A 57,671-nucleotide genomic window follows, 5' to 3' on the forward strand; every position below is an offset into this window, starting at 1 on the left:
ATCCGTCGTATCCCCTACGCCTCTGGTAAACAACTCGCTCGCCTCAAAGATAGGTGTGCGGATTTCTTTATACTGATAGGCGTGGCAAAGATTCTTCGCCACTTCCTCTACATACTGCCATTTTTCTACTTCACCTGGTAGAATGTCCTGTGTACCTCTTGGAATCTGAATGGACAAGTTGATTTCCTCCTTTTATATAGCACATTGATATTTATGTAAATAAAAAAAGCCCTCAGTCCCTTGTATATCATACAAGGGACGAGAGCTGTTATTCCCGTGGTGCCACCCTAATTGAAGTCTATAAAGACCTCCACTTAGCCAGTTAACGCCTGGTACGTTCATCTCCTACTAAAGAAACTTTTTCAGAGAGAAACCTCCTGAGTGTTCATTCACTAAGTCACATTGTAGAAATGCTCTCAGCCAAGGCATTTCCTCTCTTTACACGCGGGTATCAGCTACTATGCTCGATCAACGGTTTTTGTAAATGTTATTTTATTTCTATAATGATACGGATGCCGTTAGTTCATGTCAAGAGGTTAAAGAAAATTTCGTTAGGATCTTTCCATTTTCTTTTTCAGAAGCTTTACTTCTTTCAACGATAACCCGAACTCGGAAGCAAGTTCCACGTTTAAGGCATCTTTCTCACGTTCTAGAAACTGATGAAAATCCACACCGAATAGCTGGTTATCACCATTTGCATTCATAAACCCTTTTTCACTTGACCTCAAATTCCTTCATCCTTTCAAAACAATCCTTAACTCTATCATTTCCAATTACCTATTTTTATTTCGTTTTAGAGGAATTTAATTTTTTTTATCGTATTAAACCCATAAGGGATTTTTTCGATAAATCGTCGAAATATTGATCAATATCTAAGTGAAAAGATCCGATATTACTATGGGTGTTTGTATTTCTAACAGGAGGTGAAGATGATTAAGAAAATAATTGCATCGATACTGATTGTGCTCATGATCATTCCTTTTCAGCCACTCGAAGCTAATTATGCACATGCAGAAACAGGCACGGCCACGATCAGTGTTCCGACACTGAATGTCCGTACGGGGCCAGGACTCAGTTACCCGGTTCTGACGAAGGTACATAGAGGGGAAGAGTACAGTATAGTAGACACACAAAATGAATGGTATAAGGTCAGGACCGGTAGTGGAGAGGGCTGGGTGGCAGAATGGCTTGTCTCAGTAGAATCTGCAGCTTCCGATGTTTCTCCAAAACAGGAAGCACGGGTGAACACCGATGGGCTACGCGTCAGAAAAGGGCCCGGCACCTCTGAAGGAGTCGTGACGGTTTTAAACACGGGTGATAGAGTATCCGTTTCCGACGAAGAGGGTGACTGGCTGTTCATCGAATGGGGAAAAGGTAGCGGCTGGGTGCATGAGGAATACGTGTCGGAAAACAACACAACTTCTTCCCCATCGAAAAAGAAGGAAAATAAACAAGGGATCATCACCGACAACTCCCTTAATGTTCGAACCTCCCCTTCTCTTCAAAGTTCCGTCCTGGGAATATTAAATAAGGGAGATCACGTAGATGTAACAGGAAGTGTCAGCGGGTGGTACGAGATTCAATTTGGCACCGACAAGGCATGGGTGAACGATGCATATGTAGAATTCTCTTCGAGCACTAATGAAGAGGAGCCCTCCTCCTCGTCCACAGATCTTATTGGAATCATTACGGTTCACGGTTTAAATGTCCGTGATGAAACCTCTTTGAACGGGAACGTCGTTGGAAAGGTCTCAAAAGGTGAGAAATATTCCTTATTAAAAGAGAAAAACAATTGGTATCAGATTAAGCTCTCAAATGGGAAAAAAGGCTGGATTGCCGGTTGGTATGTCCAAAAAACCGTTACTGCCTCTGCTCATGAGAGTGAACCATCTTCAGAAAATGAAAACGTCACAGTCCTATACAATGGTACCAACATCAGAAGTGAAGCAAACGCCCGTGCAAGCGTCATTGAACGGGGATCCAGTGGTGACACCTTCCCCGTTATTGGTAAAAACGGAGATTGGTATGAGATTGAATTAGAGGACGGCAGTGCAGGCTTTGTTGCCGGCTGGGTGGTATCCATCCGATCCAGCACCGGGGAAAACACCACTCCTTCACGCAAGCGGAGCGGCGGCTTACAAGATAAAGTCGTGGTGATTGATCCGGGGCATGGAGGCAGAGACAGTGGAACGACCGGAGCAAGTGGGACATTGGAAAAGCTCCTTACCATGAGAACCGGGGAACTCCTTGCCGAAAAGCTAAAGAGCGCTGGAGCCAAAGTGGTCTTAACAAGGAAAAACGATGAATATCTTTCATTACCATCAAGGGTATCATTATCTCATTATTATCAGGCCGATGCCTTTATCAGCCTCCATTTTGACAGCATTCTTGATTCCTCTATCGTCGGGCATACTACCTACTATTATCAAGGTCACCAGAAAGAACTAGCAGATGAAATTCATGGAAGTCTGGCAGATAGGTTACCGACGAAAGACCGCGGTGTACGAGTAGGAGATTATCACGTTGTACGTGAAAATAATCAGCCGGCTGTCCTTTTGGAGCTGGGATTCTTAAGTAATCCAGCAGAGGAAGCCAATGTCAATACACAGTATTTTCAAGACCTGGCGGCAACGGCTATCTATCATGGATTAGGTGATTATTTTTCCGACTGATGCTGCGCATCGCAGAGAACAAGCTATATAAGTAAAATAAGAAAAGCTGATCCTGGATTAATTGCAGGATCAGCTTTTCTTTATTTACTTTCTATTATTAACGTAACAGGACCATCATTTGTTAAATTCACGTCCATCATGGCTCCAAATACGCCCGTTTCCACTTTTATATTTTTTTCTTTTAATACCTTATTAAAGTAGTCGTAAACAGACTTTGCGTGATCGGGCTTTGCTGCACTCATGAAGTTTGGCCTTCTTCCCTTACGAGAGTCCCCGTAAAGAGTGAATTGAGAGATGGAGAGAATTTCCCCTTCTACATCCAGTAAAGAATGATTCATCTTCCCTTCTTCGTCTTCAAAAATACGCAGGTTCACTACTTTGTCTGCAACATAACGAGCATCTTCTTCCGTATCTTCATGGGTGATCCCCACAAGCAATACAGTACCTGAACGAATGGCCCCCTTTACTTCTCCATCAACAGTGACGGAGGCTTCTTTACTTCTTTGCAGTACAACCTTCATAAAGAAATCTCCTTTAGTTCATGATTCTTCTTACAGCATAAATATCTGAAATTTGTTTAATTCTTTCCACGACTTTGTGTAAGTGGGATATATTGTGAATCGAAATCGACATGTTAATGGTTGCCACTTTATTTCGATCGGATTTTCCACTTACTGCCGATATATTCGTCTTCGTCTCGTTTACCGCCTGAAGCACTTCATTTAAAAGGCCTCTGCGATCGTAACCGGAGATTTCAATATCCACATTGTATTCTTTACGGTCATTTCTATCACTTTCCCATGACACTGGAATGAGCCGCTGCTCTACTTCATCCGCCATTACGTTTGTACAGTCGGCACGATGCACAGAAACCCCACGTCCTTTCGTGATAAATCCTACGATCTCATCCCCGGGAACAGGGCTGCAGCAACGGGACAAGCGGATAAGAAGATTGTCAATGCCCTCTACCTGGACACCGGCATCTTTTTTACGCTTGGCTGGTTGGGCATTCAATTCCTTCATTGTTTCTTCCAGGCTGTCTTCCTGTTCACGTTTCTTCCGGTCTTTCTCGGTTAAGCGATTGGCGATTTGAGCCGCCGTAATCCCGTTATAGCCAACGGCTGCATACATATCTTCTTCGTTTGAGAAGTTAAACTTTTCAGATACACGTTTAATATTTTCAGGAGTAAGGATTTCTTTCACATCGAAATCTTGATTCTTGATTTCTTTTTCTACTAAATCCCGGCCTTTTTCAATATTTTCTTCTCTTCGCTGCTTTTTGAAGAATTGCTTGATCTTATTCTTCGCTTGGGATGTTTGCGCAAGCTTAAGCCAATCCTGACTGGGGCCGTAAGAATGCTTGGACGTGAGAATTTCAATGATATCCCCCGTTTTCAACTTATAGTCAAGAGTGACCATCTTACCGTTTACCTTGGCGCCGATCGTTTTATTACCGATCTCTGAGTGGATACGATAAGAAAAGTCAATCGGAACAGATCCCGATGGCAGTTCCAGTACATCTCCTTTAGGTGTGAACACAAAGACCATATCAGAGAAGAGATCAATCTTAAGAGACTCCATGAACTCTTCCGCATTGGCAGATTCGTTTTGGAACTCTAATATTTCCCTGAACCATGAAAGCTTCTTCTCGAAGGTAACCGTTTCGTTCGCTTCTTTACCTTCTTTATATGCCCAGTGTGCCGCCACTCCGTACTCAGCGATTTGGTGCATTTCAAGCGTTCTGATTTGCACTTCAAGAGGATCCCCTTTAGGACCGATGACAGTTGTATGAAGAGATTGATACATATTCGGCTTAGGCATGGCAATATAATCTTTGAACCTGCCAGGCATTGGCTTCCAACACGTGTGGACGATTCCCAGAACGGCATAGCAATCCTTAATGCTATCTACTACTACACGCACTGCCAATAGGTCATATATTTCATTAAACTGCTTGTTTTGAAGAGCCATTTTGCGGTAAATGCTGTAAATATGTTTAGGACGGCCAGAGATTTCTGCTGTGATTTTCACGTCGCCTAACTTTTCCTTTACCTCATTTACAACGTCCTCTAAATACTCTTCACGCTCCGCACGCTTTTTCTTCATTAGGTTGACAATACGATAATACTGTTGAGGATTTAAATATCGGAGCGACGTATCCTCTAATTCCCACTTAATCTTCGAAATCCCTAAACGATGTGCCAAAGGAGCAAAGATTTCCAGTGTTTCATTTGCAATTCTTCGCTGCTTCTCCTGTGGCAGATGTTTCAACGTTCTCATATTATGCAGACGGTCTGCCAATTTAATCAGAATGACACGGATATCCTGAGCCATCGCCACAAACATTTTCCGGTGATTTTCAGCCTGCTGCTCTTCCTGTGACTTGTATTTAATCTTTCCAAGCTTTGTGACTCCATCTACAAGCATGGCCACTTCGGCATTGAATGCTTCCTCAATTTCTCCAAGAGAAACACCGGTATCCTCCACTACATCATGAAGAAAACCGGCAGCGACGGTTGCCGGATCCATTTCCAGATCCGCGAGTATTCCCGCTACCTGGATGGGATGAATGATATAGGGTTCACCAGACTTACGGTACTGCTCACTATGGGCATCCCTTGCATACTCATAGGCTTTCTGGACCATACCTACATGCTCATCGTTTAAGTATTCTCTTGTTTTATCAATAACCTGTTCCGGGGTTAGTACTTGATCTTTAGCCATGATCAAAATCACCTTTGTATTTTATTATATTTCACTAGTGTTCGATTTTAATGATTGTTACTATTATCAAAAAAAAAAAGGGTTATGTAAAGGGGTTAGTGGAAAATTCTCAGATAACATCTATTTTCGTCGATAATTGTCGACGAAAAAATCCGCATTATCCACATCAACCATCGATTGACCCTTCCAAATAAAAAATAAGGGCTGACATTCAAATCCTGATGTCAGTCCCTTAAGTTAACAGTATATCACATAGTATATACGTGTATGAGAATTGATAAACAATATTAGTATTGCATTAATGTAAGGATATCATAGTTGTCAAGCTTGTCGCGCCCATCCAGGTACGTTAATTCGATTAAGAATGCTGTACCAGCCACAATTCCACCTAATTCTTCTACAAGCTTGATGGTAGCTTCGATCGTCCCGCCAGTTGCAAGCAGGTCGTCCGTGATAAGAACTCGTTGTCCAGGTTTGATTGCATCTTTATGAATCGTCAGAGCGTCTTTACCATACTCTAATCCGTATTCTTTTTGAATGGTTTCACGCGGTAACTTACCAGGTTTACGCACAGGAGCAAAACCCACTCCCAATGCATACGCCACTGGGCATCCAATAATGAACCCTCGTGCTTCTGGTCCCACAACCAGGTCGATTTGTTTCTCTTTTGCATACTCTACGATTTGATCTGTCGCGTATCTATATGCATCACCATTATCCATTAATGTAGTGATGTCTTTAAACTTAATTCCTTCTTTAGGCCAATCCTCAACGATTGTAACATATTGTTTTAAGTCCATGCTTTTACTTCCTCCTCAATTGTAACAGACTCTTCTATCCTTTCATTAAACCAAGTCTTCAACTCTTGATAGGAAGAATATAACAATTCGTTTTCAAGCTCGTATTGTTGTTGTTTCTTCTGATATGTTAGAGATTCAGAAAGATCTTTCTTGGTTTTCTCAGGATTGAGAGAAATAAATCCATTCACTATTGTAACAAACTTCAAATCAAAAAACACCTGTGACATGAAATCTATTGTTTCTTTTGACCAGCCTTTGTACTTAGCCAGGTCGTCACCGTGATTATTTAAATCAAATGATCCACGCTTCGTTAAAAATCCATAGTACCATTTGAAATGCTCACGTGTTGGCATCGTACTGAAAAAATGATCTTCTTCCTGGAAGAAATGGGCATAGATCCGGTGAGGTTGACCTTTCTTCAAGAGCTCTTCAAGTATTGGTTTGGAAGCAGGCAGATCCAGAAGAACCAGGCTTGCCTTATCGGTTGCAAGTCCTTCAAGTGAAGAACCATCCTCAAGTAGCATCACTTCATCTTTTCCCAGACTCAGCTTTTCTAAAGTAGCCGGATTAAAACAAATAATTATTTTATTTTCATCAGGGATAAGCCCATTCCATTTATGCACTTGTTTAATCCCGCGGACATCAAATAATTGCCAATGGTCAATTTTCACATCTTGTAAAAACACCTGAGGCTTCTTGCGATTATTCCATTCATTAATCGATAATTCACCTATAACAGATGCATTCGAAAATGGTGTCATATGATCGGCCAGTTCTCCCAATCCAAAACCGACACCGTCCAATTGTACGCCCTTGTCTGCTAAGACCAGTTTCAAATGATTTTGTGCAGATCCGATTTTTTTATAGTGTTCGATGCTTACATTGTCTATGATCCACTTCGGTTTTGGATTATGCATCCCAAAAGGTGCCAGAAGCTGAAGCTTTTCAATCGACTCTACGGAGATTTCGTCCACTGTAACAGAAGCATCAAGCTGTGTAACTGGAATAAAGTCATCTTCCTTTAATTCAGTCGAAGCCAACTCATTTAATCGGTTTCTGAACTGGGCTACATCGTCTAACTGTAAGGTCATACCAGCAGCCATCGGATGTCCCCCAAAATGAGGCAGAATGTCACGGCAGGTTGATAAATTCTTGAACAAATCAAACCCTGCGATACTTCTTGCGGATCCCTTTGCGGTTCCTTTTTCAGAGTCAAAGCTGAGTACGATGGTCGGACGGTAAAACTTGTCCACTAAGCGTGAAGCTACAATTCCGACTACTCCAGGGTTCCAGCCTTCTTTCCCGATTACAAGTACAGAGTTATCGTATAGAGGAAAATCATTCTCCACCATTTCAACCGCTTCTTCGGTCATTTGAGACACGATCGCCTGTCTTTCTTTATTCAAGCTGTCAATTTCTTCAGCCAGGGCCTTTGCTTCCTCAGCATCTTCTGTGAGCATAAGATCGACAGCAGGGTCTGCATCCCCTAACCGGCCGACAGCATTTATTCTGGGTGCAATCATGAATCCAATAGATTCTTCCGTAATTTCTTGTTGGTGGGCATTGGCAATCCTGCATAATGCTTTTATTCCCAATCGGTTTGAAACCCGTAGCTGGGCAATCCCACGCTTGGCCAGAAGGCGATTTTCTCCTCTTAACGGTACTAAATCGGCGATGGTCCCAATCGCTGCAAGATCAAGCAGGTGGACAGGCAGTTCGCCGTATAGGGCATGAGCCAGTTTGAATGCCACCCCTACTCCTGCCAGTTCTCCAAAAGGATAGGTGGTCCCTTCGACCTTTGGATGAATCAAGGCAAAAGCCGGAGGTAATTCCGGTCCGGGCTCATGGTGATCTGTTATGATCAAATCGATTTCCAGTTCTTCTGCCAATTTTGCTTCGTTCACAGCGGATATTCCCGTATCTACCGTTATAATGAGCGTGAATTCTTCTTCCTTTGCCCAGCGAAAGGCACCTTCATTAGGGCCATATCCTTCGCTGAACCGGTTTGGGATATAGAATTCGACCTCTGCTCCAAGGTCCCTTAATACTGTCATCAATACTGACGTACTACTTACACCATCAGCATCGTAATCGCCATAAACAAGAATCCTTTCCCCGTTTTCAATGGCTTTATGGATTCTTTCCGTTGCTTTCTTCATATCTTCAAAAAGATATGGATCGTGAAATGAATCGCCTGTATCAAATAGAAAATTCCGGGCTTCTTCTACGTCGTCCAAGTCCCGGTTGATTAATAGTTTCGCCACAAGCGAAGGTACTTTTAATTCATTTGCCAGTTCTGATATTTTATGTTGATCTGATTCTGTCATCATCCAACGTGTTTTTGAGTTTAACATACGTTCACCCCTCAGCCTTACTCATTATACAAAAAGGAGGGTGTGGTTTCAATCTTATTAGATGAGTGCTACAAAAGAAAAGGCTGCTTAGGAAGTCCCACCAAATGAATGCATTTCCTTTAAACTTCTGTTTAATATCCAGCCGCTGCCTGTCATATTCCGGCCGTTTCAGTTGAAAATCCGATCGATATTCGAAAAACAATTTTTAACAAAAGTGGCTAGCAACCGGAGTTGGATTCCAGTCCCATAAGAGTGATTCCTTTTAATAAAGGCTCTTTTCGAAAAGTTTGTTGCTTATTGTAGAGGGTGAAAGTAATAGTTGATTTCCGCTACAGGATGCTCGCTTTCCGCGGGGCTGGCGGTGAGCCTCCGGGGTCTCACCTGTCCAGCTACGGGGCTTAGGGGCTCGAGGTCATAAGCCAAGTCTGCCAAAAAGGCAAAGTGCGCCTTTCCAGCAGACTCGCCTTATGCTTGTCGCCCCTGGGCAAAGCCCCTCCACTTTTCGTACTGTCCAGCTATTCCCGCAGGAGTCGAGCATCCTGCAGCGAGAACCAACTTTCTGAGCATGTATCCTTAATGGAAAACAATAAAAACAAGAATTTTAGCAAACAATCTCATTTAAGATAAGTAGAGATTGATTTTCCTCTAAGGAAGAAGAATTATTTTTTTCTAGTTATATTGTTTTCTTGCACACCTTGAAGCTCTGTCATGAAAATTCTGTTTTAGATGGTGAGGGGAACTGCGCAGACTCCTGCGGAAGTACGGGCGTGCCGAGACCCCGGAAGCGAAGCTGAGGAGGCTCGGCCGAACGCTAGCTGCAAGCGGAGCAGTTCCCCTCACCATCCAGCATAAACTGGTTGACAGAGCCCTCGCAGATTCTATATTAGAAAACAACAATCTTTGCGAAAAGAGCCTTAATAAAAAAACAGCCTGGTGGATACCCACCAAGCTGTTTACTCCCCTGTTTCCCCAACTGAGCCGGGAGCACTCTTTTTCAAAGGGACTTTTTCGGCCTTTTCTTTATGCATACCTTCAGCCTGTTCTTTTAAAAGTAAATTTTCTTTCTCTAAAGCCTTTACTTTTCGTTGGACGACGAATAATCGAAATAGTCCAACCGACCCGATAATGATTCCCCCCATGAATACAGATCCAAGTATGACTAAAATAAGAGGCCAATCAGCTTCACCAAAGAAATAATTGACGGTGACAGGATCTACATTGATGACAGCGAAAACGGAAACAACCAATGCAAAGAAAATACCTAATAATAATGTCCACTGAAATTTCATCGAATTCCCCTCCTTAGGATAAGTCTATTTGTTCATCCCTTTCTTCAGAAGCCGGATTGTACGGATTAATATGAATGAACACATCATTCACATTGGATTCTTCAAGCAGTTTTTTCTTTACCTGCTTGCCGACGCGATGACCATCCTCGACAGTCATATCAGGATCCACACTGATTTTCAAATCAATGATAACGTAATGCCCATGTTCCCTGGCATGGAGTTCATTGATTTCCTTCACTTCAGGTACAGAGTCCACTATTTTACGAAAGGGTACGATATCCTCCTCGTGCATTACGTGATCCAGCGTATTATGTATGGATTCAGCTCCCAAGTGCCAGGCCATCCTGAGGACAAGGAGCGAAACAAAGATACCGGCTACCGGATCTGCGTATACAAGAAAGCCAATATCGAATTTCCCTCCGAGGATGGATGCGGAAATCCCGACAAGTGCGGCAATGGATGAAAAGACATCTGAACGATGCTCATATGCATTGACGATCAAAGCATCACTCTTTATTCTTTTACCCAATCGATATTTGTATTGAAACATCGCTTCCTTCACAATAATGGAAAAGATGACGGCATAGATAGCGATCGCTGTTGGAGGTGTTAAAGGATGAAAGAAAGATTCTATGGACGATTTTCCAATCTCAATCCCGACTAAGAACAATAAGACTGCCACAATGATTGCTGCTATGGACTCGGCCTTCCCGTGGCCATATGGATGATCCTGATCAGGAGGCTGCTTAGCTGCACGTAATCCGATAAAGACGGCGAGAGACCCTGCAACATCGGAGGCAGAGTGAACGGCATCTGCGATCAACGCTCTACTATTTCCTAATATACCGGCTCCCCACTTAATAACCGCCAGTACAATATTCCCTACAACACCAATCATTGCAGCTATTTCAGCTTTCCTAAAACGGTCTTCATGATTCAAGCGGTGTCGCCTCCTTTCAACTATTAGTATTGTAACCCAATACCGTAAAAAAACAAAAAAGACAGGTCCGGGGAGAAGCTCTCCCCGGACCCATTCATACTCTTATACTTGCGGTTCGTCTGACCACGTCTTCTTTTCTTTCACGGTTTTGATCGTACCTGTTTTCTTCAGTTCTTTCTTCTTCAACACCAGCCAAACTTGAGAGGCAATGAATACAGAAGAATACGTACCTGAAATCAACCCGACTAGTAAGGCAATGGAGAAGTTACGGATGGACTCACTACCAAAGATCATGAGAGCTAGAACTGTAAACACCACCGTTAATACGGTATTCACGGAACGCCCCATCGTTTGTCTGATACTTTGGTTCACGACATCTTCTATATCTTTATCCGTTTTCAGCCTACGCTTCTTATGAAGGTTTTCCCTAAGCCGGTCAAAGGTAACGATCGTATCATTTATCGAGTAACCGACAATGGTTAAGACAGCTGCGATAAATGTAAGATCTACCTCGAGTCTTGTTAAACTGAAGAATGCAATGATAAAGAATGCATCATGCAGGAGTGCAAGGATCGCACCAGCTGCCATTCTCCATTCAAAGCGGAATGTCACATAGATGACAATCCCGATCGATGCGATCGCTACAGCGATCATCGCATTTTTAGCAAGCTCTTTCCCGATAACTGGTGAAACGGTGCTGATGCTTGGTTCCGCTCCGTACAGTTCGTTAAATCGGTCCTTTAATGCGGCGATCTCATCTTTGTTTAAATCTTCCGTATAGCGAACGACGGCGATATTTCCATCGTCCCCTGAAATCACTACATCTTCAGAAGGCAATTTCATTTCTTTCAATTCGTCTTGGATTTCTTCTGTCTTTAAGCTTTGATCAGCAAGGATTTCCATACGTGAACCACTCACGAAGTCGATCCCTAAATTCAATCTGAATATAGCCAGGATGATGATCCCCGCCGTGATCAGAATAGCTGATAATCCGAAGAATTTTTTGCGTTGTGCAGCAAAATCAAAGCGATCGAAACGAGTTGGCAGATCCAGCGTATCGTAATTTTCCGCCAGGTCTTTGATTTCGTTTTTGTTCACGCCGAACCAGCCTGGTTTTTTATTAAAGAAGCGGCTGTTTACCCACAGTCCAAGCAATAGACGTGAACCCCATACTGCTGTAACGAAGCTTGTAAGGATACTGACAATCAGCATTGTTGCAAATCCTTTTACAGAGCTTGTTCCATATAAGAAAAGAACCGTTGCTGCAAGGATCGTTGTTACGTTAGCATCCAATATCGTTAAGAACGAAGATTTATTACCCGCTTGAAAGGCTGAACGAATAGGCTTTCCAACGCGCATTTCTTCTTTGATCCGTTCATAGGTGATGATGTTGGCATCGACGGCCATTCCGACCCCAAGGATGAGTGCTGCAATTCCAGGGAGTGTGAGGACCCCATTCATTAAATCGAAAATCAATAGAATTAAGTAGATATAAACTGAAAGTGTAATCGTAGCAATCAGGCCCGGGAAACGGTAATACGCAATCATAAATAAGAAGATGATCGCAATCCCGATGATACCTGCCGTAACTGTTTTATCAAGAGCCTGCTGACCGAACTTTGCCCCGACTGAAGTTGAATATTTTTCATCCAGCTTTACAGGTAGTGCTCCTGCATTCAATAAGGAAGCAAGATTCTGAGCTCGCTCTACGGTGAAATTCCCTTCAATGATGACTTCATCAGAGTTGATCGGCTGTCTTACAGCGGGATCCGACAAGAATTTCGGATCTTCTTTTCCCACTTCAGCTTGATAAGAATCTTTTCCCTCCTCGAAATCCAACCAGATCACGAGCTGATTTTGAGGAGCCATTGCAGATATTTCCTTCGTCAATTCATAGAATTTTTCACGATCTTTTAATTTCAAGGAAACAATTGGATTGTTCTTGTCATCGAAGGTTTGCTTCGCAGAACCGGATGCAAGGTCCGATCCATCCAACCGGACTTTATCATTTACGTCGCGGAACGACAGGTTGGCTTGAGTGGACAAGATTTCCCTTGCTTCGTTTTGATCTTCCACCCCCGCTAATTGTACACGGATCCGGTTTCCATCTTCAATTTGAATATTAGGCTCACTGACACCCAATACGTTAATACGCTTGTCCAATGCATCGGCTGTATTGGACACCGTTTCTTTCGTAATTTCCTGACCCTTCTTAATCGGTTGAACTTCATAAAGAACTTCAAATCCGCCTTGCAGGTCCAATCCTAATTTAATGTTATCGACAATACTCTTCGTTGTTCCTCCCATAGTACCTGCAAGTAATATCACAAGTATAAAGAAGGCAATTATTCGGCCACGCTTTACCATTATGTATAGATCCTCCTTGCCGTTTTAAAAACCATACGAACTATGTGCTTCAAAAAGTAATATAATTCCTAAAATCTTCAGGCATTCTCATTATCTATGAGAAAGAAAAAGGTGTCAATTTCTTTTCGGACTATTTTCCGTGCTTATTAGGACGAAGAAGTTCGTTCAATTCATCTTCATTCACATCTGCAAACCAATTGGGAGATCTGTATGCTTCAATCGTTTCAAAGCTCATATACTCACCGGGTTTAACCGTTAACACATCACTTACTAGCTGAAAGAATTTTACATCCGTTTCGGGTTTCTTCCATTTCTTCTTCGTTAAGTAGGACCAAAGTCGGCCGATATCTGCTTTTCCATAGCCAAGAATTTCAAATTCTTCTACTTTGCTTATTAGTGCTGGTTCTAACGATTCATAGAAACGATCATAAGGATGCTGATTACTCTTCATTCCCCGTTCACCCCATCTGGGCTAAATATAGCCGGAATTGTTCACTACTTGTCATGCTTTGTCCACCCTTGTGCATATACATCATTGTATACGATAATACCAATTTTGAGAAGGCAGGGAATTTTATGTCAAAATTTCTTAAGGGCACAATGATCTTAATGATGGCAGCCTTTATTACTAGAATTTTAGGGTTTGTAAACCGGATCGTCGTTGCAAGATTCATCGGTGAAGAAGGCGTCGGTCTTTTTATGATGGCTTTTCCGACCCTGATCCTTGTCATCACCATCACTCAACTAGGCCTTCCTGTAGCCATCTCAAAAAATGTGGCTGAAGCTGAATCCAGAGGAGATATCCGAAAGGTCAAAAAAATATTGGTGGTTTCCTTATCGATCACACTCGGGCTTTCCATCATTTTCACACCGGCTCTCATTCTGCTTGCTCCGTACTTGACCGAAGCTTTATTTACTGATGATCGAATCTATTATCCTTTAGTTGCCATCGCTCCAATCATTCCGATTGTAGCAATTTCCTCTGTCATCAGAGGCTATTTCCAGGGAAGACAGAACATGAAGCCTTCTGCTTATTCCCAGGTCATTGAGCAAGTGGTCCGGATTACGTTAATTGCCGTATTAACGAAGACCTTCCTTCCATATGGGATTGAATATGCAGCCGCTGCTGCCATGGTGGCATCTGTATTAGGAGAACTCGCTTCTCTTCTATACCTGTTTGCCAGCTTTAAAATCAAGAAAAAGTTCAAGCTTAGACGAAATTTCTTCACCTCGATCCGAAATGGACGTGAAACGTTTAATGAATTGATGAGTGTGGCCTTGCCTACAACCGGGAGTAGAATGATTGGGTCGATTGCCTGGTTTTTCGAACCGATAGTCGTTGTCAACAGCTTAGCCCTTGCTGGAGTGGCGGCCGGAATGGCAACAAAGCAGTATGGATCCCTTACAGGATATGCCTTACCTCTCTTGTTCCTCCCGTCATTCATTACACTTTCATTATCTCAATCTCTTGTACCGGCCATAAGCGAAGCCAACTCTCAAAAAAACTTCACATTAATAGAGCACAGGCTTCAACAGGCGCTAAGATTCTGCTTGATTACAGGAGGCATATCCGTCGTCATCCTTTACGTCTATGCCAAGCCTCTCATGCAGGTGATGTACGGAAGCGAAAGTGGTGCAGGTTTCTTAATGATTATGGCCCCATTCTTTATATTTTATTACTATCAAGGGCCCCTGCAAGCTGTTCTCCAAGCTCTGAACCTTGCAAGAGCCGCTATGATCAACAGCTTAATCGGTGCCGTGGTAAAGACTGGGGTCATCTTCATTCTTGCCTCTCAACCCGCTTTTGGCATCAATGGGGCAGCTCTCGGGATTGTAACAGGATTTATGCTCGTCACCATGCTTCATTTCATGACCATCCTTAAATATATCCCGATGACGATATACTTAAGGGATTACTTAAAGACCGGCTTCGTACTGATTGCTACAGGATTATGGGCTCATTATTCGTATCTATACGTATTTAGCGGTGAAGGCCTCGTGTTCCGCTTATTAATTGGAGTCATATCTTCAACGATTGTATACCTTCTCCTCTCCATCGGCCTTAAGCTTATCGTGAAAAACGACCTTGCGCGCGTTCCATTCATCCGCCGGTTTATTACGGTATAATCATCACATAAAAACTCCTCAACATGATGTTGAGGAGTTTTTATGTGAACGTTAACAAATAGACTAATGATTTTTTTCATCAATATAGAATTGCCCATTCTGAAAGCTACAAAATGAAATCTCTTGTATATTTTTAAAGCCTCTATCCCTCATTTCCTTTCGTAACCAGAAAACCGTTTTCCCGATCATATCCAGATGAGTGGTTTGGACCTGCCCATCTAATATCAACGGCAAAGTCATGGACTGAGATGCTTCCTCCTCATCATCTTTCTTTAATACCGATAATTTCCCTGAAGGTTCCAAGATTGCAAACTCCACATCTGCCAGATTGAAGATATCTTTTTCTCTTAATTGCAGGAGTAAATCATCATAGTTATACCTTTGTTTTTTCATCACCTTATCGTCGATTTTCCCGTTATGGATGATAACGGATGGTTTACCATCCAACAGTTCACGAAACGGTTTAGATCGCAGGGAAAACCATGCAAATACGATTTGGATCATCACAATGACCCCCATTGGAAGCAACGTGTGGATGATGGGATCCTTAGGTTGTTCAATGGCCATGACAGCCATCTCGGCAATCATGATAAAGACCACTAAATCGAGTATGCTTAGTTCACCGATCTCTCTTTTTCCCATGATTCGAAAGATAAAGATGATCAAAAAATAAAGAAAAAGAGTGCGAATAATAATTAGGAAATATTCCTCCACTACTTTTCCCCCTCATACATTCGTCTTATGTAGTATCGACAGATAGAGAAATTTAATGGGAGGAATATTTATCCACCTAAAAATGGCTGAATATATTTGAAATACACATAAATCGTTGAAACAGCAAGGGAAATCAACGTCACGGGTACACCTATAAGAAGATATTGATAAAACTTGATATGTACATCTTCTTTCGATGCCAGTCCTGCTATCACAAGATTAGATGAAGAACCGAGCAATGTACCGTTCCCGCCTAAACAAGCACCTAGAGCCAACGACCACCATAACGGATCCATATTCACCATACCGAATTCACCAAATTCCTGGATGACTGGAATCATGGCAGCTACAAATGGAATGTTATCTACAATGGCAGACAATATACCGGTTCCCCACAAAATGACGAATGCCGTTTTCTTCATATCTCCATCTGTTAACCGCAAAATTTCACGGGCGATTTCATCTATGAAGCCCGCTTCTTCGATCCCTCCCACAAGAAGGAATAAGCCCATAAAGAAAAACAGCGTCCCCCACTCCACTTCTTTTAATATCGATTCCGGAGGATAAATTTTTTCGAGAAGCAGCATTAACAGAACAGCCCCGGCAAGGGAAACGGTCGTCACATCGAGATGAAACATCGGATATAAAGAAAAGCCGACCAACACTAATCCAAGCACAAACAAGGACTGAAGGAGCCCTCTGTCTTTCTTTAAATACTCCTCTGCCTTAATTCCTTTAAGGAGTAATTTCCTGTCTTCCTTGACAAAGAGGACTTCTTTGTACAGGACACACATGATGAGTAAAGTAACAATATAAACCATTAAAACGACGGGTAATAAATTTTCAATAAATGCATTAAACGTAAAGTGTTTAACCGCCTGACCGATCATCATATTAGGCGGGTCGCCAATTAAAGTCGCCGTCCCACCAATATTACAAGCAAGGATTGTCATGATGAGAAAAGGAATGGGAGGAAGTTCAAGTAGCTTCGTCAGTTTAAAAAGGATTGGCACTAATAACATGGCAATCGTTACGTTAGCCAAAAAGGCAGAGCCAATTGCCGCCAATAAGGAAAATAGGGTGAGAAGAGCCAGTCCATTCCCATTCACCCATTGTGCAAACCGGATGGCAATATACTCAAAGAACCCCGTTTTACTCGTCAACGTTACAATTAACATCATGGAAAAAAGCAGAGTGATGGTTTTCCAATCTATATACGTAAACAACGCCTTCTCAATGGGAAAAGCCCCAATTAAAAGCATGGCAACACCCCCTGCCATGGCAGCGAGTACCCGGTTCCATTTCTCAGTCATCAGCAGGATGTATACCGAAACAAACACAATCAACACGATCATTGGAGACATGGTCACAGCCCCTCCTTCTCCAGGAAGTTTCATACTAGTCTATGAGGCTTGACCATGAAAAATTTCTAGTCTTTTTCACCGGGTGGATGAATATGCTTGTACTATCACATGAATAAAATTTAATGAGTTAGAAGGGAGAGGACCATCATCGGGGCGAAAAAAATGGGAGGTGCCGTTTTATACGGGACAACAACCATATTTGTCATAGCGATTGTCACAAGCTTATTATTCTCTTTGCTGCTTCGGTTTACGGAACTGACTGAAAGTTCCATCACATTATTTGTCACCATCATATCGTTTCTGTCTTTATTTGTTGGCGGATTTATGTCTGGTGGGAAAGGAAAGACAAAAGGATGGGTTCTCGGAGGATCAACAGGGCTCATTTACACCCTCGCCATCTTCTTATTTCAATACCTCGGGTACGATAGTCTGTTTTCAATGGAGCAGCTTATCTATCACGGCTGCTACATCCTCACAGCCATGATGGGGGGGATCCTCGGAGTGAATATGAGTGGTGGAAATAGGGAGAACTAGTTCCCTCTCCAATTAAAAAAGGGTCCCTCCCAAAGTGCCTGGCACAATGATGAGGAACCCTTTTTTATTATACTTGATCTGCTCTCACTACTTCTCTGATCGCATTACGATCATATGTAAGACGGCTGCCGTCACCACATAGAATGACTATTTTTCCTTCTTCGATAGCATCGATCGCACCGTGCAATCCACCGATCGTGATGATTCTATCACCCTTAGCAAGCTCATTTTGCATTTTTGAAATGGCTTTTTGACGCTTTTGCTGAGGACGGATCAGTAAAAAGTAAAACAGAACGAACATTAATATTAAAGGTAAAATTGTTCCTAAACTTCCTCCCATTCTTTTCCCCTCCTTTCATCTATCTATTTATGGTTTAGCTTTTAGAAGTTTTTCGCATCAGGCCGGTTGAAACCGTATTGCTCGAAAAATTCTTCTCTAAAGTCTCCTAGACGATCTTCACGAATCGCTTGTCTGACTTGCTCCATTAATTTTAACAGAAAATGAAGGTTATGATAAGTCGTAAGGCGAATTCCGAACGTTTCGTCACATTTAATTAAATGACGGATATACGCTCGGCTATAATTTTTACATGTATAGCAATCGCAATTCTCATCAATCGGTCTGAAATCCCTTGCGAATTTAGCATTTTTCACAACCAGGCGGCCTTCGCTTGTCATAAGGGTACCGTTACGGGCGATACGGGTTGGAAGCACACAGTCAAACATATCAATTCCACGAATCGATCCATCAATAAGGGAATCAGGAGATCCGACACCCATTAAATAACGAGGTTTATCAGATGGCAGGTGAGGTGTCGTGAAATCCAGTACCCGGTTCATGACGTCCTTCGGCTCCCCGACAGAAAGGCCTCCAACAGCATAACCTGGGAAATCAAGAGAAACGAGATCACGTGCACTTTGTTTACGAAGCTCTTCATACTCTCCACCCTGCACGATTCCGAATAATCCTTGATCCTGAGGTCGCTGGTGTGCAGCTAAGCATCGCTCTGCCCATCTGGATGTACGCTCCACAGAACTCTTCATATACTCATATTCTGCTGGATACGGCGGACATTCATCAAAGGCCATCATAATATCAGAGCCCAGGGCATTCTGAATATCCATCGCTTTCTCCGGACTTAGGAAAAGCTTATCTCCATTCAGATGATGACGGAAATGCACACCCTCTTCTTCAATCTGACGAAGCTTACTTAAGCTGAACACCTGGAATCCACCGGAATCAGTCAAGATGGCACGGTCCCAGTTCATGAATTTATGAAGGCCCCCTGCTTCCCTGATAATCTCGTGTCCGGGGCGTAACCATAAATGGTACGTGTTACTAAGAATGATCCCGGCATCCATTGATTTTAAATCCTCTGGAGACATGGTCTTCACTGTAGCCAGCGTCCCGACGGGCATAAAGGCCGGTGTTTCAAATGAACCGTGTGGTGTATGAACACGCCCCAGTCTCGCTCCCGTTTGTTTACATGTTTTGATTAATTCATATTTAATTGCAGTCAACGTGCGAATTCTCCTTCCACTTTCCATAAAGGGGTAAATAGTTTGTTCAATCAGCGTATTACTTAATAAACATCGCATCTCCAAAGCTGAAGAAACGGTATTGTTCTTTGACGGCCGTTTCATAGGCATGCATGACGTGTTCCTGACCGGCAAATGCACTAACGAGCATGATCAGGGTCGATTTCGGTAAATGGAAATTGGTAATTAAACCATCGATCCCCTTGAACTCATATCCTGGATAAATGAATATATTGGTCCAGCCGTTCTCTTCCACGAAAGTTCCGTGTTTTGAGGCAATGGTTTCGAGGGTACGTGTTGATGTTGTTCCGACCGTTACGATACGCCCTCCCTTTGCTTTCACATCGTTCAAAAGACGGGCAGTTCCTTCAGAAACCTGATAGAACTCAGCATGCATATCATGTTCCTCGATCGTATCGACGGAAACCGGCCTGAACGTACCCAGCCCGACATGAAGGGTAATAAACGCAATATGTACACCCTTTGCTTTCAGTTCTTCCAGCAGTACTTCAGTAAAGTGAAGACCGGCCGTCGGGGCTGCCGCTGACCCTCTTTCCCTTGCAAATACGGTTTGGTAGCGGTCCTGCTCTTCCAGTCGCTCGCGAATATATGGAGGCAGGGGCATTTCTCCCAATTCATCAAGTACCTCATAGAAGATACCTTCGTAATGGAATTCAAGAATCCTTCCTCCATGCTCTTTTAAACCAACACAGGTTGCTCTTAATTTTCCGTCTCCAAAGACAATCTCCGTGCCTACGCGAATTCGTTTTGCAGGCTTTACAAGCGTCTCCCACTGGTCTCCATCCTCTTGTTTCAAAAGAAGTACTTCAATATTGGCACCCGTATCTCCTTTTTGTCCAAAAAGACGTGCCGGTAGTACTCTTGTATCATTTAAAACGAGACAATCCCCTTCGTGAAGGAAATCCACGATATTTTTAAAATGGAGATGATCCATGGATCCATCATTTTTATCCAACACCATCAGTTTACTCTCGGAACGATTCTCCAGGGGAGTCTGGGCAATCAGTTCTTCCGGTAAATGAAAATCAAAATCTTCTACTTTCACAATTTGTCACCTAGCTTATTTAAATCTCACCCATGATTCCTATTTAAATCGCCCAATTAAATAAAAGACAACGGAAAGTATAACACTTAACAGAATAGAAGTCATAAGTGGAAAATAAAATGTTGTGTTTTCTTTTTTAATAATAATGTCTCCAGGAAGCTTACCTATTTTGATAAATTGCATCAGGAATCCGATAATAAGAATGATTCCACCTATAATCATTAGTAACTTTCCCGTCAATTGTTTGGCACCTCCAGCTGGAAATGTTCATACACAAGATGAGTGACGATCCTCCCTCTTGGAGTCCGTTGAATAAACCCAATTTGCAAAAGGTACGGCTCGTATACATCTTCAATCGTGTGTGACTCTTCTCCGATACTCGCTGCGATTGTATCAAGTCCTACCGGCCCACCTCTAAAGCGCTCAATTATGCCCTTAAGAAGCTTATGGTCGATATGATCAAGGCCCAGTTTGTCAACTTGAAGAAGCTCAAGGGCTTCCTTTGAAAGATTGGTCGTAATATCCCCATTGCCCTTCACCTGAGCAAAATCCCTCACCCTACGGAGTAACCGATTGGCGATACGTGGGGTCCCCCTCGACCTCTTGGCCAATTCTTCAGATGCAGTCGCTTCGATCTTTGTATTTAAAATCGCCGCTGTCCGCTGAACAATTTCATTCAACTGTTCCTCATTATAATATTCCAAACGGCATAAAACTCCAAATCGGTCACGAAGAGGGGCTGATAATGCACCGGCTCGGGTCGTCGCTCCCACGAGTGTGAAAGGCGGAAGGTCTAAACGAACAGACCGGGCACTCGGACCATTTCCTATGACAATATCTAAACAAAAATCTTCCATTGCCGGATAAAGAACCTCTTCGATCGCCCGTGGCAAACGATGGATTTCATCGATGAACAACACATCACCGGGCTCCAGTGCCGTCAGGACGGCAGCTAAATCTCCCGGTCTCTCAATGGCAGGGCCGGATGTGGTGCGCAGGTTTACGCCCATTTCATTTGCGATGACAGCAGCGAGGGTTGTTTTCCCCAATCCTGGTGGCCCATAAAGTAGAACATGATCCAGGGTTTCCTGACGCATCTTTGCCGCTTCAATGAAAACCTCCAAGTTATGCTTTACTTTATCTTGACCAATATATTGTTTTATTGTCTGAGGACGCAAGGAATATTCAAAGGAATCTTCATTTAACTCTGATTCGCCTGATACGATTCTTTCTTCCATCCAGACTTCCTCCCTTCATGGAATCCACTTATTTCAATAGGAGCTGAAGAGCTTTCCTGATGATTTCGTCTGATGTATGCCCTTCTCCTTTTAACTTTGGAGTGATTTTCTTGATTTCACGTTCTGAATAGCCCAGGGCTTTAAGGGCAAGAATCGCTTCATCAAATGCTTCATCCTTCCCTGAGGACATTTCAGATCCCTCTGGATTTGAGAATAAACTTGGAAAATAATCAGGCACAACATCCTGAAGCTTCCCTTTTAAGTCCAGGATCATCTGACGTGCTGTCTTCTTACCTACACCAGGAAACTTCGTCAAGAAACTCTCATTTTCTTCTTCAATAGCGGTGATTACCTGCTGGGGCGCACCCGAAGCCAGAATCGCTAAAGCTCCTTTTGGACCAATTCCCGAAACATTTAATAGTTTCATAAATAGCAATTTTTCTTCCATTGCCAGAAAGCCATAAAGGGCAATAAGATCTTCACGCACATGCTGATATGTAAAAATCTGAATCTCTTGATTTTGATATTTAGAATAAACAAACGGATTCGCCGTATACAACTGATACCCGATCCCATTATTCTCCACCACTACGTACTCGGGACCAACTTGAGTCACTGTCCCTTTTATATATTCATACATATCATTCTCTCCTTGTTCCCACTATCACTATTTATCTAAAGTCTTTCATACCATGTTAAAAAGTCATATAAAATCTATTGTATCATATCACTATTTGAAGTGATGGGAAAGAGAGACTAAAAAGAAACACTTGTTCTAATTTTATCAGATTGCGAAAAGCTTGGGCAGGGAAAAATTCAACGATAAAAAAACCAGTGGCATGTGCACTGGTTTTACACTCTTATTTAGGGACGGAGTACGCTTTGAATTGTTCGAGTACCTCTTCATATTCCTGCTTCGACTTAATGGGGATGCCCTTGACTAAATCATCATGCCGCTTACTTTCAAGCTTCTCTACATCAATCCGGAAGAAAGATTGAATAATCTCTGCCTGTCCCGGTTTTCCATTAAAAATGGATAGAACACCATTATCGGATATACCGAAGTATCCATTTGTCTTTAGAAGAGGGGATATATCATCCATCTGTTTTTGAAACACGACCTGATCTTCCGTCATATCCATTAGCTGCCAATCCTCGTATGCAGCCCAGAAGTCTTCCATGCTCCAAATCGTTTCCTGCACGATTTCCTCACTGACCTCACCATCCAGATATACTCTTTCCAGTAGCACCGTGATTGTGTGAGCGGACGCTACCTCTGCCGGTGTTTCATTCAGCTCGCCTCCATCAGCAGCCTGCTTCTCTTCTGAATAAAAGAATGTGAAGTAAAAAGCACCTATTAACAACATCACCATAAACACGATTCGAACCTTAATCGTCATCGTGATCACCTCGAACTTAAATTATGTAACGCTCTATCCACTAGTCTTGCCAAACCATGTTAAGAATATCCAGTCTAAGTAAATTTTTTCGAGGGACGGACCTCAGGGAGTGATGTATCATCATTCCCTACTCAAGAAGGTGAACTTTGAAAGAACAAAAAAAAGACTACCAAAGAGATTGAACTCTTTAAGTAGTCTCAACTTGCTTACTCATTGTTGCGGTGCTTTACTGACTTAAACATATCGTGCATATCAAAGTTAATACCTTCTCTTGGGCCGCCGTCACGTAAATCATTGTCAATGTTTCTGACTCGACTGAATGTACCTTCATCGGTCACAACCGAAACCGTTCTTCCATGAAGATATGGCTGTACGGCTTTTTTCACTCTGGTTTTCGTTTCTTCTATTTTGCTATGGTCATCAAGCTCTACAGCAATCAGGACATCAGAACCATAAGCTACCGCACGAACGTCACTGACATTTTCAACTTTTCCTGTGACATCGCCAATTTTCTCTGCCAAGTCACCTTCATAAGCTGTGTAGTAAGATCTCTTCGCATTTCGCGTATTATCATCAAGATGACCGTGGTAATTCGCATCACCATGGCTCGCGCGGCCGTCTTGAGCCATGAAATTCTCGTCATAGTCAGCAAGGGGTCTTGAAGGGTTTTGAGGATTTCCATTTTCATCCTTCACTTGTAGGAAATCACGTTTCTTTTGACGGATATCCTGCCCTTCTCTCCCAACAGAATGATCATACATTTCAGTTAGAGGTCCGTCCCTCTCATCTTCCTTTTCTCCCCCGTGGCCTTCGTTTGAATAGAAGCCGAGGGGCTCATAGGAGTCTGTATAGCGATCTTGGGCTTCTTCTTCTCCACTATTACATGCAGCAAGGCCCAATGTCATGACGGCTGTTAATGGTACCATGAATAATCGTTTATTCAATGGTGATTCCTCCTTCAACCCAATACTTGAGCATATTTTGTGCTCACCATTAGGTTGTGAAAGGATCTCACCTTTCATTCGGGTCAAAGTTTGGAGACATCCCCTACAATTGGGTATTGATCCTTTTCACTTCTCCATGCAGCTCTTGATTGAATTGCATTCGCTGTGAAAATTGATGAAGGGTTAAATTGATTAAGTAACCCCACACCCGCTGCTTATAGGATTGATCTTCACGGATAAATCGATTCCACTCTCGAAACACATCTGATGGATACATTAAACCAAGATAAAAGATGAGCTCATCCTCATATGATTTGAATGGTGTCAGGCGTTTGACGTCACTTAGAGACCAATTTAAATAAGGTAAAATCCGGTTACAAAACTGCAGGTCATCTGTTAACTCTGTAGAAAGTGACATTAAATCAAAGTCAATCATATACACCATCCCGTTCTTTCCTCTTAAAAAATTATGATGGGCTACATCTCCATGGGTAATACATTTTCCATACTCATCGATGTCGATTGATTTTAACTCTTTCAGTGCCCACTTCCCCCATTCTAAATACGTATACAAATAATAAGGTTGAATGAAGGCTTGCAAATAGGGAAGATTAAATTGAAACTGCATCATTCTTTTTTTCCATTTTTTCAGCCATTTGTACCGTGGAATTTCAGTTGTCCATAAATTGTTGAACTTTTTCGATACTGAATGAAATTTTTTCAGTACCTTTAATGCATCTTCCCGATCTTCAGGTTGATCATAACGGATGGACCGGGACGTTTCTAACCATGTGGTAATACCGATCGGAGATCCTTCAAATATTAATATCTCCCGCTCGTGAATAGGATGAAACGGTAGAACGTGATAAAACTTTTCCCTTAACAGCGTTGAAATCAGCCGTTCCTGATGTAAGAATCTCAGTTGATTTGGAAATCGTTTCACAAACCACTTTCTTCCATTGCTTTTGAGCTTCCATTTTCCTTCTTTTAACCTTTTAAGGGATGCTGCGGGATCATTTAACTTTGATTGTAAAAAAGAAAGGAGACGATGTGAATAATCGTCCCCTCGTACATGCATGTTAGCCCTCAAAGTCATCGTCATTGAAGTTCGGCATGGAAAATGCTCTTGGACCAAACATTCCTTGCGGTCCCATTGGCATGCCCATTCCCTGACCTTGGGGTCCCATCGGCATTCCTTGGCCGGGCATTCCTTGGCCAGGCATTCCCTGTCCGAAGCCGTATGGTTGTTGCTGCATTCCATGAGGCATTTGTTGTTGCATATGCGGTTGCATCATTGGATGATGCATCATCGGCCCATATCCTTGAGGTGCACCGCATCCGCAATCACCTTGGTCGCTTGCTCCCATTACTCCGGACGGCTGACCCATTGGCATTTGACCACCCATTTGGGCTCCCATTACTCCTGATGGCTGACCCATCGGCATCTGGCCACCCGTTTGGGCTCCCATTACTCCTGATGGCTGACCCATCGGCATTTGATGTCCATACATCGAAGAAGGAGACTCTTCTGACATTGCTCCCTGAACTTGACCTCCTGGCCCCATTGGATATCCGCCTGGCATCCCACCATGGAATCCTGGTCCCGGCATGACAGGAGAGACTGGATAGCAATTCTGAGGATACATCATGGCCGGTGATACCTGTTGCGGCATATGAACGGATGGATAGTCATTTTCATCTGACACACCCATTACTCCGGACGGCTGACCCATTGGTTGTTGCATTGGCATTTGCATCGGCTGTTGCATATGCATTGGCTGTTGCATCGGCTGTTGCATCGGTTGTTGCATATGCATTGGCTGTTGCATCGGTTGTTGCATCGGCATTTGACCATGCGGCATGTATGGCATGACAGATGAAGACTCTTCTTCATGCCCCATTTGAGGCATCATTGGCATCTGCTGCATTCCAGGCATCATGGAAGCACCCTGAACCCCGCTTCCGGGTCCCATTGGCATTCCTTGACCCATCGGCATTCCATATCCTCCTGGCTGCATTCCCCATCCATGTGGTGGACAGAAACCTGATCCTGGCATTACCGGTGATACGGGTACGCAATTATTTGGGTTAAACATAGGCTGGGTGTTCCCTCCTTGTGGTTGAGATGGCATTTGTAAGCTTTCTTCTTCTTGAATACCTTGAACGGCTTCTTGCTTCGGTTTTGGCTTTGGCTGTTCTTTTGCTTTTGGAAGTACATTAGTAGGTTTAGGCGGCGTTTGAGGTTTTGGTTTTGGCTTTGCTTGCTGCTTTGGTTGTTGCATTGGCTGTTGCATTGGCTGTTGCATTTGCATATTCGCCATATTCATCATGTAGTAGTTGTTAATATCAATTTCCGGCACTACTGGTTGAGGCATTTTAGGTGCAAATGGCTTTTGTACTTCTTTCGGCTTTTCTTTCTTTGGCTCTTCTACTGGCATGGCCATAGGCTTCTGCTCTTTGAACGGATGCTCTGCTTTAGGCATCTCCTTCTTTGGCATTTCCTTGGAACCGTACTTAATCTGTGTCTCTTTCTTTACGGATCCGCCTGTAGTCGGCACTTTAATTTTCATGCCAGGCATGATCATGTCTGGGTTTGATAGCTGGGCATTCATCTGTTTTAACTCTTCGAAATTCACGCCATACTTCTTGGCGATCTTCCATAGAGTATCCCCTTTTTGAACAATATGGATTTTCACTCTTTTTCCCTCCTCAGGCATAAGTCTATATATCCTATGACAAGATAGGCAAATTGCTAATCATCTACATAAAAACTTATGAGTGATTCAAAAAAAATATACCGTCCCAGGTGATGGGAAGGTATATTTCAGCTTGGTCGTATGTTTATTTAACTTCCTTAAGCACGGGCTAACATGCGTTCTAAAGCGAAAATCGCATTTCTTGCAGTATCTTCATCCACTTTAATGATATTTTTGGGTTTTCTCTCCATAATCTTTTCCAAGGACCATACTAAATGAGGCAAATCGATGCGATTCATCGTTAAACAAGGACACATATATGGATTTAAGGAAACGATCGTCTTATCGGGATGTTGATTGATCAGTCTTTTCACAAGATTCATTTCTGTTCCAATCGCCCAGGAAGATCCCGGAGCCGACTGGTCAATCGTTTCTATAATATATTTCGTGCTTCCATTAAAATCGGATTTCTCCACTACTTCACGGCGACATTCAGGATGAACGATGATCTTCATGTCAGGATGATTTTTCCGGATTTCGTCTATATTCTTTTCTGTAAAGTTTTCATGTACGGAACAGTGGCCCTTCCATAGGATCACTTTCACACTATCAAGGTCTCCATCATGGATCAGCTCGTTTCTAATCGGATCCCAGACAGCCATTTCACTTAAGGAAACACCAAGATCAGCCGCTGTGTTACGTCCTAAGTGTTGATCAGGCAAGAAGAGAATCCGTTCCTTCTGCCCTAAAGCCCATTCCACCATTTTGTGTGCATTTGATGACGTAACCGTAGCTCCTCCGTTCTTTCCAACAAAGCTTTTGATTGCTGCGGTGGAATTGACATACGTGAGGGGAATGATTGTATCACCGAATTGCTCCATCAGTTTGATCCATGCCTTTTCCGTTTGAAAAATATCTGCCATATCTGCCATGGAACACCCCGCCCTCATATCGGGTAAGATGACAACTTGATTTTCATCCGTTAATATATCTGCCGTTTCGGCCATAAAATGTACCCCGCAAAACACAATGAATTCCGCTTCTTTATTTTGAGCGGATATTTGGGCAAGTTGAAGAGAATCCCCGACGGCATCAGCAAATTGGATCACTTCATCTTTTTGATAATGATGACCGGGAATAAAAAGCTTCTTTCCTAATTCGAACTTAATTTCCCTCACTCTGTTTTCCATTTCTTCCGTTGTGAGGCTTGTAATCGATTCAGGCAATACACCCGTTTCTTTTGTTAATTCATCCAGTAACCCCATGTTCATACCCCTTTCGCTATTCTTACTCTTGCGCTGATATCAAGTGATTTCACCGAATGTGTCAAGTGTCCGAGGGAGATATAATGAATACCTGTCTCTGCATAAGTACTGAGACTTTCCCTCGTGATCCCACCCGATGCTTCCGTCACGATATGAGAGGGAACAAGGGGGAGCCACTCCCGGATCGTCTCTGGGCTACAGTTATCGAACATAATGACATCTGCTCCGCTTTCGATCGCTTCCACCAACTGCTCCCTTGTTTCAATTTCCACTTCCACTTTCACCATATGACCGATTTGACTCTTCACCTTTTTAACAGCATTTGTAATCGAACCGGCAAATGAAATGTGATTGTCCTTTAACATGACGGCATCATAAAGGCCATTTCTGTGGTTGAATCCTCCACCGGTCCTTACAGCATACTTCTCAAGCATCCGTAATCCGGGGGTTGTTTTCCGTGTGTCACATAATCGAACTCCACTCCCTTTCACCTGTTGTACGGCTCGATGGGTTTCTGTGGCAATACCGCTCATGCGCTGAATCAAATTGAGGACAACTCGTTCAGCCTGGAGAAGTTCCCTCATAGGACCTTTGATTTCAGCAATCAATTGTCCCGTCTCGACCATTTCTCCATCTTCAATGAACACACTTGCTTGGATTGATGGATTGAAGATCTGGAACCCAAGCTCGATCACATCTTTCCCACAAAATATACCGCTCTCTTTCATTAGGAATGAAAAAGATCCTTCATTGTCTTTAGAAAACAGAATTTCCGAAGAGTGATCTCCATCACCCAGATCTTCACGGTAAAACTCTTCAAGCATAGATTTTAGTTTCATTTTGTTCATGATATTCCACCCTCAATCTACCATTATTGTTTTGTAAAACCATTTTTCGTTTTAACCATTGATCATTATCTTCACCAGGGAAATCTGATCGAATATGACCTCCCCTGCTTTCCTTCCGTAATAAAGCGGACTCGGTCACGAGCAAGCTTACGACCCACATGAAATATATGTGAATCTCTTCACGTGAATTAAAATCGAGAAGCTCATGGAATGTCAAGGGCTGTGCTTTTAACCACTTCAGATGATCGAGCAGCCCATCTTCATCCCGAATGATCCCGACACGATTCATCATACCTTCTTTTATATCTGCCGATTGAAAGGGGATATTCAGGGACTCTCCCTCTTTAATCTGATCGGATGTGGAGTGGAAATGAGATGAGGGGCTGACTCCCTTTTGAATAAGAAATTTACCCAGGCGTTCCCCGTACACCAATCCTTCTAATAATGAATTGCTTGCCAGTCGATTAGCCCCGTGAATACCGGTGCATGCAACTTCCCCGATGGCATATAACCCTGGGATATTCGTTCTCCCGGCATGATCTGTTACGACCCCACCCATCATAAAGTGACATCCAGGGGAAACAGGGATCATCCCGTCTTTGATGGAAATGTTATGATTCAAACAAAGAGTGGAGATGGAAGGGAATTTTCCCTGGAAATCTTCTATTCTACTAATATCCAGATACACTTCCCTTCCCCTTTGCCTTTCCTTATAAATACGTTCAGCGACAATATGCCGGGGTGCAAGTTCCAGCTGGGGATCGACTCCCTCCATGATTCTTTCTCCCTTATCATTTAACAGAAGTGCACCTTCCCCTCTGACGGCCTCTGAAATAAGACCGCATGTTTTCCCGTCCAGCCAAAGGAGGGTCGGATGAAACTGAATGAATTCCATATCTGATAGCTTTGCCCCTGCAAGAAAGGCAAGCGCCATCCCATCTCCCGTCACAGCTGGATGATTGGATGTAGAGGAATATATACCACCGATTCCTCCAGTGGCGAGAACGACATGGGGGGCATAGTAATAGCGTATTAAATCATTCTTATCCTTCGTTTTCACCCCACAGCAATGGCCATTGTCATCTTTTACAAGCTCGTAAACCATTGCCCCTTCAATGAATTCTACCTTTTCCATTGAAAGGGATTTCAACAAATACTTCACTAAATATTTCCCCGTTTGATCTCCGCCACTATGCAGGATCCGATGTGCACTATGTGCCCCCTCCATGCCAAGAGAAAGACTTCCATCCTCTCTTCGATCAAAGGGTGCTCCTTCATCCACCAGGGATTGTACGACTCTTTTTCCATCTGCTATGAGTTGATTCACCCCATCTTCATCCTGGTGATAGCGTCCTGCTTCCAATGTATCTTTAAAATGAGCATTTACAGAATCCTTCAGTCCTAAAGGTGCCGCAATCCCGCCTTGAGCGAGGTAAGAGTTACCACTATTGATTTTATCCTTTGTGATAATCATCACATAAAAATGATTTTGAAGTTGACGTGCCAATTGCAAGGCGGCAATGCCACTTCCTACGATAATAATATTGGTTTTTTTCATCAAAAACCCTCCTGATTATTTACAGGTGTCTTGACACATATAGTTACACATATTTAAACTAATGACAAGAGTTTTTTACAAGACTCATATATTCAGACTATTTCAATAAAAGGCAGGTTACATGATGAACTATTTCGATTACGCCGCTACAACTCCTATAGATCCTGAAAGTTTACATGTGGTTCAAACCGTCAGTAATGAGTTCTGGGGCAATCCGAGCAGTCTTCACGACATTGGCGGAAAAGCACAGCATTTACTGACTAAATGCAGAGAAAAATTGGCTGGAATGCTTGGGGTCCCCTCTAAAGGAATATACTTTACCTCAGGAGGGACAGAGGGTAACCATTTGGCCCTTGTCACATTGGCACTTAGCAGACAAGAGAATGGAAAACACATCATCCTGGGTGGCGCTGAACATTCATCCCTGCATTCCTCAGCTGCTTTTCTTGAGCAATTTGGCTTTACGGTTACAAAAATCCCATTCACATCTCAAGGACTGATTGACCTTCAAATTTTAGAAGAATCGATTTCAGAAGAAACGACCATTGTCAGCATCGGACACGTCAACGGAGAAATCGGCACGATCCAGCCATTGCATGAAATTAAGAATCTATTGAAAAACCGAGATATTTTACTGCACTGCGATATGGTTCAATCATTCGGTAAATTGGACATCACGGAATACACTTCCATCGTCGACAGCTTTACACTCTCATCTCATAAAATATATGGACCAAAAGGAGTCGGCGCTCTTTATATCAATCCTTCTCTGGACGTATCTCCCATGATTCCCGGGCAGACTCATGAAGATGGGTTCAGGGGAGGAACGGTGAATCTACCGGGGATAGCGGGATTCGTGACAGCCGCATCTTTGTGCCATGACTCCTTTTCAACACCGCACTTTATTCGGTTGAGAGCACGTTTCTTATCACAATTAGAAGAACAACTGTCGGATACTTACACCCTCTATGAAGGGCCTGCCCCCGCACAGCTTCCACATGTGGTCGGACTTGGCATCCACGGCCTCGAGGGTCAATGGCTCATGCTCGAATGCAACAGGCGTGGATTTAGTATTTCCACAGGCAGTGCGTGCGGTGCGGGATCACAGGATATGTCTAAGACATTGACAAGTATGGGAGTCGGGCAAAGAGCAGGAAAAGAATTCATCCGGATTTCATTTGGCAGAGATACGAAGGAAGAACACGTAGAAGCATTGGTACAAACTTTATTTGAAATCCGTGCGGCTCACGTATCTTCCTTAACTTGAAGAACGAGTTGTGGTATGATTTCCTATATAAAATTGGGGACGGAGGAGATATTTTTGGCAGGAAAAAAGATCCTTGGGGATGAGAGAAGACAATGGATCCTCGATAGACTAATCACAAAACAGGCCCCTGTTACAGGTGGAGATCTCGCTAAACAGACCAATGTCAGTCGACAAGTCATAGTAAGTGACATCACACTGCTGAAAGCAAAAGGAGAACCCATCATTGCGACCAGTCAAGGCTATCTGTACATGCCAACTTCCAATCAGGAAACGCTGATTGAACGCACTGTTGCCTGTCAGCACACTCCTGAACGATCGGAAGAAGAACTATTCTTACTTGTCGATCACGGCGTAACGGTGAAAGATGTAAAGATCGAGCACGGCGTTTACGGAGATCTAACCGCATCCATCATGGTCTCAAATCGCAAAGAGGTAGAACAGTTCATGAAGAAGATAGAAGACACTGGCGCTTCCTTTTTATCTGAACTGACAGATGGTGTCCATTTACATACGTTAATGGCATCAACGGAAGAATCCCTGGAAAGTGCAGAAAATGCCCTACAAGAAGCAGGATTCCTTATTCAATCTTAATAAAAAGGCAGATTTCAAATTGGAAATCTGCCTTTTCACTGTTCAATTATCCAATAAATAAGAAGAATACGTTCCGATCATTTTTACTTTGCATCCGAGGGCTTCCATTTCACTGATCGCTCCCGGCAGTAGCACATCATCCATTTCATGGGCCACATCAATCAAGAAGAAATAATCCCCTAACCCTGTTTTCAACGGCCTGGATTCAATTTTACTTAAATTCAATTGTCTCCAGGCAAAGGTTGATAATACCTGATGGAGCGCCCCTGATCGATCTTTCGGGAGAGTCACCATCAAGGTCGTCTTCTCCATACTTTTTTCTTGAGAAAGTGACAAGGGATCGGCCGTCTTATGTAATACGATGAACCTTGTATGATTATAGGCAAAGTCATGAATATTTTCATGGAGGATCGTTAACCCGTATTTTTCAGCCGCCAACTCGTTGCCGATCGCACCGAGAAACGTGTCAGGGTTCTCACTCACAAATTTGGCTGCGGCTGCCGTACTGGTCGTTTGTTCTAAAGAGACGCCCCGATACTGCTTATGTAAAAACTTATGGCACTGTGCCAATGCGTGGGAATGGGAAAGAATTTTCCGAATCGATTCTTCGCTATCGGTCCATTCCGGGTGTATCATTAAGTGCTGTTGAATCGCGGAAGTCAATTCTGCTGTAATCGCTAAATTCGCTTCATGAAACAAATAATCGACTGTAATATGCACCGAGCCTTCCAAGGCATTTTCTAATGGAACAACGGCATAATCTACCTCATTTTCTATCACCGCTTCAATGCAATCGGGAATCGTTACATACGGTACCGTATCTTCTTCCGGAAACGCCTTCTTGACAGCTAAATCTGTAAAGGAAGCCTGGGGTCCTAAATATGCTATTTTCACTCTGATCTTCCTCTCACTCTCACCAAATTTATTGAACATTCTAACACGTATAGCATCAAAGAGGAAGAGCTTTTAAGCAAAAAAAAAGAAGCATCAGGCTCCGGAACCTAACACTTCTACTTTTTCTACAAATTCTAATCGCCTCAACTTTGAAAGTAAGTCTTCCAATCCTATTGTAAGGTCTGTCACATTTAGTGATAGCGTGACATTCGCTCTTCCTTGCAATGGGATTGTCTGATGTATCGTTAAAATATTGCAACCATGCTTGGCTGTTTCACTGAGTAAATGAGACAGCGTTCCTGAACGATCTTCCAGATGGAAGAATAGCGTGATGATTCTCTCCTTCACCACGGTGTGAAATGGAAACACAGTATCACGATATTTATAAAAGGCACTCCGGCTTAAATCAACCCGATGGACCGCTTCCCATACTGAATCGGCTTTTCCTCTTTCAATCAATTCTTTCGCATCCAGGGTTTTCTTCATCGCTTCGGGCAGCACATCTTCACGTACTAAATAAAACTTGCCCTCTTGAAATTTTTTCCCCAATGACTATTCCTCCAATTGTCTGGCTTGAGAGGACAGGGGCAAAGATCAAACCCCTAAGAAAACCTCTCAGCTTACTATTGTAGAGCATCGTCCGCTTACAAAAGCCGACAATGCTCTTCTGTCTGAAATAGATGAAGGATGAAACTTAATCGACAAATTCGAATTCATATTTTAACAAGCGAATCGTGTCGCCGTTCTCGGCACCACGCTCACGAAGGGCTTCATCCACTCCATACGAACGAAGCTGTCTCGCGAATCGTCTTGTAGAATCTTCCCGGGAGAAGTCCGTCATCTTGAACAATCTCTCAATTTTCGCACCGCTGACAACGAATGTTCCATCAGGGTCACGAGTGATTTCGAATTCTCTCTCTTCTTCCTCATGCTTATAAAGGACACGGTGAATGCCCGTTTCTTCTTCTTCATGAATTGGAAATTCAGAAGTCGTTTCCACTTTATCAGCTACCGCATATAGAAGCTCACTTAGCCCTTGACGCGTAACAGCTGAGATTGGGAAGACAGGGAAATCTTCCTGCAGTTTCTCTTTGAAAATCTTCAGGTTTTCTTCCGAATCAGGCATGTCCATCTTATTGGCAACGATGATTTGAGGTCTCTCCGTTAAACGAAGATTGTATTGCTTAAGCTCTTCATTGATTGTCAGATAATCCTCGTATGGATCTCTTCCTTCCATTCCACTCATATCGATCACATGAACAATAACACGTGTACGTTCAATATGGCGCAGGAATTGATGACCGAGTCCGACACCTTCATGGGCTCCTTCAATTAATCCAGGCAAATCAGCCATAACAAAGCTTCTTCCATCTCCTGTTTCAACCATTCCAAGGTTCGGTACGATGGTTGTGAAATGGTACGAAGCAATCTTTGGTTTGGCAGCTGAAACAACTGAAAGCAATGTGGATTTCCCGACGCTCGGGAATCCGACCAGTCCAACATCTGCAAGTAGCTTCAATTCCATCACGATATAACGCTCTTGTCCCGGCTCCCCTTTTTCAGATAGCTCAGGAGCAGGGTTGGCAGGTGTAGCGAAACGGGAATTCCCTCTTCCTCCGCGGCCACCTTTCGTGATAACGGCACGTTGACCATGCTGCACCAGGTCGGCAATCGTTTCACCTGTATCATCGTCCTTCACAACTGTTCCAGGTGGAACCTTTACAACCATATCTTCGGCATTGCGCCCATGTTGATTCTTACTCATCCCGTGCTCTCCACGAGTTGCTTTGAAATGACGCTGATAACGGAAATCCATCAACGTTCTTAAGCCTTCATCCACTTCAAAAATGACGTCTGCACCGTGACCGCCATCTCCTCCGGCAGGACCACCTTTAGGTACATATTTCTCACGACGGAAGGCAACCATACCGTTTCCGCCGTCACCGCCCTTTGTATAAACCTTGACCTGATCTATAAACATACTTTCACTCCTAACTTATCCGTGAAATCGCCTCATCGGGCGACTACATGAATGACAAGAACCTCTTCTTGAAGTTGTTCTATTTCTATATTTTCTCCGTTTAATTGCTGATTCTTTATCCAGTCTTCCACCAAGCTTCTACTCTTTAGTATACCTGTGAAATCAAATATAAAACGGGATTGTTCTTTTGTAATGTCCAGTAAGATGGATAATTGGTTTTCTACATTGTTCATTACATTTGATTCAAGGAATTCAAGTAACTCCTTGCACCAGTTGTAAAGCCTTCGATCTTCAAGCCCGTGTGATGACTCCGATTGAATGACTTCAAAATCCAGCTTAATCAAATGTCTTGACCAATTATATGTTAATATCCATTCTGCCAATAATGGAAGCTTTAAATTCGATAGCTTCGACTCATTTTGTGCAACGAGAACCATTTCCTCGATCACTTGTTTCGCCCGCTCCACGCGATCAAGATCCAAGTTGCCTTTAATTAATTGCAAATCATTCATCCAGTCGTGGCGAGCATGCCTTAACGCCTCGACTACGCCAAAATTTTCGCTCATAATCTAACTCCTATACTTTAAGTGCTACCTGTAAGTATATCAAAGATGGGACTCTCGCGTATATTGTTTCTGTAAAATTGGTGGGGGTGAATGAAGAATAGGGTCTGCTGATCGAATTTGGAAATTTAAAAATCGAAAGTCGATAATAAACCTGAAAAGTCGATAATATCCTCAACACACCCGTTCATACTCGTTAAATCTTACTTATGACTCACTCAAATTCAACCTTACTCTAGCCTGAATTCAAAATAACAGCCCATTATCACAATACAATTTCGTTCCCAACCTCAGGAAGTTAATGATAAAAATAAAACTCTAACCGAAAGTCGGTTAGAGTTTTCGTTAAAGATATGCGATTAAGCTTCATTCGCAACTGGGTATACGCTCACTTTTTTCTTGTCACGACCCATGCGTTCGAAACGAACAACACCGTCGGTTTTAGCGAAAAGTGTATCGTCGCCACCACGGCCGACGTTTAGGCCTGGATAAATTTTCGTACCGCGTTGACGGTAAAGAATTGATCCACCAGTAACCATTTGACCGTCTGCACGCTTAGCACCAAGACGCTTTGAGATAGAGTCACGACCATTTTTAGTCGAACCTACTCCTTTTTTAGACGCAAAAAACTGAAGGTCTAATCTTAACATCTGTTCCACCTCCTACTTTTTGAAGGTTATTTTAATAAAATCACTATAGTCTCTTTCAATCGTTTGGAGGCTGATAAGCATGCTATTAAGTAGCAGCTGAATCTTGCTCTCCGTTTCTTCCGGAAGATCATCAGGGATGACGCAGCGAAGATATCCACCATCAGAGGATTGCTCGATGGAAGGTTCTACACCGGTTAACGCCATAATCGCATTAATGCTGCCAAATGAAACAGCAGAAGCACCTGCACAAACAATGTCTTGCCCATTTTCGGCAAAATCAGCATGTCCATCCATAGAGAAAGAACGGATTCTTTTCTTGGAGGAACGCTCTACGTAAACGTTAATCATGTCATCACGCCTTACGCGTTGATTTCGTCAATGACAACTTTAGTGTAAGGTTGACGGTGACCTTGCTTACGACGGTAGTTCTTTTTCGCTTTGTATTTGAATACTACAAGCTTTTTTGCGCGGCCTTGCTTTTCAACTTTCGCTGTTACAGTAGCTCCATCCACTAACGGACTTCCTACTTTCACATCGTCGCCACCAACGAATAGAACTTTGTCAAATGTTACCGTATCGCCTTGTTCTGCGTTTAGCTTTTCGATGTAGATAGCTTGACCAGCTTCTACACGGATTTGCTTACCACCTGTTTCGATAATTGCGTACATAATCGCACCTCCTTATAAACTCAGACTCGCCAATGACAGGTGTCGGATTGCTCCAAGCTTTTCTACCTGTAATGAGCGGTTGTAGCACGGGTGCTACAATCAATAACATTAGAATCCTATCATAAAAATCGATGTACTGTCAATAACATTCAAGAAATTCATATTAACTTTGTTACATGATAATAAGGATGTTCATGAGTGATTTCTTTTATTTTGATCTCTTTACCCAGCGCTTTTTCCAATCTCTGAAGGTGGACGTTCTGTTTTCCGGAAAAAACGGTTGCGACTTCCCCAGTCGCTTCTACTTCAATGAGGGATCCATCCATCGCCTGCATTTCCCACAGCTCCCTTTCAAGCTGGAATGCAAGCGTCTGAGGCGTTAATACTCTCCCTGTACCTTGACATACCGAGCAAGGGCGAGTCAAGTAGGCAGACAGGGGCTGACGGGTTCTTTTTCGTGTCAATTCAAGAATGCCAAGGGGTGTAAAGCCTACGATCGTCGTGCGCTGTTTATCCGATAATAACGCATCTGAAAGTGCATCCACCACTTCCTGTTTGTGGCTTTCCTTTTTCATATCGATAAAATCTATGAGAATCATCCCGCTCAAATTCCGAAGGGTGAGTTGCTTCGCCATTTCTTTCGATGCCAATTTATTGGTATATAAAATGGTCTGTTCCAAATCGTCTTTACCTGTAAATTTTCCTGAATTCACATCTACAACGGTCATGGCTTCTGTTGACTCAATGACAATAAATGCTCCATTATCCAGCCAAACTACTTTTTTCAGTACGTTTTCCCACACAGAGGCAACGTGGTAATGACGAAGAATATTTTCATGGCCTTGATAGAGGTCGAAGGTCCATTTATCTTTTATCCCGGCTCCGCTCATTTCTTCTAAATGAAGAAGACTATCATAGTCATCGACTACAATTCTCCCTCCACTCCCCTTTTTCAGTTGTTCATGAAGATCCTCATAGAAAGTATCCTGCCGGGATAAAAGTGAAGGGCATTTTGCTCTCAGAGATACCCTTTCCAGGCTTTCATATCTTGAACGTAATGAGTGCAGCTCCTCTTGTAACACTCCTTCATTCACCTCAACAGCATTGGTGCGCATCACAATGCCCTCTTGCGGATTTTTCCACTCATTCCCTAAGCGTCTTAAGACCTTCCTGTTTTCATCGTCCACTTTTTTAGAAACCGCCACATAGAACCCTTGTGGCATGTACACAAGATGTTCTCCTTTGAGCTCGATAACGGCCGTCAATCTTGCACCCTTCGTTCCCATCTCATCCTTCATGACCTGCACGATGATTTTTTGCCCTTCATGTACGCACTTTCCAATCGGATGAGGATCGTTTCCAGCATGGTATGCCTCTACGTTTTGAGGAAAATCTTTTTCGTGAAGGTAGCCATTTTTACCCCCGTCAAAATCTACAAATGCCGCACCAAGACCTTTTTGAACCTTGACGACTCTTCCCAGATAAATATTGCCTGTTAAACTTTCCTCTCCAGGCTGATATGTATATAATCCAATGATTTCATTATCTGATCGGTATACCCACCGTTTTTCCCTGCTCTTACTATGTATAATGATTTCTTCCACACCGAAAACCCCTTTTCCACGAAAAAAGTCATAAGAAAAAAGGGTTGATTCCAACCCTTTTACCAGTATGCCCTTACTTTATACAGTTCGTCTTCATTCGTCAATAAAGGTAGAGGAGATCCTTCGTTTTGGCCGAGGTCATCTTTTCGGCGAAAAAGGCATGGAGCAGTTCATTTTCATCCAGCTTCCCTACTTCAATCCCTCTTTCAAAGACAACGAGGGGATGCTTTACCCCCCGCTGAAACTTCTCCACTACTGTAATAATAGAATCTTCGCTTTCAATGGGAAGTGGTCGCAGTTCCACAAATTGATGACTCTTCCCGTAATACCGCTCTAACAAAAACTTCATAAACGCATACCGCCTCTGTTTCCAGTCCACCCATAATGAAAAGTACAGGAATGAAAGAACGATCCACAGATTTAAATGAAGAGGAGCGATGATGAGTACAACCAGGTGGAACAGCAATAATAAACCAAAAGAAAAGAGAAGCGTGTATTCATACGCTCTCAAATAATTAAGCTTCGTGGCTAAAAGTAAGGAAACCATCTTCCCTCCATCCAACGGCCAAATGGGAAGAAGATTAAACAGCAACACCATCATATTCAACTGAAAAAAGAGCGAAAATGAGTCGGGGCTGATCACGCCGGTCTCCATAAGCCCCCAACCTAAGGCTATGAGCCATATGTGCTGCAAGGGACCCGCAGCTACCACCCAGAATTCCTCCCGCAAAGAACGGTTTCCATGCTCATCCATCTCCGCAACCCCACCAAAAGGCAATAGGGCGATTTTCTTTACTCTCCAGGAAAAAGAATGGGCCATCAGTCCATGTCCCAATTCATGGATCGTAATGATGAAGAGAAGCAGAATCAGTTCAAAAAAATGAGCCGTCATAATGGCAATGGCTATGACGAGCCAAAGCAAAGGGTGCACATGAAACTTTTTCAAAAGTGAAATGAAATTAGTCAAATGACATCACCTGTATCGGGTCGATAAACGTATCACCCATTTTTATCGCGAAATAGAACTCTCCTGTCACATCGTTCTGACTGCTTGTGGAAACCTTGCCTACAAGAGCTCCCTTCTCGATCGATTCATACTGTTTCACATCAATCGATTCGAGGTGACCATACCAGGATTCTGATTTGTCTGCATGTTGAATAACGACTGTGTTCCCCAGCTCTTCTTTCTTACCTGCAAATATAATCAAGCCTCCCTTCATCGCTGCTACATCTTCCCCCAAGCCCGTTTCAAGCATGATGCCTTGTCCATTGGTTTTAAAATTTTCAACGACCTTCCCTGACGCTGGTACGGCATATTCCGCACTTTGTTCAGTAGAGGGTTCTTTCTTGGTATTACTTGTCGGTAATAACGCTAATGGTTTTCCAAACTGGTCCTCATACCACGTCGAAATGGCGGCAAACTGGAATTCTGTATCCATGGTTTTCGTGACAACGGATTTCGCCTCATTGAAAACAGGTGAAGGACTCTTAAACATAATCGCCGTCACTAATACCATGATTCCCGCTCCAAGTATCTTAAGCATAAAGGTTTCCTTTTTGAATAATGGATGCACTCCCTCAGGTGGCGGTCCCCCTTCAAAGCTTGTCTGTCGTTCCAATCCGTAGCGCTCCTCGTCCGATGGGAGAAAGTATGAAGAGTTCTCGCCTGAATTCGTTTTCTTTCGTTTCGCTATCCGCTTACGTATTTCATCCGCACGATTCCCCATGTACACCATTCCTTTTTATAAGGTATTGTTTCATAAACGTCTGATTCAATCCTAGGTGCATCACCCCGTTCAAGAGTGATTCTATACTAAATGGTTCTGGTCATGATGAGGGACAAGGGGTGTTAGATCCATATTAAAAAGAGATCCATTCGATTACACATGATTTGCTACAATGTATGACTTGTCCTGAAAGAATATTCATGGGGAAAATAAAAAAGTCCCGGCAAAACGCTCGATGCGCTTTACCGGAACTGAATGAATCTTATGCTTTTACACCAAATAATTTTTTAATTCTTGAAAAGACTCCTGCCCGTTCTTCTTCCAGAGACTGTAACGGAACCGATTCACCCAAGATTCGTCTGGCAATATTCCGATAGGAAATGGATGCTTTGCTTGTTGAATCAAGAGCGATGGGCTCACCTTTATTGGAAGATTTAATCACATTATCGTCGTCGGCTACAATCCCAAGAAGATCAATGGAAAGATGGGCTGTGATTTCATCTACATCCAACATTTCACCGTTTTTCATCATATGATTGCGTATGCGGTTAATTACGAGTTTAGGTGGTTCAATATTCTCTTTCTCCAGTAAACCGATGATTCGATCGGCATCCCGTACAGCTGAAATTTCAGGTGTCGTGACGACAATCGCACGATCGGCACCCGCCACAGCATTCTTATACCCCTGCTCGATCCCCGCAGGACAATCAATAATGATATAATCATAGTCTTGCTTTAAATCTACTACTAGCTTCTTCATTTGCTCAGGGTTAACAGCGGATTTATCACTTGTTTGTGCAGCTGGCAGTAAAAATAGTTTATCCTCGAAACGCTTATCTTTCACCAGAGCTTGGTGTACTTTACAGCGGCCCTCTACAACGTCTACTAAGTCATAAATGATCCTGTTTTCGAGTCCCATCACCACATCCAGGTTTCTGAGGCCGATATCTGTATCAATTAAACAAACCTTTTTGCCTTGTAGAGCTAATGCTGTACCAACATTGGCAGAAGTAGTCGTCTTTCCCACTCCACCTTTACCTGAAGTAACAACTATGGCTTCACCCACATTAGCTTCCTCCTTTAAAACTAGTAATATTTGGTCTAAGATGCTTTAAAACTTGTAATCGATCCACAACAATTTGCCCCTGATCATCGACATAAGCACATTCCATTTCGTGGTCATCGTCTTCTTCCACCCGATCAGGTGCCCGGTTCAGGGAATCCCCTATCCGGAGCTGGGATGGAACCATTTTTGATGCAACGATGACTGCCTCCATATTTCCGTCGTGGCCGGCATGGGCAATTCCTTTCAACGAACCCAATATGTAAATATTCCCTCCAGCCAGCACCTTCCCGCCGGGATTGACATCGCCGACAATAAGGATGTCTCCTGATACTTCCACGACTTGTCCCGACCGGATCACGCCGGTTAGAGTTTCTATATTTCGTTCATCTATGAGTTTCTCTGCTTCATTCTTTGTAATCACATTACTCCATACTTCATTCACTACTAAATTACGTTTTTGTCTTACGATTTCTTTCAACTCTTCCACTTGATCATCCGTCAGGTAGCGATTCCCTGTCTGGATATTGACCGTGAGCAGGGGAGTACCTTCTGTTTCCCGGTAATGGGCAGACAGCTTATCGTCCAATTCCTTCTTTAACTCATGAAAGGAGCATTGATCATTGAGATGAAGAGTCAGTCCTTCTTTTGTTCCTTTTATCATCACATTTGGCTTTTTATTCATGGCGCAATTTTTCACCTCAGTCGTCTATTAAATTCGACATAAGCAGTGCCATTTCCTCTTTTTATGAAAAAATTACTATTAGAATTTAATCATCCAGCCACTCTTTCCGTTTTCGGAGAAGATAGTTCCTGAGTGGAAATGCCACAACTAAATAAAACAATATATTAAGGACCAATGTCGGCCACAAACGCCAGTCCACGAACTGCATAAACGTCAAATCAGTCCGTTGAATAATTAAATTGATTTGATACACCAAAAACTCCAATACGGAAAGGTTCACAAGTGAAATAATTCCCAATACCAAAAGGTTATTATGTAAAATTCTCATCATCTGGTGAGATAAAAATATGACAAATGGGAAGAGCACTAAGTAAATGCCATTGATTTCTGTGTAATAAATATCAAATAGAAAGCCAAAGATGAAACCATAAAGCAATGCAGTTCGGTACTGATAAAACGCACAAATAAAGAACAGCACAATAATCAGAAAATGTGGAACTATGATTTTCTGATCAAACCACTCTTCATTTGGAAAAAGATGGACAAATAAACTTTCACTGTAAAAGAAAAGCAGGGTCATAAACGGAAGGAGGAGCCTACTGATCATTGCCATCCTCCTCAGCATCCGCTTCCTGTTCCGTCACACCCTGGATGTCACGGTCGATGACCATGACGTGCTCCAAGTGATAAAAATCAGCAGCAGGCTTTACATATGCCGTTTGAGTCAACCCGTATTGATCCGGTTTTACTTCTTTCACTTCCCCGATGACCAGTCCCTTAGGGAATACTCCTCCCAATCCCGATGTCATCACTTTAGAGCCTTTGTCAACTTTCATATCGTTGGAGATCCGCTTAACCAAAATTTCTTTTTTATCACTGTCGTACCCTTCAATCCACCCGTTGATGTCTTGTTCTTTCCCTTGTATCACACTGGAAATCCGGTTTTTTGTATTATTGGTCGAAATTAATTCGACAGTAGATGAAAATTCATTTACGCTTTTGATCTTTCCGATCAATCCAGCCGATGAAATGACGGCCATGTCTGATTTAATCCCGTTCACTTCTCCCTTATCAATCGTCAGGAGCTCTTGCCAGCGATCAGGATTCCTTGCAATGACGGTAGCTTGAATCGTGTTATAGGCACGAAGGTCTTCCTTCTTTTCAAGGACCGCCCTTAATTCATTATTATCTTGTTTCAGGTCTTTCACCTTTGTTTCAAGTTTCACTAATTCATCTAAGCGTGTTTTCAATTTTTCATTTTCTGTGTATGTATTTTGAAGATCTTGAACGTTTTCAACAACTCCCGCTACATAGTTAACAGGTTTTGAAACCAATGACTGTCCGAATCCTACCATATCTTTTACAAACTGCTCAGGCCAGCTGATGCTATCTCGCTCCCGCAAAGAAAATCCGATTAATCCAACAAGGACGATGACACTGACGAGCAGAATGATCAAACGTTTATTCAGGAAGAATTGTGGCATGATGTACACCTCAACCTTTTCTCATTCTAGTAAATACTATATCAAAAATCGCTTATTTTTGATATCATTCGTCAAAATATTCATGGTTGTTCGAAAAAAGATGGGGCCGACCTTAAGGCTATCCAAGCATCCTAAGGAAACGTCCCCCATTTCATTATTTATTATTATTTTCCTCGATTTTTAAATAGGTGGATGTGGTCAAGTGCTTTCCCCGTACCGATTGCCACACAATCCAAAGGCTCCTCTGCAATGAGGACCGGCATTTTCGTTTCATCACTGATGACTTTGTCAAGATTACGAAGAAGCGCCCCGCCACCTGTCAGGACAATTCCTCTGTCCATGATGTCAGCCGCGAGTTCTGGCGGTGTTTTCTCTAAAGTACTCTTAACGGCATCGACAATCGTGTATACGGTATCATGAAGAGCAGATGCAATTTCAATTGCCGTTACTTCGATCGTTTTCGGTAAACCAGTCAAAAGGTCACGTCCGCGAATCTCCATTGCTTCAATTCCTTCAGAATCACCGGCAGAACCGACTTCCATTTTGATCGTCTCCGCTGTACGGTCCCCGATCATCAGGTTATACGTTTTGCGGATGTAGTTGATGATGGCATCATCCATCTCATCCCCGGCAACACGGATCGACTGACTTGTCACGATTCCTCCTAAAGAGATGATAGCTACTTCCGTCGTTCCTCCACCGATATCTACGACCATACTTCCTGTCGGTTCCCATACTGGCAGGTTTGCACCAATCGCAGCGGCAAACGGTTCTTCGATCGTGTAAGCATCTCTTGCTCCCGCCTGTCTTGTTGCATCGATGACCGCTCTTTCTTCAACACCGGTAATACCTGAAGGTACACAGACCATGACGTAAGGTTTTCTTGAAAAAGCACCTTTATTCCGTGTCGCTTGTCTTATGTAATACTTCATCATCGTGGCTGTTGTTTCGTAGTCAGCGATTACCCCATCTTTCATCGGGCGAAGAGCCACGACATTTCCCGGTGTTCTACCGATCATGTTCTTAGCATCATTTCCGACTGCAACGATATGCTTGTTATCTGTTTGAAGTGCTACAACAGAAGGTTCGCGAACGACAATCCCTTTGCCTTTCAAGTACACCAATGTGTTAGCTGTTCCTAAATCAATCCCTAAATCTTTCGTTCCAAACATGAATGGTATCTCCCTTTCTGATACAAATTGGCTGGTTTTTAACGTTTTATATGTGTTTTCACAGGAGAGTTGTCCAATCACTCTCTATCCTCGTAATTTTCGTCACAATAATTGTTCGTTCATGCATAACGAAAAGACTCATTCCCTTAAGAATGACTCTCTCTTTTCAAAGACTGCGTTATATAGAATCACCATATTGTTTATAAAAATCATAAGCTTAATTATATCGCAACCAGGAAAAAAATCATAGTGTCATAAATACCCTTTTTCCTTTAAACTGATAAACTTCTTCTCACCTATTATAAGATGATCGAGTATATCAATACCAATGATTCGACCACATTCCACTAATCTTTTTGTCACTTCAATATCTTCTCTGCTTGGAGTCGGATCTCCCGATGGATGGTTATGGATACAAATGATCGATGCAGCGGATCGTCGGAAGGCTTCCTTGAAGACCTCCCGGGGGTGCACGATGGAAGCATTCAGACTTCCAATAAAGATGGTTTGCTTGTGGAGAACTTGATTCTTTGTATTGAGGTATAAGCATACAAAATGCTCCTGGGCCAAAAATCTCATGTCGTTCATGACATAATTGGCTCCGTCTTCGGGGGAACGGATGCTATATCTGTCATCAAAAGCCAAGTTGCTAATTCTTCGACCGAATTCGACTGCGGCCATGATTTGAACCGCTTTTGCAAGGCCGATTCCATTCGTTTTCGTAATTTCTTCCAGGGAAGCATCTTTTAATAGATTCAATCCATCAAAGCGATTGAGCAGCCGATTGGACAATTGCAGAACAGACTCGGATTTTGTTCCGGTCCGGAGTAAGATAGCCAGAAGCTCCTGATTGGATAGGCTTGCTGCTCCGCTTTGAATCAGTCTTTCCCGTGGTCTTTCATCCTGAGGGAAATCCCGGATCATAAGCCTGTTTTCTTTCTGTTGAGGTATTGTTTTAACCATTGGTTCCTCCTTTTTGTACGTTAAGGAGTCATTCTGGTTGAAGATAGCCCAATTCAAGTAAAACACGATTCACTCGTGAGATGGGTAAACCAACGACGGAGAAATAATCGCCTTTAATTTCTTTGACAAATTTCGCTCCGATTCCTTGAATACCATATGAACCGGCTTTATCAAAAGGCTCTTCAGATGCAATGTAATCGTCGATCTCTTTAGAAGTCAACTCCCAAAACGTTACATCCGTTTTTTCATAAAAGAGTTTCTCTACGTCACCATGCAAAATGGCAACCCCAGTGTAGACAGAATGAGTAGAACCGGAAAGCATTGATAGCATTTCCTTCGCTGCCTCTTTGGATTCAGGTTTACCAAGAATCTGGTCATCCTTTGCTACGACGGTGTCTGAACCGATTACATAGTGGCTGGGGTATTGATTCGAGATTTCTTTCGCTTTTTTGCCGGCAAGATACATCACGACTTCATGGGGCATTAAATCAGATGAAAAAGTTTCTTCTACAGTAGAGCTGATAACGGAAAAAGAAAGTTGAATTTGTTTCAGAAGTTCTTTTCGACGAGGAGATTGTGAAGCGAGTATGAGGTTGGACAAACCATACCAATCCTTTCAGAGTAGAAATTGGGAGATACATGACTATACTACCAAAATCCACCTCTTTAAACAAGCAAAAATAGAGCCTGCACCCTCAAAGTCAGAAAGCTTAAAACTGACAAAATGAGAGAGGCTCTATTTTCGATGAAAGATTATTTCCTAGAAAATAGTCTAATTCAGTCGAATTTATAATCCACTGTAAATTTGCAGGTAGGATAATAGCTCTTCCTGAACTTTTTGGGCATCCTCCGGGGATTTCATCCCTGCCGCAAGATTCCCTGCATTGACTAAGGACTCTTTCATGGAGGCAATGGACTCTTGCCCTACCTTGATTCCTTCCAGTTCCTTCACTCCGGATTGAATGGTTTGAATCGTTTTTTCGTCAGGCGTTCCACCGACCATTCCACCGCTGCTCACTTCTGCTAATGTGTTGTAGAGCCCATTTCCCTTTTCCAAAAAGGATTTCTCTTCCTTTGAAGCATTTATTCCTTTAGCACCAAATACAAAATCTTTCGCAAAAACGGGTACCCCTTGTTCTTTCAATTCTGCCCCAAGTGATTTGGCTGTTTCAAGTTCTCCCGAAACACCCAAAATAAGAAAGAATTGTCCATCCTTTTCCACACTTGCGCTGCTCATCCCTTTTCCTGCTAAGCTTTCCTTCATGTCATTTAGCAATTCCTCAGTAGAATACACCCCGCCTTGTACAATCGAGGTTGAGAAATCCTTTAATTCTACAGCAGATACAGACTGTTTCTCTTCCGTATTTCCTTCTGCTGTCGTATCTTGCAACGTTGCCGCCGGCGCCGAAGGGCCATCTGTTGTCGTAATGACTTTAAGAGTGCCAAATCCCAGCACCGCCCCAACCACAACCGCACCAATTATCGACATTAGAAGATTTACGGAGTCCTGAAATGGATTTTTGAAAGACTTACGCTTCTTTTTGTTCCCTGACACATAATTGATTTTTTTGTATTCCTTTGGAGGCTCGGCTTCCTCATCGTCGGGAAGGACCCAATCGAACCCATTGTCTTCCGCCTCTTCCCCGGCAGCTGCTTCAGACTCCCCCAGCTTCCAATCATAAACAAGAAGGTCTTCATTAAAATTTGTTTTTTCACCATTAATTTTAATAGATATCTTTTTATCTTTGTCTCTTTTATTATTCATCATCGCCACCCTCCTTCATCTATTTTTTTCCATGCTATCACATCCAACAAAAAAAAGAACAAGACTTTTGTCGTCTTGTCCTAATAGGTTTTCGTCAAATTTTTTAGTTTTCATGCAGAGCATCGTCTTTCGTTTGATCAGTCTCTGTTGCAGCGGGATCCGTATATTGAATAAAAGGATTCTTTTTCAGTGAAGGAGGTGGGCTATCAATGGATGGTATACTATCCTGCAAATCCGTCAGTTCCGGTAAATAAAAGGCCGATGCCACCAGCTGATAGGTTATGGCTTGAGGCACCTCCCCAGTAATGGCCGGACTCATTTCTTCCCTTCCTTCAAACACAAGTTGATTCACTTCCACAATTCGTTCCAGGTTTTCCAAGGTACTAATGAATTTCTCCATGGAAAAATAGTTTTCTGATTCTACCGTCATGATAATCTGCAATCTCTTAACAGAAGCAGTGTCGTTCTCTATCACTTGCTCTTTGGAGGTTTCTTCTTGATTTTCCAAAGCGGTGTCTTCAATTGAAAATATGAAGTCTTCCTTCGCAAAACTCATTGATTGTATACTACTCTGAGATAGCACCTCTGCTTTTTCAAGTTGAAGGAGAAGCTGCTCCGTAAGCGGATCCACAGGGATTTTCTCTTGCATGCTTGTGGTATCTCTGTAGGAATGGTTTGCGATCTCCGATGTCTTTGTTTCAATCGCTGCCAAGAGCTTTTGTTCCGTTTGGAGTTCTTCTTGCTTCAGGTTCAGCCTCTCTTGTTGAGGAGAAAAGATAAAGAAATAGAAGATTAGCAGAGTGAACAGGCACCCGGTTGCCATTCCTATTAATAGCACTTTTTCATTTTTGTTCTTGGATAAAATCAATCTTCAACCTCCTCTTCTAGAGAGGCATCTTCTGTCTCATTTGAATCCTGAAGTTTATCTGCAATAAGTGTAAGGGAGTAATCAACAAGATATCTCGGAACCACTTCACTTTCATCTGCTTCTGCTTCTTCACCAGCACCTGTCGTGATTTCAAGAATTTCCGCTTCTTTAATCCAGTCTACTTCTTTTAAATGATACAAATAATAAGCTGCTTCCCGGGATGAATCGAATTGTACAGAGGTACTGACCCTTTGCCTATCAGTATATTCAAAGGTTTGAATGAATCCACGGGGAGGCAGTAACGAGATCAGCTTGTTAAGGACCGGAACTGTCTCGACCGGATAGTTATTCATCCACTCAACCGTTTCTTCAAGTTTTTTCGCTCCTCCAGTGGATTCAGAATCAAGTAGTTTCATTTGCTGAACCTCAATCAGCTGTTTGGTTTGAGCGATATTTCCCAGAGTTCTTTCAGTTTCCGTTTGAATGCTTCGAAGAGAGAAAAAGAAGATTAGACAACCGACAATAAATAATATAGGGATGATAGTCACACCATATAAAAAGACGGAACTCTTCTTTTCTTTTTCCGGCAATAAGTTTATATCAATGAGATTCAATATATTGCACCTCTTTTAACGCCAGACCCAGGGCAATGGCATACTGATTGGAAACTCTCTCGTCGTCCGTCGTATGGATACCACTTAAATTCTGAAATCCTACGGGGATGATAAGCCGTTCCTTTAGATACACTTCTATCTCACGTATATTCGGATGATCTCCGCTAATAAGTGCCTTTTCGACTGAGAACTCTCCTTTATGCAGTGAATACTGATAAAAATTCATCACTTTTTCTATTTCACTGAACGCATCTTCTACATTTCTCCAAGCAAGATGATCTTCTACTAATACGTTCTTATTTTCCTGTTCTACAACAATCGGTCTTGTAAAGATTGGCTTATGTTCACGAAATATAGAAATGGTTAATAATCTCTCATCAAAATGTAGAAACATTGTATGTTGTTGTGGTGAAACGATCTCCTGCTCTACTGACAATCTGTAAAGGGCTAGAGGAGAAATGTCTGCAACAACAGGCTTTAATTTTGCTACTTCCAACACATCTTTGTAGCTATCGACCACTTCCTGTTGAGATGCGATTAATAGAACATCCCTCTCTTCCGCCACTTCATCCAATAGGGCATAGTCAAATACAGGATCTTCAAAAGGTAAATGAATGCTGGTGCCAATTTCTAAAAATAAGTAACCTTCTATTTCATCCTGTTTAAGATCAAGGGGAATCTTCACTGTTCTTAAAACAACAAACGGATCTGGAACGACAAATCGTACCGATCTTCCTCTAATCCCCCACTCCTCTACACATTCTTCCAATATAATAGATAGAGTTTGTTCATCAAGGATCCTGCCCCCTTTGATGATGCCGTCTGGAAGGCTGCGTTCCCCTAAGGCCTGAACGAGCGGAGGGGAAGCCTGCTTCAACTCTAGAAAGCGGATGGAATTGTCTGTGAAAACGATATTGGATGTTTTTTTGCTGCTAGAGAGAAACGATAAAAAACCCATAAAATGAACCCTTTCATTACATTAATAGAAAATCGATAAATAAGCAGATAGAATGGAATCGTAATACAAATAAGCGAGGATGGTCCCTAAAGCGATAAACGGCCCGAACGGAATCGGTTTCCCCTTCTCAATGACTTTGAATGCAAGTGCAATCAAACCACAGATTGCTCCAAAGAAGGTGGCGAGCATAAAGGAAAGAATCATTACCTTCAAACCTACAACGAAGCCAATGACCCCATATAGCTTGATGTCCCCTCCTCCCATGCCACCTTGACTGACAATGGCGATAAGAAGAAGGAGTCCAAACCCTACTGCAGCTCCGACAAGACTATCCCACCACGGCGTTAATGGAATAAACAGACGTTCCAACAAAAAGATCCCTGCAAAAAATAGTAGGACTTTATCCGGAATGACCATATACTTCAAGTCAGAAACGGTAATAATGATGAACAAAGAAATGAGTGTCCATGCGATAAGCAGCTCCCAATCGAATCCAAACTCAAGATATGCCAGTACAAATAGACTAGCATTCAAAGCCTCCATAAACGGATATAAAGGAGAAATGCGCCCATGACATTGACGGCATTTCCCCTTTTGAATGAGATAAGAAAAGACAGGAAGCAGCTCGATCGCAGTCAATTGATGACTACAATAAGGACAGCTTGACCTTGGCTTTATAATGGATTTCTTTAACGGCACCCGTAGGCCTACTACGTTGTAGAAGGAGCCAAGGAGGAGTGCGTAGAGAGAAATAATTATTACCACTGAATATTAACCTTAATCTGCAGAAGCAGGAATAGTTGTATCATCTTTACCTGCACTATTTATTTCGGCAATAGAAGCATCTGCAAACGTGATTGTTACACTGCCCTTTGTACCAGAACCATTTAATGATAATGAATTATCATTTTCCACTTTCACAGTGTATCCATCCACCATTACATCACCGTTTTCTTCTAAATAATCAGTCAAATCACCTGCTTCAATTGTTTTATCAGTAGGTATACCCTCAGAAGACACAAATAATTTAGCAGCGTTTAAAACCTGGATCCCCTCAGCTTTAACAGCATCCGCACGTGACTTCTCAATTATATTCCCAATACTAGGAACCGCAATCGCCGCGATAATCCCTAAAATCACAATGACAGCTAGAAGTTCAACTAACGTCAAACCTCTATCATTCTTCAACATCTTTTTCATTTTCTTTAACATTTTCCTATTTCCTCCTCATAACCACATATAGTACTTTAGTACTCTTTTAATCTACCTATATTATACAACACAGAAAACAAAATATAAGTCTAAATGTGTAAAATATTATCAAAATTGCTAGAAATTTTGAACATTGTTAAATATTTCAAACATTGGAATCATGATTGCTGTGACGATAGTCCCGACAAGTCCTGCTAAAAAGACGATCATTAAAGGTTCGATGAGGGCCTTTAATTGATCTGTGGAGTTTTCCACTTCTTTTTCATAGAAATCCGCGACCTTTGAAAGCATGGCATCTAAGGACCCTGTTTCTTCTCCTATCGAAATCATTTGCGAAACCAAGGGTGGAAAGGCCCAGTGTTTTTTCATGGGTTCTGTTAGTGTTTCGCCTTTTTCCAATGACTCCCTGGACTCTCTGAGAACACCTGCCATGACTTCGTTTTCTACTACCCGTTCCACTATAGCCAAGGACTGTAGAATGGGTACAGAGCTTGAGAAAAGGGAGCTCAATGTTCTGGTCATTCTAGCCAAAACCGCTTTTTGGATCAGTTTTCCAAAGATAGGAATCCTTAAAATGAAGGAATCCAAATAGTATTTTGATTCTTTTCTTTGCCTTACCATGGCGATCCCGGTGATGAAAAGAATTACAACCAATAAAATGACATACCAGAATCGTTGGACTACTTCGCTTGCCCCTAGGACGAATCGCGTTATTAACGGTAATTCTCCCCCGAAATCATCGAACATATCCACGAATGTTGGAACAACTGCAGCAAGCAGGAAAATGACGACACCGATGGCGATGACACCGACGACGGCTGGATAGGAAAGAGCGGCGATCACTTTTTGACGTGTCCCGTGCTGCTTTTCATAGTGATCTCCAAGCCTTTCGAGAGTTTCATCAAGACTTCCCGTGGCTTCGCCGGCTTTCAGCATATTGATGAATAGAGGCTCGAACACTTTTTTATGTTTGCCGAATGCATCTGAAAGAGGATGTCCCTCTTTCAATTCTATTTCTACGTCTATGAGTATTTTCGTTAAGGCTTTACTATCTGTTTGACTGCTTAGAATGCGGGTCGCATCCACGACTGTGACTCCCGCTTTCAATAGAGTGGAGAATTGCCTAAGAAATATCACCATATGTTGAAGCTTAACCGGGTTCCCTAAAGTAATTTCTTTCGTTAAAAGAGACTCTGGAATTTCCTCCACTGAAATAATGCGTATGCCTTGATTCTTCAGACGGAGCATTGCCTCTTTTTTTGTAGTAGCCGTGATCTTTCCTTTTTTCTTACCTTTTTTGTCTCGCCCTTCGTACTTAAATCTGCTCATCTCTAACTATTCTCCTGAAGAAATGGAGACGCCACTTCTTTCGAAATCATACCAGCGTTAAGGAATCTGTTTACATTCGATTCAAAAAGCTCCATTCCAATAGCTTTAGAGGTTTGCATGACGGTTGGGATTTGATGAATCTTTTCAGAACGAATCAGATTGGCTACAGCTGAGTTATTCAGAAGAATTTCTGAAACAGCGATTCTCCCTTTTTTGTCAACCGTGGGCAGGAGGCGCTGAGCAATGACTCCCTGCAGAACAGATGCCAGCTGAACCCGGACTTGTGATTGCTGTTCCGCTGGGAAAACATCTATAATCCGTTCAATTGTAGAGACGGCACTGGACGTATGCAGCGTTCCCAGCACTAAATGACCCGTTTCAGCTGCTGTAATAGCCGTTTGAATGGTTTCCAGATCCCGCATCTCTCCAACCAGGATGACATCGGGGTCTTGTCTAAGTGCGCTCCGTAATCCGTATGCAAAGGACTTTGTATCAAACCCGACCTCTCGCTGATCGATAATCGAAGAACCGTGCTTATGTAGGTACTCGATCGGATCCTCTAATGTAATGATATGTTTCCTCATGGTCTGGTTCATATAGTGAATCATCGAAGCAAGCGTCGTCGACTTCCCGCTTCCGGTCGGACCGGTCACCAGCACCAATCCTTGATGTTTTTCTGCTATTTTCATTAAAACGGGAGGAAGCTTCAGTTCTTCAAGGGTCGGGATGTTTCTTGGGACGACACGCAAAGCTATTGAAATACAGGATCGTTGAAAATAGGCGTTCACCCTGAAGCGTGAAACGCCAGGTAGAGCATACGAAAAGTCCATTTCTCCCCGTTCCTTGAATTCCGTCCATAGGTGCACGGGAACAATGGCCCTTGCCATCTGCTCTGTATCTTCAGGTTTAAGTACTTCCTGCCCGTACCTCTTTAAATCTCCATGAATGCGAAATACCGGTGCTGATCCTATTGTTAAGTGAATATCCGAAGCTTTTAATTCAATGGCTGCCCTTAATAGCTGATTGATCCGTTCTTTCAAGTCATACACCTTCTTTACTCTATTGCTACTCTCAGAATTTCTTCTGTCGTCGTCATACCTTGCTTAACCTTGAACAATCCATCATCAAGAAGGAAAATGGTTTTGTTTTTGATTGCAACTTCTCTTAGTGAGGAGAGCGTTTCATTGTTCATAATGATTTTCTTCATTTCATCGTTTACCATCAGAACTTCATGAATGGCCATTCTTCCTTTATAGCCTGTCATATTACATGAAGCACACCCACTGCCCCTGATGATTTTCTCAATCGACATTCCTCTTCGGTTAAAGATATCCTTTTCCCGTAAGGTGGGTATATCTTCCTTTGCACAATCCCTACAGACTTTCCGAACGAGTCTTTGGGCCACAATCCCGCTTACAGACGTCGCAACTAAAAATGGCTCCACCCCCATATCGATCAGACGGGTTACCGTACTTAACGAATCATTTGTGTGGATGGTACTGAGGACAAGGTGTCCAGTCAAGGAAGCACGGATCGCTACCTCCGCCGTTTCTCTATCCCTGATCTCCCCCACCATGATGATATTCGGATCTTGTCTTAAGATGGACCGGAGCCCTGTGGCGAAAGTAAGCCCTACATTGGAGTTGACCTGAATTTGGTTGACACCTTCCAATTGATACTCTACAGGGTCTTCGACGGTTATAATATTGACCTCTTCAGTATTCAGCTTGTTCAAGGCTGCATAAAGAGTGGAAGATTTTCCTGAACCGGTAGGGCCCGTAATAAGGACAATTCCTGTTGGCCGATCAATCAAATCCTGAAATCGTTTGAGATTTAAGCTGTTAAATCCAAGGTGTCCCAAGTCATTTAATGACGAACTTAGATCCAGTATACGCAGAACGATCTTTTCTCCATATACCGTCGGAAGAGTCGATACCCGTAAGTCAATGGGACGAAAATCGATATTCGTTTTGATCCTTCCATCTTGAGGAACTCTGTGCTCAGTAATATCCAATTGAGAAATAATTTTGATCCGTGCCGTCAACATACTTTGCATGTGCTTAGGAAGGGTTCTATCCGTTCTTAGAATACCGTCCACCCGGTAGCGAATATGCACTTTCGTTTCATGTGGATCGATATGAATATCACTTGCTTTTTGAGTCATTGCATTAGATAACAATTGATTCACGAGTTTCGCGATTGGAGAATCCTGATCTGTTAATGTTTCATCTTCTAACGGGGGGCGGTCATTTCCCATCCCCTTCAACTCTTCAAAGCTTTCATCCATCTCGTAGTATTTATTGATGGAGCGAAGGATATCATCTTTTGTGGCGATAGCCGTATCAATGAAAAAACCTGTGGACAATCGTAAATCCTCAATGGCATAAAAATCCATGGGATCTGCCATGGCGACGAAAAGCTTATCTCCTTCTTTTTTTAAAGGGATAATCAAGTTCCGTTTTGCTGATTCTTTTGGAATCAGATGGAACAACTTAGGGTCGAACGGATAACGAAATAAACTGACATGTGGAATACCCAGCTGAAACTCCAGCACCTCAATTAACTGTTGCTCTGTTATATACCCTTTTTGTAAGATAGCGTCTCCTAGTTTTTGATCTTTTCCCTTTTCTTTAAGAGCGGTTTGAAGCTTTCCTTCTGTCAATAATCCTGATTCAACCAATAAGTCGCCTAAACGTTTCCTCTCTTGGGCCATGCTATTCCACCTAACTGTCAGTTTCTTATTTCATATTAGCTAATGGAGAATCCTCCTCAGAAGGAGAGGATTCATCATTCGAATTCTCATTTGCTGAAGGTTCGTCATCTCCTATTGGATCAGATGTACCATTGTTATCTGAATGACTATCATTCCCTTGAGGTTCAGGACTCTCCTGACTGTTCACTTCTTCATTAAGAGAGTCAGTCCTATTCGTCCCTGGAGAGGAAACCGGTTGTTGAGACACATAATCTTGCATACTATGTATTTCTTCTTTGAAAATTGGAAGATAAAAGTCTTCTGATACTTTTTCTTCCTTGAGAAGTTCTCCGTTCTTTGTCTCAAAGCTTCTCCACACTTCAATCTTCATGCCATTCCTGCCTGCTTCCGTCACCTTTACTTCACCGCTATTTAAGTAAGGGCTATACTGTTTAATAACTTTCGGTTTAAAGGTTTCTTCATTTCGTCTCTCAACAATAATCTCATATGGAATTTCTACCCCAGAGAGGGTAAGGAACAGAGAATCCCCCTGCCTATGAAAACTGACAATATAGGAAGCATCATTCGGATTCATGAAACTAAAATCCTGACCTTGCTCCTGATTTACGAAAGCTTCAAATCCTAACTCGATATTGTCTGGGAGTTCCCTCCCCTGATGTCTTTCGATTACTTCAAAATTGGTTCGCAGCACCAACTCATATATGCTTGATGCAATTGTACTTAAATCTTGTTGGGATGCTCCAGAGAAACCTTTATTTTCAATGAATTCCAATAAAGAAAACGGGGAAGTCCCCCCTATTTTGATTTCTGGAAAAGTATCAACAAAGCTTTGAATTCCAGGAGTCATGGTTACACCTTCCATGTTGATTTCTGAAATGGTTTCAACAGAGTTTGATTGAATGAAAAAATCATTAACTATCACTATTTGTTCAGTCATAACCAACTTTTCTGCATGGTGGGCAATTTCCTGTCTCAATGAATCTAAATCAATCAAGCTTACATCCACTTCTTTCGAAGCCAGAAAAGAGTCAAGTCCCTGTATGCTCACCAACAACGGAGAGGGATTTCCTTGAATTGTACTATTGATGGAAGAGTGAATGTCGATATCAACCAAGCTCGGGTCCATAGGTATCTGATTCTCCATGTAGGAAAGGACTAAAGACTGATTTTCTTTCCATCCCTCTACTTTCACCTTCAGCTTGTCTTCTGCTTCTTGATAAGAAAGATGGGAAACATCTATATTTCCGATTTTGGTCCCTTCTGAAAATGACTGAGTGGGAGATATAAAATAGTCATATGCAAAAGCTCCAAGATGAGCAAAACCAAACATATAAATACTGCATAACACAAAGAAGACAGATAACTTCGTAAATGGTAACGTTTTGCTCATCATTTATGCCCCTTTAGTTCTTTGTTTCAAAGAATAAGCGATTGTATTCTTCCTCTTCTTCTGATGTTAGAGTCGAAGAAAGACCCCCTCTTTCTTTCATCAAATCCTCCTCTTTTGAAAGAGGATCCCACTCTTGTATTTGTTTCTCAAGGTCATCCCATTCTTCTGGAGGAAAGGATTCTACTTTTTCCATTTCTTTATAATCCTTCTCATCTATAAATTCTTCAAGAACGTTTTCTGATGAATCCAGAGGAAAGAATGATTCTTCTATGTAATCGTTTCTATGAACGTCTTCACTCACTTCTGAAGGAACATCCGTTTCGGGTTCATGCCTATCATTCATTTCTTGTTGACTTCTCACGCTGTTCTCTGTTGTGGAACGATTCTCGGGTATTTTCGAGGTATGTAGAAATAATGGTTTTAACCTCGTCTCAAGGAAGTAGGTACTTAGAAGTAGTAGTGATATGAAAATAATCATTACCTGATAAAGAGAAATAACTAGGCTTGCCAGCATACACAAAATGGTAAGGAGCAGGGCTGAAGAAGAAACAAGGACTTTATGCTTAAATGCCAGTTTTATAGGAACAAGAGCAAGTACGGGCAGCAATAACAGATAGGCTATGATAGCAAATACTACAACATGCAATCTCCTTCCTCCTTTTATGATAAATTCCGATGAAATTTAACAAAATTCGACTACTACTATTTTAGTATATACAGTGGTAAATGAAAAGCTACTATCTGTTATTAATAAGCGAAATTAGGATAATAGTCATAGTTTTCATTCTTTCAACAAAAAAACACCTCCACACGCAGGAAGGTGTTTCCCGAATTCATTTCACATACTGAGCCACCCGATTCCGTCCGGCCTGCTTCGCCCCCGTATAAAGCGCACGGTCCGCATGGCGGATGAGTGCCAGGTTATCTTCAGCATCTTCAGGTGCGGTTGAGACTCCGATGCTTGCGGTGATCCGGGCCATCATCTGTTTGTTGGATTCATCCAGACTATCATGGATGGTGAAGGGATTGTTGGCTACCGCATCCCTGACATGCTCTGCCAGGCTGAGCGCT

Annotated in this window: 59 protein-coding genes and 2 other annotated features (2 of these 61 only partly in view); of the genes, 5 read left to right on the plus strand and 54 right to left on the minus strand. The window is 42.5% G+C overall.

The window, feature by feature from the left end:
* Together hisS and ACYH0O_RS17570 are read right to left on the minus strand one after the other, a co-directional pair.
* On the minus strand, nt 1-177 hold the start of the coding sequence (gene hisS, locus ACYH0O_RS17565; protein ID WP_482629707.1) for a histidine--tRNA ligase. The gene continues 1,098 nt to the left of window position 1, outside the view; 177 of the gene's 1,275 nt are visible here — the first part of the coding sequence; it begins with the start codon at nt 175-177; its stop codon lies beyond the left edge, outside the window.
* Nucleotides 178-251: 74 nt separating this feature from the next.
* Nucleotides 252-481, minus strand: a binding site (T-box leader).
* Nucleotides 482-551: 70 nt separating this feature from the next.
* Complete coding sequence (locus tag ACYH0O_RS17570) at nt 552-728, minus strand: RNA polymerase subunit sigma-70 (RefSeq protein WP_113971304.1); 177 nt, start codon at nt 726-728, stop codon at nt 552-554.
* A 201-nt stretch (nt 729-929) separates the two neighbouring features.
* Between ACYH0O_RS17570 and ACYH0O_RS17575 the strand changes: the two genes are divergently transcribed.
* On the plus strand, nt 930-2,672 hold the full coding sequence (locus ACYH0O_RS17575; RefSeq protein ID WP_482629708.1) for an N-acetylmuramoyl-L-alanine amidase family protein: 1,743 nt from the start codon (nt 930-932) through the stop codon (nt 2,670-2,672).
* Between the two features lie 80 nt (nt 2,673-2,752).
* Here the strand turns inward: ACYH0O_RS17575 and dtd are convergent, their stop codons facing one another.
* From dtd to ACYH0O_RS17615, 8 genes are all read right to left on the minus strand, one after another.
* Entirely contained in the window at nt 2,753-3,193 is a 441-nt protein-coding gene (dtd, locus tag ACYH0O_RS17580) for a D-aminoacyl-tRNA deacylase (RefSeq protein WP_482629709.1), read from the minus strand.
* A 13-nt stretch (nt 3,194-3,206) separates the two neighbouring features.
* Nucleotides 3,207-5,396, minus strand: a complete 2,190-nt coding sequence (locus ACYH0O_RS17585) for a RelA/SpoT family protein (RefSeq protein WP_482629710.1) — start codon at nt 5,394-5,396, stop codon at nt 3,207-3,209.
* 287 nt (nt 5,397-5,683) lie between these two features.
* Nucleotides 5,684-6,196 (minus strand): adenine phosphoribosyltransferase, encoded by a 513-nt coding sequence (locus tag ACYH0O_RS17590; RefSeq protein WP_044339542.1) that lies wholly within the window; start codon nt 6,194-6,196, stop codon nt 5,684-5,686.
* Complete coding sequence (gene recJ, locus ACYH0O_RS17595) at nt 6,187-8,550, minus strand: single-stranded-DNA-specific exonuclease RecJ (protein ID WP_482629711.1); 2,364 nt, start codon at nt 8,548-8,550, stop codon at nt 6,187-6,189. Before recJ ends, ACYH0O_RS17590 begins: the two co-directional genes overlap by 10 nt.
* Before the next feature lie 953 nt (nt 8,551-9,503).
* Nucleotides 9,504-9,839, minus strand: a complete 336-nt coding sequence (locus tag ACYH0O_RS17600) for a LapA family protein (RefSeq protein WP_149156362.1) — start codon at nt 9,837-9,839, stop codon at nt 9,504-9,506.
* Nucleotides 9,840-9,852: 13 nt separating this feature from the next.
* Nucleotides 9,853-10,737 (minus strand): cation diffusion facilitator family transporter, encoded by an 885-nt coding sequence (locus tag ACYH0O_RS17605; RefSeq protein ID WP_482632605.1) that lies wholly within the window; start codon nt 10,735-10,737, stop codon nt 9,853-9,855.
* Between the two features lie 144 nt (nt 10,738-10,881).
* Nucleotides 10,882-13,146, minus strand: a complete 2,265-nt coding sequence (gene secDF / locus ACYH0O_RS17610) for a protein translocase subunit SecDF (protein ID WP_149156360.1) — start codon at nt 13,144-13,146, stop codon at nt 10,882-10,884.
* A 130-nt stretch (nt 13,147-13,276) separates the two neighbouring features.
* Entirely contained in the window at nt 13,277-13,597 is a 321-nt protein-coding gene (locus tag ACYH0O_RS17615) for a post-transcriptional regulator (RefSeq protein WP_482629712.1), read from the minus strand.
* A 125-nt stretch (nt 13,598-13,722) separates the two neighbouring features.
* Between ACYH0O_RS17615 and spoVB the strand changes: the two genes are divergently transcribed.
* Complete coding sequence (gene spoVB / locus ACYH0O_RS17620; protein WP_482629713.1) at nt 13,723-15,273, plus strand: stage V sporulation protein B; 1,551 nt, start codon at nt 13,723-13,725, stop codon at nt 15,271-15,273.
* A gap of 63 nt (nt 15,274-15,336) precedes the next feature.
* Here the strand turns inward: spoVB and ACYH0O_RS17625 are convergent, their stop codons facing one another.
* Entirely contained in the window at nt 15,337-15,987 is a 651-nt protein-coding gene (locus ACYH0O_RS17625; RefSeq protein ID WP_262481738.1) for a DUF421 domain-containing protein, read from the minus strand.
* Between the two features lie 68 nt (nt 15,988-16,055).
* Nucleotides 16,056-17,351 carry an ArsB/NhaD family transporter gene (locus ACYH0O_RS17630; RefSeq protein ID WP_149156356.1) on the minus strand — a complete coding sequence of 432 codons (1,296 nt, stop codon included), beginning with the start codon at nt 17,349-17,351 and terminating at the stop codon, nt 16,056-16,058.
* Between the two features lie 162 nt (nt 17,352-17,513).
* Between ACYH0O_RS17630 and ACYH0O_RS17635 the strand changes: the two genes are divergently transcribed.
* Nucleotides 17,514-17,885: a TIGR04086 family membrane protein gene (locus tag ACYH0O_RS17635; RefSeq protein ID WP_149156355.1), complete on the plus strand. Its 372-nt coding sequence runs from the start codon at nt 17,514-17,516 to the stop codon at nt 17,883-17,885.
* Nucleotides 17,886-17,952: 67 nt separating this feature from the next.
* Here the strand turns inward: ACYH0O_RS17635 and yajC are convergent, their stop codons facing one another.
* The 13 genes from yajC to nadB all read right to left on the minus strand — a co-directional run bounded on the left by yajC (nt 17,953) and on the right by nadB (nt 30,439).
* Nucleotides 17,953-18,225, minus strand: coding sequence for a preprotein translocase subunit YajC (gene yajC / locus ACYH0O_RS17640; protein WP_482629714.1), 273 nt, complete (start codon nt 18,223-18,225; stop codon nt 17,953-17,955).
* Between the two features lie 41 nt (nt 18,226-18,266).
* Complete coding sequence (gene tgt / locus ACYH0O_RS17645) at nt 18,267-19,406, minus strand: tRNA guanosine(34) transglycosylase Tgt (protein ID WP_149156353.1); 1,140 nt, start codon at nt 19,404-19,406, stop codon at nt 18,267-18,269.
* 58 nt (nt 19,407-19,464) lie between these two features.
* On the minus strand, nt 19,465-20,490 hold the full coding sequence (gene queA / locus ACYH0O_RS17650; RefSeq protein ID WP_482629715.1) for a tRNA preQ1(34) S-adenosylmethionine ribosyltransferase-isomerase QueA: 1,026 nt from the start codon (nt 20,488-20,490) through the stop codon (nt 19,465-19,467).
* Between the two features lie 39 nt (nt 20,491-20,529).
* Complete coding sequence (locus ACYH0O_RS17655) at nt 20,530-20,712, minus strand: DUF2905 domain-containing protein (protein WP_148970044.1); 183 nt, start codon at nt 20,710-20,712, stop codon at nt 20,530-20,532.
* Nucleotides 20,713-20,726: 14 nt separating this feature from the next.
* The gene (ruvB, locus tag ACYH0O_RS17660) at nt 20,727-21,728 is read right to left on the minus strand and encodes a Holliday junction branch migration DNA helicase RuvB (protein WP_482629716.1); all 1,002 of its coding nucleotides are present in this window, start codon (nt 21,726-21,728) and stop codon (nt 20,727-20,729) included.
* Nucleotides 21,729-21,756: 28 nt separating this feature from the next.
* Nucleotides 21,757-22,368, minus strand: coding sequence for a Holliday junction branch migration protein RuvA (gene ruvA, locus ACYH0O_RS17665; RefSeq protein WP_482629717.1), 612 nt, complete (start codon nt 22,366-22,368; stop codon nt 21,757-21,759).
* Nucleotides 22,369-22,588: 220 nt separating this feature from the next.
* Nucleotides 22,589-23,128: an intercompartmental signaling factor BofC gene (locus ACYH0O_RS17670; protein ID WP_149156349.1), complete on the minus strand. Its 540-nt coding sequence runs from the start codon at nt 23,126-23,128 to the stop codon at nt 22,589-22,591.
* Between the two features lie 206 nt (nt 23,129-23,334).
* On the minus strand, nt 23,335-24,072 hold the full coding sequence (locus tag ACYH0O_RS17675) for a YhcN/YlaJ family sporulation lipoprotein (protein WP_149156348.1): 738 nt from the start codon (nt 24,070-24,072) through the stop codon (nt 23,335-23,337).
* A 103-nt stretch (nt 24,073-24,175) separates the two neighbouring features.
* Nucleotides 24,176-25,150: a phosphotransferase gene (locus ACYH0O_RS17680; RefSeq protein ID WP_482629718.1), complete on the minus strand. Its 975-nt coding sequence runs from the start codon at nt 25,148-25,150 to the stop codon at nt 24,176-24,178.
* A 1-nt stretch (nt 25,151) separates the two neighbouring features.
* Nucleotides 25,152-26,768: a SafA/ExsA family spore coat assembly protein gene (safA, locus tag ACYH0O_RS17685; protein WP_482629719.1), complete on the minus strand. Its 1,617-nt coding sequence runs from the start codon at nt 26,766-26,768 to the stop codon at nt 25,152-25,154.
* 158 nt (nt 26,769-26,926) lie between these two features.
* Nucleotides 26,927-28,033: a quinolinate synthase NadA gene (gene nadA / locus ACYH0O_RS17690; RefSeq protein WP_482629720.1), complete on the minus strand. Its 1,107-nt coding sequence runs from the start codon at nt 28,031-28,033 to the stop codon at nt 26,927-26,929.
* Nucleotides 28,034-28,035: 2 nt separating this feature from the next.
* Complete coding sequence (nadC, locus tag ACYH0O_RS17695) at nt 28,036-28,881, minus strand: carboxylating nicotinate-nucleotide diphosphorylase (RefSeq protein WP_482629721.1); 846 nt, start codon at nt 28,879-28,881, stop codon at nt 28,036-28,038.
* Entirely contained in the window at nt 28,850-30,439 is a 1,590-nt protein-coding gene (gene nadB, locus ACYH0O_RS17700) for an L-aspartate oxidase (protein WP_482629722.1), read from the minus strand. The genes nadC and nadB overlap by 32 nt, the downstream gene beginning before the upstream one ends.
* A gap of 121 nt (nt 30,440-30,560) precedes the next feature.
* On the opposite strand from nadB, the gene ACYH0O_RS17705 reads away from it, so the two are divergent.
* On the plus strand, nt 30,561-31,706 hold the full coding sequence (locus ACYH0O_RS17705) for an IscS subfamily cysteine desulfurase (RefSeq protein ID WP_482629723.1): 1,146 nt from the start codon (nt 30,561-30,563) through the stop codon (nt 31,704-31,706).
* 15 nt (nt 31,707-31,721) lie between these two features.
* Nucleotides 31,722-32,297 (plus strand): 3H domain-containing protein, encoded by a 576-nt coding sequence (locus ACYH0O_RS17710; RefSeq protein ID WP_482629724.1) that lies wholly within the window; start codon nt 31,722-31,724, stop codon nt 32,295-32,297.
* Nucleotides 32,298-32,339: 42 nt separating this feature from the next.
* On the opposite strand, the gene pheA is transcribed toward ACYH0O_RS17710, so the two are convergent.
* The 29 genes from pheA to ACYH0O_RS17855 form a co-directional block, all read right to left on the minus strand.
* Entirely contained in the window at nt 32,340-33,191 is an 852-nt protein-coding gene (pheA, locus tag ACYH0O_RS17715) for a prephenate dehydratase (RefSeq protein ID WP_188048532.1), read from the minus strand.
* A 93-nt stretch (nt 33,192-33,284) separates the two neighbouring features.
* The gene (locus tag ACYH0O_RS17720) at nt 33,285-33,740 is read right to left on the minus strand and encodes an ACT domain-containing protein (protein WP_044339521.1); all 456 of its coding nucleotides are present in this window, start codon (nt 33,738-33,740) and stop codon (nt 33,285-33,287) included.
* A 145-nt stretch (nt 33,741-33,885) separates the two neighbouring features.
* Nucleotides 33,886-35,172 carry a GTPase ObgE gene (gene obgE / locus ACYH0O_RS17725; RefSeq protein ID WP_148969808.1) on the minus strand — a complete coding sequence of 429 codons (1,287 nt, stop codon included), beginning with the start codon at nt 35,170-35,172 and terminating at the stop codon, nt 33,886-33,888.
* A gap of 32 nt (nt 35,173-35,204) precedes the next feature.
* Nucleotides 35,205-35,738 (minus strand): Spo0B C-terminal domain-containing protein, encoded by a 534-nt coding sequence (locus ACYH0O_RS17730; RefSeq protein WP_482629725.1) that lies wholly within the window; start codon nt 35,736-35,738, stop codon nt 35,205-35,207.
* Between the two features lie 356 nt (nt 35,739-36,094).
* Nucleotides 36,095-36,385, minus strand: coding sequence for a 50S ribosomal protein L27 (rpmA, locus tag ACYH0O_RS17735; protein WP_044339518.1), 291 nt, complete (start codon nt 36,383-36,385; stop codon nt 36,095-36,097).
* A gap of 12 nt (nt 36,386-36,397) precedes the next feature.
* Complete coding sequence (locus tag ACYH0O_RS17740) at nt 36,398-36,733, minus strand: ribosomal-processing cysteine protease Prp (RefSeq protein ID WP_482629726.1); 336 nt, start codon at nt 36,731-36,733, stop codon at nt 36,398-36,400.
* 11 nt (nt 36,734-36,744) lie between these two features.
* Entirely contained in the window at nt 36,745-37,053 is a 309-nt protein-coding gene (rplU, locus tag ACYH0O_RS17745; RefSeq protein ID WP_034757222.1) for a 50S ribosomal protein L21, read from the minus strand.
* 12 nt (nt 37,054-37,065) lie between these two features.
* Nucleotides 37,066-37,144: a sequence feature (ribosomal protein L21 leader region), on the minus strand.
* A gap of 67 nt (nt 37,145-37,211) precedes the next feature.
* On the minus strand, nt 37,212-38,657 hold the full coding sequence (locus ACYH0O_RS17750) for an Rne/Rng family ribonuclease (RefSeq protein WP_482629727.1): 1,446 nt from the start codon (nt 38,655-38,657) through the stop codon (nt 37,212-37,214).
* A 100-nt stretch (nt 38,658-38,757) separates the two neighbouring features.
* Nucleotides 38,758-39,624, minus strand: coding sequence for a M50 family metallopeptidase (locus ACYH0O_RS17755; protein WP_482629728.1), 867 nt, complete (start codon nt 39,622-39,624; stop codon nt 38,758-38,760).
* Complete coding sequence (locus ACYH0O_RS17760; RefSeq protein WP_482629729.1) at nt 39,617-40,384, minus strand: peptidoglycan DD-metalloendopeptidase family protein; 768 nt, start codon at nt 40,382-40,384, stop codon at nt 39,617-39,619. The genes ACYH0O_RS17755 and ACYH0O_RS17760 overlap by 8 nt, the downstream gene beginning before the upstream one ends.
* Before the next feature lie 262 nt (nt 40,385-40,646).
* Nucleotides 40,647-41,450: a septum site-determining protein MinD gene (gene minD / locus ACYH0O_RS17765; protein WP_113969491.1), complete on the minus strand. Its 804-nt coding sequence runs from the start codon at nt 41,448-41,450 to the stop codon at nt 40,647-40,649.
* A gap of 1 nt (nt 41,451) precedes the next feature.
* On the minus strand, nt 41,452-42,132 hold the full coding sequence (gene minC / locus ACYH0O_RS17770) for a septum site-determining protein MinC (RefSeq protein WP_482629730.1): 681 nt from the start codon (nt 42,130-42,132) through the stop codon (nt 41,452-41,454).
* A gap of 85 nt (nt 42,133-42,217) precedes the next feature.
* On the minus strand, nt 42,218-42,739 hold the full coding sequence (gene mreD, locus ACYH0O_RS17775; protein WP_188048528.1) for a rod shape-determining protein MreD: 522 nt from the start codon (nt 42,737-42,739) through the stop codon (nt 42,218-42,220).
* A complete protein-coding gene (mreC, locus tag ACYH0O_RS17780; protein ID WP_149156333.1) occupies nt 42,729-43,616 on the minus strand; it encodes a rod shape-determining protein MreC in 888 nt (295 codons plus the stop codon). The genes mreD and mreC overlap by 11 nt, the downstream gene beginning before the upstream one ends.
* A gap of 164 nt (nt 43,617-43,780) precedes the next feature.
* Entirely contained in the window at nt 43,781-44,788 is a 1,008-nt protein-coding gene (locus tag ACYH0O_RS17785) for a rod shape-determining protein (RefSeq protein WP_149156332.1), read from the minus strand.
* 252 nt (nt 44,789-45,040) lie between these two features.
* Nucleotides 45,041-45,751 carry a RadC family protein gene (gene radC / locus ACYH0O_RS17790; protein ID WP_482629731.1) on the minus strand — a complete coding sequence of 237 codons (711 nt, stop codon included), beginning with the start codon at nt 45,749-45,751 and terminating at the stop codon, nt 45,041-45,043.
* Nucleotides 45,752-45,779: 28 nt separating this feature from the next.
* Complete coding sequence (locus ACYH0O_RS17795; RefSeq protein WP_482629732.1) at nt 45,780-46,352, minus strand: Maf family protein; 573 nt, start codon at nt 46,350-46,352, stop codon at nt 45,780-45,782.
* 186 nt (nt 46,353-46,538) lie between these two features.
* Nucleotides 46,539-47,519, minus strand: coding sequence for a hypothetical protein (locus tag ACYH0O_RS17800; RefSeq protein ID WP_482629733.1), 981 nt, complete (start codon nt 47,517-47,519; stop codon nt 46,539-46,541).
* Nucleotides 47,520-47,619: 100 nt separating this feature from the next.
* A complete protein-coding gene (locus tag ACYH0O_RS17805; protein WP_482629734.1) occupies nt 47,620-48,384 on the minus strand; it encodes a hypothetical protein in 765 nt (254 codons plus the stop codon).
* Nucleotides 48,381-48,998, minus strand: coding sequence for a hypothetical protein (locus ACYH0O_RS17810; protein WP_482629735.1), 618 nt, complete (start codon nt 48,996-48,998; stop codon nt 48,381-48,383). The genes ACYH0O_RS17805 and ACYH0O_RS17810 overlap by 4 nt, the downstream gene beginning before the upstream one ends.
* Complete coding sequence (pilM, locus tag ACYH0O_RS17815) at nt 48,985-49,956, minus strand: type IV pilus biogenesis protein PilM (RefSeq protein ID WP_482629736.1); 972 nt, start codon at nt 49,954-49,956, stop codon at nt 48,985-48,987. The genes ACYH0O_RS17810 and pilM overlap by 14 nt, the downstream gene beginning before the upstream one ends.
* A gap of 21 nt (nt 49,957-49,977) precedes the next feature.
* Nucleotides 49,978-50,721 (minus strand): prepilin peptidase, encoded by a 744-nt coding sequence (locus ACYH0O_RS17820; protein ID WP_482629737.1) that lies wholly within the window; start codon nt 50,719-50,721, stop codon nt 49,978-49,980.
* Between the two features lie 12 nt (nt 50,722-50,733).
* A complete protein-coding gene (locus tag ACYH0O_RS17825; protein ID WP_482629738.1) occupies nt 50,734-51,168 on the minus strand; it encodes a type IV pilin protein in 435 nt (144 codons plus the stop codon).
* A gap of 117 nt (nt 51,169-51,285) precedes the next feature.
* Nucleotides 51,286-52,497 carry a type II secretion system F family protein gene (locus ACYH0O_RS17830; RefSeq protein WP_482629739.1) on the minus strand — a complete coding sequence of 404 codons (1,212 nt, stop codon included), beginning with the start codon at nt 52,495-52,497 and terminating at the stop codon, nt 51,286-51,288.
* 2 nt (nt 52,498-52,499) lie between these two features.
* Nucleotides 52,500-53,537: a type IV pilus twitching motility protein PilT gene (locus tag ACYH0O_RS17835; RefSeq protein ID WP_482629740.1), complete on the minus strand. Its 1,038-nt coding sequence runs from the start codon at nt 53,535-53,537 to the stop codon at nt 52,500-52,502.
* A gap of 14 nt (nt 53,538-53,551) precedes the next feature.
* On the minus strand, nt 53,552-55,210 hold the full coding sequence (locus ACYH0O_RS17840; RefSeq protein ID WP_482629741.1) for a GspE/PulE family protein: 1,659 nt from the start codon (nt 55,208-55,210) through the stop codon (nt 53,552-53,554).
* Nucleotides 55,211-55,235: 25 nt separating this feature from the next.
* Nucleotides 55,236-56,603 (minus strand): G5 domain-containing protein, encoded by a 1,368-nt coding sequence (locus tag ACYH0O_RS17845; protein WP_482629742.1) that lies wholly within the window; start codon nt 56,601-56,603, stop codon nt 55,236-55,238.
* Nucleotides 56,604-56,613: 10 nt separating this feature from the next.
* A complete protein-coding gene (locus ACYH0O_RS17850; protein ID WP_482629743.1) occupies nt 56,614-57,246 on the minus strand; it encodes a hypothetical protein in 633 nt (210 codons plus the stop codon).
* 187 nt (nt 57,247-57,433) lie between these two features.
* Nucleotides 57,434-57,671: the final stretch of a sensor domain-containing diguanylate cyclase gene (locus tag ACYH0O_RS17855; RefSeq protein WP_482629744.1), read on the minus strand. Its footprint extends 1,475 nt past the window's final position; 238 of the gene's 1,713 nt are visible here — the last part of the coding sequence; its start codon lies off the right edge, out of view; the stop codon is at nt 57,434-57,436.

It is taken from the genome of Rossellomorea sp. H136 (genome assembly GCF_056838065.1).

Bases quoted from the DNA above. Each gene is read 5' to 3' on its own strand.
- ACYH0O_RS17575 (WP_482629708.1), top strand. From the start codon at position 930: ATGATTAAGAAAATAATTGCATCGATACTGATTGTGCTCATGATCATT.
- dtd (WP_482629709.1), bottom strand. From the start codon at position 3,193: ATGAAGGTTGTACTGCAAAGAAGTAAAGAAGCCTCCGTCACTGTTGAT.
- ACYH0O_RS17585 (WP_482629710.1), bottom strand. From the start codon at position 5,396: ATGGCTAAAGATCAAGTACTAACCCCGGAACAGGTTATTGATAAAACA.
- ACYH0O_RS17590 (WP_044339542.1), bottom strand. From the start codon at position 6,196: ATGGACTTAAAACAATATGTTACAATCGTTGAGGATTGGCCTAAAGAA.
- recJ (WP_482629711.1), bottom strand. From the start codon at position 8,550: ATGTTAAACTCAAAAACACGTTGGATGATGACAGAATCAGATCAACAT.
- ACYH0O_RS17600 (WP_149156362.1), bottom strand. From the start codon at position 9,839: ATGAAATTTCAGTGGACATTATTATTAGGTATTTTCTTTGCATTGGTT.
- ACYH0O_RS17605 (WP_482632605.1), bottom strand. From the start codon at position 10,737: ATGATTGGTGTTGTAGGGAATATTGTACTGGCGGTTATTAAGTGGGGA.
- secDF (WP_149156360.1), bottom strand. From the start codon at position 13,146: ATGGTAAAGCGTGGCCGAATAATTGCCTTCTTTATACTTGTGATATTA.
- ACYH0O_RS17615 (WP_482629712.1), bottom strand. From the start codon at position 13,597: ATGAAGAGTAATCAGCATCCTTATGATCGTTTCTATGAATCGTTAGAA.
- spoVB (WP_482629713.1), top strand. From the start codon at position 13,723: ATGTCAAAATTTCTTAAGGGCACAATGATCTTAATGATGGCAGCCTTT.
- ACYH0O_RS17630 (WP_149156356.1), bottom strand. From the start codon at position 17,351: ATGTCTCCAATGATCGTGTTGATTGTGTTTGTTTCGGTATACATCCTG.
- ACYH0O_RS17635 (WP_149156355.1), top strand. From the start codon at position 17,514: ATGGGAGGTGCCGTTTTATACGGGACAACAACCATATTTGTCATAGCG.
- yajC (WP_482629714.1), bottom strand. From the start codon at position 18,225: ATGGGAGGAAGTTTAGGAACAATTTTACCTTTAATATTAATGTTCGTT.
- ACYH0O_RS17655 (WP_148970044.1), bottom strand. From the start codon at position 20,712: ATGATTATAGGTGGAATCATTCTTATTATCGGATTCCTGATGCAATTT.
- ruvB (WP_482629716.1), bottom strand. From the start codon at position 21,728: ATGGAAGAAAGAATCGTATCAGGCGAATCAGAGTTAAATGAAGATTCC.
- ruvA (WP_482629717.1), bottom strand. From the start codon at position 22,368: ATGTATGAATATATAAAAGGGACAGTGACTCAAGTTGGTCCCGAGTAC.
- ACYH0O_RS17670 (WP_149156349.1), bottom strand. From the start codon at position 23,128: ATGACGATTAAGGTTCGAATCGTGTTTATGGTGATGTTGTTAATAGGT.
- ACYH0O_RS17680 (WP_482629718.1), bottom strand. From the start codon at position 25,150: ATGCATGTACGAGGGGACGATTATTCACATCGTCTCCTTTCTTTTTTA.
- nadA (WP_482629720.1), bottom strand. From the start codon at position 28,033: ATGGGGTTACTGGATGAATTAACAAAAGAAACGGGTGTATTGCCTGAA.
- nadC (WP_482629721.1), bottom strand. From the start codon at position 28,881: ATGAACAAAATGAAACTAAAATCTATGCTTGAAGAGTTTTACCGTGAA.
- nadB (WP_482629722.1), bottom strand. From the start codon at position 30,439: ATGAAAAAAACCAATATTATTATCGTAGGAAGTGGCATTGCCGCCTTG.
- ACYH0O_RS17705 (WP_482629723.1), top strand. From the start codon at position 30,561: ATGATGAACTATTTCGATTACGCCGCTACAACTCCTATAGATCCTGAA.
- ACYH0O_RS17710 (WP_482629724.1), top strand. From the start codon at position 31,722: ATGATTTCCTATATAAAATTGGGGACGGAGGAGATATTTTTGGCAGGA.
- obgE (WP_148969808.1), bottom strand. From the start codon at position 35,172: ATGTTTATAGATCAGGTCAAGGTTTATACAAAGGGCGGTGACGGCGGA.
- ACYH0O_RS17730 (WP_482629725.1), bottom strand. From the start codon at position 35,738: ATGAGCGAAAATTTTGGCGTAGTCGAGGCGTTAAGGCATGCTCGCCAC.
- rpmA (WP_044339518.1), bottom strand. From the start codon at position 36,385: ATGTTAAGATTAGACCTTCAGTTTTTTGCGTCTAAAAAAGGAGTAGGT.
- ACYH0O_RS17740 (WP_482629726.1), bottom strand. From the start codon at position 36,733: ATGATTAACGTTTACGTAGAGCGTTCCTCCAAGAAAAGAATCCGTTCT.
- rplU (WP_034757222.1), bottom strand. From the start codon at position 37,053: ATGTACGCAATTATCGAAACAGGTGGTAAGCAAATCCGTGTAGAAGCT.
- ACYH0O_RS17760 (WP_482629729.1), bottom strand. From the start codon at position 40,384: ATGGGGAATCGTGCGGATGAAATACGTAAGCGGATAGCGAAACGAAAG.
- minC (WP_482629730.1), bottom strand. From the start codon at position 42,132: ATGAATAAAAAGCCAAATGTGATGATAAAAGGAACAAAAGAAGGACTG.
- mreD (WP_188048528.1), bottom strand. From the start codon at position 42,739: ATGATCAGTAGGCTCCTCCTTCCGTTTATGACCCTGCTTTTCTTTTAC.
- mreC (WP_149156333.1), bottom strand. From the start codon at position 43,616: ATGCCACAATTCTTCCTGAATAAACGTTTGATCATTCTGCTCGTCAGT.
- ACYH0O_RS17785 (WP_149156332.1), bottom strand. From the start codon at position 44,788: ATGTTTGGAACGAAAGATTTAGGGATTGATTTAGGAACAGCTAACACA.
- radC (WP_482629731.1), bottom strand. From the start codon at position 45,751: ATGGTTAAAACAATACCTCAACAGAAAGAAAACAGGCTTATGATCCGG.
- ACYH0O_RS17800 (WP_482629733.1), bottom strand. From the start codon at position 47,519: ATGATGAATAATAAAAGAGACAAAGATAAAAAGATATCTATTAAAATT.
- pilM (WP_482629736.1), bottom strand. From the start codon at position 49,956: ATGGGTTTTTTATCGTTTCTCTCTAGCAGCAAAAAAACATCCAATATC.
- ACYH0O_RS17825 (WP_482629738.1), bottom strand. From the start codon at position 51,168: ATGTTAAAGAAAATGAAAAAGATGTTGAAGAATGATAGAGGTTTGACG.
- ACYH0O_RS17830 (WP_482629739.1), bottom strand. From the start codon at position 52,497: ATGAGCAGATTTAAGTACGAAGGGCGAGACAAAAAAGGTAAGAAAAAA.
- ACYH0O_RS17840 (WP_482629741.1), bottom strand. From the start codon at position 55,210: ATGGCCCAAGAGAGGAAACGTTTAGGCGACTTATTGGTTGAATCAGGA.
- ACYH0O_RS17845 (WP_482629742.1), bottom strand. From the start codon at position 56,603: ATGATGAGCAAAACGTTACCATTTACGAAGTTATCTGTCTTCTTTGTG.